This is a genomic window from Thiothrix caldifontis, assembly GCF_900107695.1.
Taxonomy (GTDB): Bacteria; Pseudomonadota; Gammaproteobacteria; order Thiotrichales; family Thiotrichaceae; genus Thiothrix; species Thiothrix caldifontis.
In genome coordinates, this window is sequence record NZ_FNQP01000023.1 from 1 (window position 1) to 48,424 (window position 48,424).

Sequence of the window (48,424 nt, forward strand, 5' to 3'; positions counted from 1 at the left end):
GCTGTTTGGGTAAAACGTTTGTCCAGTCCCTGTGGACTAATGGGGAGCTGTTGGAAGGCGGCTGTCCGACTTAATCCATCCAATGTGCTGGCAGGATTGCCCATCCAGCCAAACACCAAGCTGCGGATGAAGTTCGAGCCGCTGAGTTTGCGCTGGCGTTGAATGAAGCCGCTTTTTTTGCTAACGCGTCCGCTTTTTCATACAAGATGGCTTGCAATGCGGTGGCTACTTTTGTCAGTATCAATGCGCGGTCTCCTTGTCGAAGTCGATCTATTCGGTGTGCAAAACTAATAGCCTACCAGAGAGGGAGACCGCTTTCGCGGGTTAAAGTTGATGCGTATAGGGAAACGTATTCGACATCCATGTATTTTCAGCTTGATCATCAAGCACGATCAAGTGCGCTCCCGCTGCTTGCGCCGCCGTTTCGCACTGTTCCCAGTTGCCGCAGTTGTCGAGGGTTTTGTAGTAATGTCCGGTGGTGGGGTTGAGTGTCCAGCCGGTGTTGTCTACGCTGCCTCCGCCTTGTTGGTAGAGGGTTTGGATTTCGGTTTCGCTGAGGGTGCGGTTGTAGATGCGAACGTCGTCAATCAGACCATTAAAGTTATCTGCTTGTATTGCTCCACTTCCTTGTGACGCTCCAATTCTCACTGGAAAAGTGTTAATTGGGGTGTCAGTTGTAACAGTGGTTGTCGATATAACTAATTTTCCATCAAGATAAATGGATGCTTTCCCTTGAGAAAAAATACCAGCAACGTGATGGAATGTATTTTCAGATACAGGCGTGTACGCAATAGCCCCATCACCTCCTGATACAAAACGAATTCCACCCGCCCAAGCATCCAGCAGATACCCGTCGCCATATCCTGCGGTGACTTTATCAATTAAGCGGAATGGTCGTTGTTCAGAAGATTGACTACCCAAGCTCCGACCATTAAACCAAACGGATAGAGTAAAGGCGTTAGAAACATCAAGACTGTCGCTATCTGGTATTTCTGCGTAGTTAGTCGTATTGAGGTCTATTGCCTTGCCCAATACTCCAGTTACACAACCCGGCGACGCTACCAATACACCAGAGTTCTTCGCCGAACTGCTATCTGTTGCATTGCAGTCGTCGAAAGACCAGTGAGCAACGAGTCCGTCAGTAGGTGGCGTAACACTATCCTCTAATTGGCGGACTTCAACGGCATCTGTGTCAAAGGTTGACCAGTCATCGCCGCCCATTACGGGATTACCCAGCAAGATTTTAGTGGGACGCGCCCAGTTTGCAGGCAAAGTACCTTTAGCAACCTCTTGACCGTCACGGTAGCCAGTAACTTGAGAACCAACCACACACACTTCGTATTCGTGAGAATCCAGCGTCTCGCCAGTGCTGTATGAGAAAATGTTAGTACCTGAGGACGAAACAGTCAGCGGAACGCCGCCCAAACCTGCCCATACCCCCATGCCATTACCAGAATCATAAGTCCACCAAACACTACCAAGGTTCTCCAGCATTCTTTCTACAGCTACACATGCGCCCGTTCCACTTGAACCAAGGTGCGTATATTGGGCTTTGCAGTAGAACGAGAAGTTGCCCGATGCCGGGAATGGGTTGGTCTTCGTCTGGATGACTGGGAAGCGGTTTGGGTTTGAGCCGTTACCCAGTACGGATAATTTGCCATCAAGCAAAATAGCGCTGCCGCCTGTTTGGTCTACATCCCATTTGGTCGTGTCAATGGATGCACCATCAAACGAGTCTTTGAACAAGATGGATTTGATAGGCTTTCCACAGGAGGTGGTGGAGGTGATTGGATTGGGGGTGGCAGAACGTTCCTCACTCACCGCACTTGCTTTTCCGTTCGCATCTTTCGCCACGACCCGGAAGTGATACAAGCTGTCGTTATCCAAGCCGGTGATCGTCACAGTTGTCCCGCTCTCGTCTATCCAACTCGTGTTGTAAGTTGCACAGTCAGCACTCACTTTGGAGTAGCAATAAGCGTAACCGCCCGTTGCGCCTTGAATAGCTTCCCAACTGAGGGTTACTTGTTTGTCGCTGGGGGTGGCGGTGACTGTCGGGGCAGTCAGTTTACCTCCCGGAATACTATTCTTATCGGTTGGGTCTGAATTTCCCTTGAACTCATCCAAGTTGCTTACGCTATCGCCGTCTTTGTCTTGGGCAGCATCGGCAGGATTGTTGGGGTCAAGACCGTATTGGAGTTCCCAAGCATCAGGCATACCGTCGCCATCAGTATCCTTAGCTAAAGCAATCGTAAGTTCACAATTCCGCGTTCCATTTGCCAGAACCCAACATTGTGTACTACTCGGTGCATACCCCACTTTAGTGACTGTCATCCTGTATGAGTTCATCGGTAATTTTAGCGACGAATCATCTGCACTATTTACAGGTTTGTTATCAACAATAATATTGTTTACGTTATTCATTGCTGTCAGGTTGTAACCTAACAAGGTAGCACCAGTATTTTTATCCTTCACTTGAATATTCAACATGCCTTGCTGGAAGGCTTTTGATGAAATCAGAATATCAGGCAAGACATAATTGGCTTTTTCAATTTCTGCTCCAGTCAGCACTGCAACAGCAACTCTTGATAAGGTTGCCGCATCTGTTGATTTAGGTGGAAATGCTTCAACGACATAATTGCGTTTAGCATCGAACTCTATATCAAGAGAAAAATCGCCATTAGCATCTGTAATGGTAGAACCCAACAACTCAGAGTCAGTGTAAATATTAACAGTAAATCCTGCTGACTCGGAAGTGGTAGTAGCGGCTTCTGCTGTTCTCGCTGCCACTCGTGCTTTTGGCGTTTCACCTGAAAAGCATTTTGCAGGGCTAGAACTCCACCAGCATGGAACGGTAGTACCTTTAATCGTGGTTTTTAGAGGAACATCAACGCTCTGAGACTTATGCTTTTCAAGCATGTTTTTAACATAATACCATGTAGCATGATTACATTTATCAGGAGATTCGCAATTTTGCAATCCAACTTCTGTAAACATCGGCGTTATACGTTCAATATTTTTTGTTAAAGAAGACATTCCCCCAGAACTAATTCTCTTATTGTCAAATGTTGAACCTCTATGGTTATAAGTTACTGTTTCAAAGCTGCTATCAAAACTCTCAGCAGACGAAATGGCATCTTTAGAGAAAGAATAGTTTACTTGAAACTCACCTCTACTCCAACTACCACTGTCATTTATATAATCCATATACGAATCTTGCCACTTAACTAATGCAGACGCATCAAAACCTAAAAGGTGTTCTTCGACATTTTCCATCATCAATGGCTTTTTATGATTCCCCGGATAAAATCTCTGGCCTGCCAATGAAATCAAACCATCACCGATCGAATCAGGATGTGCTGAATATCTCATTTCGCAAAGATCATCTCCATCCAAGTCATTACATACTTGCTCATCTGGAATAATACCCATTAAAACTTGTGTTGGCACATTTGGATATGATGTTTTTGCCAGAGAAAAAGGAATTTTACCTGTTTCATCTTCAACACCAAAATACGTTTTTTTATCATAAGTTTTCATATAGGTATAGAGTGGCAATTTCGTAATTGGATCTATTCCAATCAGTATTGGACGTTTACCAAGACGATTCCACTCCTCACCTGCCTCATGACAAGTCAGTGAAGCACACACCTCAATTGCAGCTCCCACCAGAGTATGGCGACCATTATAAAATGTTAGGCTCTTGTCAAACGGACTCTGTGTTTTACTGCCAAAAACACCAGAGTGTGGTGTGCCTACCGTCGTTACTGATGCAATATGTTTTTCCATAAAAGCATGATTCAACCCAACACTGACTTTATTACCGATGTCTCTAGCAAAACCTTGTAGTAAAGTTCTTGTGAGTAATCCACCATATGAATGAGCAACAATATGTACTTGGCGCATCTCTCTTTCAGTAATATTGTAAACTGCCAAACCCAAATCATGAGCAGCATCTTCAAATCGCTGGTTTGTATTCCAGACAAATGTATAAACTGGATAACCTGCATCGGCAAGCAACTTTGGAAATTTAACAAAATAACTATCAATATCTCCCATCTGCCCCATAGCATAACCATGAACTAATAAAATTGGCTGCTTATTTGTGATAGGGTCAACTTTTCCTGCTTTATGACTTAGCAACATTGAAGTACACTGAGATTTTTTTCTCGAAGTAAAATGCTCAAGTGCGCTTGGTAGAATTCTAGGGTAAGAACTCCAGTTTCTAGCTGAAAAACCTGGCGCACCATCTAATCCTGGCTCATCCGTTGAAAACCATCCTGTCGATGCTTGCAATATACCAGTTGGATTAAATTCAAAAGAATCAGCCGGTGCAGTTTCTCCACCTGAACCATCTCTACCAGTTTTCAACCATTCGTTCGCGCATTCAACTGGAACAGAAGTAGGAAAAGCAGTATTACCGACCTGATAACTTGAACTATCAGCCACTCCTGTGTTAGCAACTCTCGCAGCAGTGCGTCTCTGACTTAAAGAGTTAATAGACCCACTCAAATAATTTTCACGAATAATAGTCGCACTTGGCTCTACAATATGAAATTTTCCAATATCATCGGGAATAATCTCCGGGGTGAATTCAAATTTACCAATAACAGCACTATTAGAATCGATCCCAAAGGAATAAGTTATTTCATATTCTTGAGACAAAACACCAGCAGGCGCGGAAATTGCAATATCTTTCCATTCATTTTCAATCTTTCCACCAGTTGCACCAAGGAAACCATGCAGCAGAACTATTTGTTTGAGAACTGAAACTTCAACCTGCGCTTTGCGCCCCGCCAAAACCCCATCAGGGGAAACTTCAATATTTACAGTATGGATTGCGGGTGCTTCACTTATGGGTGGTGCGGCAGTAATAGTATTACCTGTTACTGACACCCAAGGTGGGGCATTCAATAACTTGACGACTGCTGTACCTAATTTATCCACTGGTTGGACAGTAACGACGGCTGTAGATTTCTCGCCCGGAAAAACAGAAACTCCCTGTACAGCAGTTGCAGATTCCAAGCCACCGTATGCTTTGGGGAACATCGAACGAGATTCTGCCAGTGATAGTTCTCCATCAGCGAGGTCTGTCTTGATCAGAGCAAGCCATGCTTGTACCCCGCCTGCATCCTGAATCCGCCAAGCCAATGCTTGTAACTCGAAATAATCACTGGTTAGCTGATTCCAGTTATCTGCCTTGAGCATCCCTATATTGGCAAGTTTCTTGATAGCAGCATTACGTTTCTCCAGTTGGGTAACACCCGCCATATCTGCGGCAACAGCATCAATTAGGGTAGTCACCACCGTCAGATTCGCGGCATCTTTTGCATCCGTTACTGAATAGGTGGCTGTCAATACTCCAGTGAATGCAACCCCATCCATCGTCCCGCCCGTTACACTGAGTACATAACCGTTTTTCACACTGTCTGCGGCAACTTGAATCGTAAACTTGCCGTTGGCATCGGTGGTAGTAGTCCCCAACACCTTGCCATTCATATCTTTGAGCGTAACCGTACCACCCACAATAGCAGCATCAAAGGCAGTACCCGAAATGCTCACTTTGCTGCCACCTGTGCCACCACCATTTGTTCCGCCGGAAGTCCCACTATCCGCCGTATAAACCTTCACCCCCACCTTCGCCGCCGCCGAATCCACCTTCCCATCATTCGCCACAAACGTAAAACTATCATCGCCCTCATAGCTGCTATTCGGCGTATAGATATAGACATTGCCCTGCCCCAACCGCAACGTACCATGCGCTGGCTCAGTCACAATGCGGAACGTCAGCGTATCGCCATCCGCATCTGTCGCTAAAAGGGTAATTTGAGCAGTGCTGCCCGTAGCAACATCAACACTAGCAGTTTGTGCCACAGGTACATGATTGGCAGTGCTTGCATCCCATCCATTAGCATCACCATCAACGTTACAAGCTGACAACCACAAGGAAATAAACAGTAAAAACGGAATTAGTAATAAATGTTTATAATAGTGTGCTGTGCTGTGCTGTGCTGTGCTGACCACAGCTTACCGCCTGACGGTATGGACTTCATGGCGCAATCCCCTGTTAAGCAATCAATAAATGCAATATCAAATAAACCCTACGCATGATACTAACAGATAAAATGTAACCGCCCATTTACTTATGAAGAATTTTTTATGCTTATTTTTGAATTAATTTCATAAATACAATCTATTTAATTGATAGATTGATTAACGATCCTGCTACCACCCCCCGCTGGATTCGATTTAATGTGGAATCCAGCGGAATAAAAATTGCCGCGTCACCATCACCCACACCAACGCCAATAATCCGGCATGGATGCCCGTATTAATCCAGAAATTCTCATAACCCGGCAACGGCGTATTGGCGATCAATAGCAATAAAAACACATGAATAAAAAACACATACAAAGACGCTTGCCCCAAAGGAATAAAAAACCACCCCAAGGCACGATTAAGCGGCTGCCAACAAACCGTCATCAGCGCATAAATGGCAATAAACAGCACGACCACATTCACCAAACGCCCAATACCCAAGGTATTTTTAGGAAAATACGTATTATACCAATACAAAAACGTATCCGCTGGCACAAAATGCAAACGCGCCCACTCAGGAAACTGGTCTAAGGGGTGATTCCACGTAAACACGATAAAACCCAATGACAACGCAATACACAGCGCCACTAAACGTTTCCCCCATGCCGTTGCCGAGAAAAATTGCACCACTTCCTGTTTATAATAACCGGCTACCATCCCGTGTATATAAAGCAACTGCCAAGAAAGAATAGGAAAAGCGTATTCAAACTGCGCATTCGTTGGTCGTAACGATGGCGTACTCCCCAGATTAATCAGGTATAACACCCAGCTTAGCCCTAATAACAAGCCTACCTGCCGCTTAGCCAACATAAAAAACACCAGTGGCGTAAACAGGATAAACATCACCACATACATGCCGACAATTTGGAACTGGTGCGGCCCGATCTGAAGCAATAAGGCTTTACTGATAACCTGAAAAATACTCGCGTCGATTGGCGGGTATAATTGGAAGGTTTTACCGCCATAAGGGTCGTGAAACGTGGTAATAATGGTGGTATCCAACCAAGGAATAAAACGCAGTGCCGCTATCGCTAATATCATCAAGACACTAATCCGGTATAGCGCCACCGAACGGCTAATTAGCCCCGGCATGGCGGCAGCAACACCGGCTTGTTTGACTTTTTTGCCATACACCATTCCGACCACAATTCCCGATAAAATCACGAAAATCTCGGCGGTGGAAATCACCCCAATGCGTTCCCAGCCGATGAACATTAATGCTGAAAAGTATTCAAAATGCGACGCAAATAACAGCGGAATAACAAAGCCCCGCATAAAATCAAGGCGCAAATCACGGGTTGCCCCCGTTTCGGGATACGCCCAACTCGCCGGAATCCAATCGGAAAAAGTGCGCGAAGCACGGAGGGTATCTGTCGTCATGTTCTACCGCCATTTATCGGTTTTTATATCGCGTTCGTCCATGCTATGCCGTAAGGTAAACCCAAGCAAGCGCAAGCCGCTATACGGTCATGTTACTGCACACTAACCACTCGTCGGAGCCTGAGATGCCAACCATTGCCACTTACGCTGCTCAACCGGAACACACCCAAGGGCGGCGTTACCCCGAACCGCCCCCACAATACCGTACCGAATTCCAGCGCGACCGCGACCGCATTATTCACTCCAAAGCCTTCCGGCGGCTGGAATACAAAACCCAGGTTTTCGTCAATCACGAAGGCGATTTATACCGCACCCGCCTGACCCATTCGCTGGAAGTGGCGCAAATTGCGCGTTCGGTTGCCCGCAGCATGGGCTTGAATGAAGACCTCACCGAAGCGATTGCGCTCTCCCACGATTTAGGTCACACCCCGTTCGGTCACGCAGGGCAAGACGAACTCAATGCCTGCATGAAAGATTTCGGCGGGTTTGAACACAACCTGCAATCGCTACGGGTGGTGGATGTGCTGGAAGATAGCTACGCCGATTTCCCCGGCATCAACCTCACCTTTGAAACTCGCGAAGGCATCCTCAAACACTGCGCCCTCAAACACGCCCAAACTTTGGGCGATGTCGGGCAACGCTTTCTCAATAAAACCCAGCCCACGCTGGAAGCCCAACTCACCAATCTGGCAGATGAAATTGCCTACAACAATCACGACATTGAAGACGGCTTACGCTCCGGCCTGATCAGCTTGGAACAATTGCAGCAAGTGCCAGTATTTGCGCAAGAATACCAAGCTGTGTTGCAACAATACCCCACGCTGCAAGGCCGACGCCTGATTCGCGAAACCTTGCGGCGCATGATCGGGCGCATGGTGGTGGACTTAATCGAAAGCAGCCAAGCCGCCATCCAAGCCTCCGGGGTGCAAACCTTGGTAGAAGTTCGTGCCCAACCAGTGGCGTTGATGCGCTATGGCGATGAAATGCGGCAGCAAAAAAATGTGCTGAAAAAATTCCTGCGCGACAACTTGTACTTTCACCCCACGGTTTATCGCATGACTTGGCGAGCACGCAAAGTAGTACGGGCGTTGTTTGAAGCGTACCTGCAAGACACCCGCTTGCTGACGCCCAAATACCAAGCGTTTGCGAAACGTTACGAAACCGAGATGGGGGACGCGGGACGTGCACGCGCCATTGCTGATTTTATCGCGGGGATGACCGACCGCTACGCCATGCGCGAATACGGGCAGTTGTTTGACTTGTCAGGGTTGCGTTGAGACTGGTGCTGCTAACAATTGTTGCAGTGTCAGATGCGGATGACTGTCCAGTGCGATTAATTGCGCCTCACTAAACCCTGTCTGCTGCTGGATTTGAGTAGCTTGCCGTTGTTGCTGCTTGCTCCCTTGCCAAAAACAGCGGCGAATATCCGCCACCGTGAGCGTTTCCGGGCTGATGCGTAACAAATAATGCGTAGGGTCATCGTCGTCGCGGCTGAGAATTCCGTAACTGACCAAATCGTCCAACGACTCTTCCAACAGCAAACGGGATACCGGAATCGCCTGACTCAGCGCATCCAATGACGGCGGTGCTTGCTTGCTGATGAAGCGTTGCCCGACTTCGCGCAATACCGCTGCGGCCAATAATTCGCGGGTTTGCACACTGGTTTCAGTCGGTTGCTGGGGCAAATACACCGCATCCGGGTGCTGAAAATAATACGCCAGCCGCGCCCCGGTCAGCACAATAATCCAGCCCACATACAGCCATAACATGAATAAAAACAAGCTGGCAAAAATCGAATAAATCGCAGTTTGCTGCCCCGAACTCACCACAAATGCCGCAAACAACCACCCCGCAACTTGCCACACAATGCCCGCCATCAATGCGCCGCCGAATGCCGCCAACGGCTTGACCCGCGTATTTGGCATGAACAGGTAAATAAAGGTAAACGCCAAGATAATCAGCAAGCTAGGGCTAAGTTGCACCAACACCGCCAAACCCGATTCCAGCACCGCCGAAGAATGCAGCCACGCGGAATTCGCTAACGCTGTCCACACCCCCAACGCCGAAAAGATCAACACCGGCCCCACCAGCACCACACTAAGATAATCACGAAATTGCAGCAACATCGAGCGTTGGCGTTTGACCCGCCACACATGATTAAACGCTTCTTCCACCTTTTGCATCAGCGACACCACGGTGTAGAACAAAATAGCCAAGCCCGCGACACCCAACACCCCCACCTGCACATTATCGACGAAACCCAATACCTGACGGGTCAATTCCTCCGCTTTATCCCCCATTGGCTCTAACAGTGCCAACAACAACGGCTCCATCTGGTTATGCACCCCGAAACCTTTGAGCACCGAAAAACTCAGCGCCAGCAACGGCACTAACGACAGCAAAGTGGTGTAGACCAAGCCCATTGCTCGCAGCGTAATGCTTCCCTGATGCATATCATGAAACAGCGCAATGGCGAGTGCGCGGGTAAAAATCAGCAATTTCTTGATCATTCCGGTAGTATATCAGTAGAAACTTATGGAAAATTCGGCTTTGCCGCACACTGCTGCTACAGTTACGCAACTCCCCCATTTTAGAAGGCACTCGCACATGAACGCACCTGTTTTCCTGCAAGAACTCAAAGACCGGGTCAATAACCACCCGTTCCTGCGCCATCCGTTCCTGCAACAGTTTTCGACACAAACGCTGACGTTTCAACAAGCACGCACCTTCGCGCTGTTGTATTACCCGCATATTTTACGCACCCGCTTGTATCAGGCGAATGCGCTAGGCGTGACCCCGGATGAACGTATTCAAGCGGTGCTGGCAGATATTTTGTACGATGAATACGGCAATGGCGACCCGTCAAAATCACACATGGAAGTCTACCGCAAGCTGCTACGCGCGGTGGATTGCAGCCCGGAAGAAATTGCCAACCCGCCGATCACCCCCGAACAGCAAGGTTACATTGACACCATGATGCGCCTTACCCAAGGCACTGACTGGCTGGCAGCCGTCGGGGTAGCAGGCATTGCGGGCGAATGGCCAATTCCACCGTATTACCGCATGTTGCTGACAGGGTTACGCACTGTGCCGGGCTTGGATGATGATGCGCTGGAATTGTTTATCGGGCATATCGAGCTGGATATTGAACATTCGCGCATGATTGAAGAAGCCATTATGCCGCATTTGGAGACCCGCGAAGGGCAAGAATCCCTGTGGCGCGGTATCAACCTCAACCTCAATGCGCGGCTCGTGCAATTGAATGGGTTGCAGCGCGAAGTCTTCAGCAAGCAGTAATCCCTAACCGACCGCAAGCTGTGCCAAACCGTCTGCAATCACCACATACGCCTGTTTAAGCTCAGCTTCGGTCACACAATACGGTGGTAACACATACACCACATTTCCCAGTGGGCGCAATAATAAGCCGCGCTCATGGAAAAAGGCTTTGAGTTGCGCCCCAATCGCGGAAGTGTAGCCTGCATCCGCTGCCACGACATCGAATGCCGCAATCGTCCCCATGACCCTCATCCGCTGCACCAGTGGATGCCCTGCCAATGTTGCCAAGCCTTGCCGTTGCCAAGTCTCGATTTGCGGTAATTTTGCTAAAGTCTTTTCATCGTCAAACACTTGCAACGATGCCAACGATGCTGCACACCCCAGTGGATTAGCCGTAAACGAATGCCCGTGTACCAGCGCCCGATCGAAGGTTTCGCCCAGAAATGCAGCGTAAATAGCTTCGCTGGTAACTGTCACCGACATCGGTAGGAAACCCGCTGTCAGCCCTTTCGACAAACAGATAATATCCGGTGTCACTTGTGCTTTAATAGAGGCAAACAGCGCCCCCGTGCGTCCAAAGCCCGTCATCACCTCATCGAAAATCAATAAGATACCTGCTTCACGCAAACGTGCTGCCAACGCTTGCAAAAATTCGGGGCGGCACATACGCATCCCTGCTGAACCTTGAACCAACGGTTCCATGATAACGGCTGCGAGGGTATCGCCCTGCTCGGCAAGGTAAGTTTCTAGCTGTGCTAATGCGGCTTGTTCTTTGGCGGCTACCGCCGTGTCGCCATCCCATGTTTCGGGGAAAGGTAACAAACCGACTTCAAACAACAGACTACCGTAAGTGTCAAAAAATCCGCAACCTTTACCCGCCGACATCGCGCCTACTGTATCGCCATGGTAGCCGCCTTCAAAGGCGAGAAAACGGGTACGCTGGGCTTCACCGTGATTGCGCCAGTATTGCAGCGCCATTTTCAACGCCACCTCCACCGCCGTGGAACCGTCATCGCTGAAGAATACTCGGGTAAGGCCAACCGGCAAACGTTGCACCAGTTCGTGTGCCAGTTGCGCAGCGGGTTGGTGCGTGAATCCGGCGAAAATGACCTGCTCCAGCGTGTGCGCTTGGCGGGCAATGGCGGCAGCAATCGTGGGGTGGGCGTGTCCGTGGATATTTACCCACCAAGATGAAATCAGATCAAGAAACTCACGACCGTCTTCAGCATAGAGGCGAATGCCTTTAGCCGACGTAATGGCAATCGGCTCTGGAGCAGTCTGAGCTTGCGTAAAGGGATGCCAAACATGGCGACGATCCAGCGAAAGAGTCGTTAACATAAATAACTCACTATACCAATTCAGAAATAACGCAACGCCCAACTATCTGCCCGAAACTGCCATTTATCCCACCCAATAGCGTTAGCTTCGCGAATACAGTTTTAAAATAAATGCTGATAAAAAAGTTCTTTAGTGGATTACTTTTCAGGAATCAATCCTATGAAAAAATTCTTGGTTGTGAATGCTGGCCTCGCTGCCCTAGTGGGTTCAAGCATGGCAGAAGCAGGCTTTTCCCCCTACTATGCTGGAGCAGCCATCGGTGCGTCTCAAAACAACGGCAGTGAAGCGCAGTTTTGTGATGAATGTACCGGCTCTAAATTCACCATGCACAAAAAAAACACAGGAGCTAAGGTTCACAAAGTCTACGCTGGCGCTAATTTAAACCCCGTATGGGGGGTGGAAGCCGAATACGCCAACCTTGGCGATACGTATTCCCTTGACATGTACCGCCCTGAATTCGGCATCCCCGGTGGACGTGCAGAAACGGCACGTGCCCGTCAAAAAACCCGTGGTATTGGCCTCAGTGCCAAAGCCAATCACCGCATTACACGCAAGACTTCCATCTATGGCAAGGCAGGTGCATTTGTTTGGGAAAACAAAAACAGTATGGATTATACCAACCTTGACGGCATCAATGAAAAATACAAAAGTACTGACCGGGGTGTTAGCCCAACTGTCGGACTTGGCATTGAACACGAAGTCACCGACCGCATTAGTATCCGCGCAGGTTGGGATCGTACCTTTAATACCGGCAAGGGTGACCGCTTTTTGGAACTGGACGCCAATAAAAATGTTACCGATTTGCACAGTGTGAAAACTGATACCGACATGATTTACGTCGGTGCAACGTTTAACTTCTAAGCGGATAACGTGTCAAACAAACATTTGCCCCCTGCTTTGGTGATGGCAGCAACGCGTTCAGTGTGAGCTGCCATCTCTTCAGCATTGGCTTGAATCACTCGCAAACGCCTCACATCCGCAACAATCCGACGGATTCCTGCATTTCCCTCCTGACCATTATTACCAGCATCGTCAGCACCTAACAACAAACTGACTTGCCCGCCTGTCATGGCGAGGTAGACATCTGCCAAAATCTCCGCATCCAGCAAAGCGCCGTGCAAAGTACGGTGAGTATTGTTGATTTCGTAACGCTTACATAACGCATCCAAACTGGCACGTTGTCCGGGGAACAGTTGTCGCGCCATGACCAATGTATCAGTTACGCTGCAATCATCCGTGATCGGGCGATGTGCTGGGTTCACTAATCGCAATTCATGGTTAAGGAAACCAATATCAAACGGCGCATTATGGATGATTAATTCCGCCCCATGCAGATAAGCCAGCAGGTCGTTCATAACATCTTCAAAGCGCGGTTTATCAGCAAGAAACTCATTGGTAATGCCATGAACCTCAATGGCTCCCGCATCAATCTCACGATCAGGTTGCAGGTAATAGTGGAAATTATTTCCTGTCAGACGCCGGTTGAGCATTTCCACACAACCAATTTCAATGATGCGATGGCCTTCTTTAGGCTCAAGACCCGTAGTTTCTGTATCAAGGATAATTTGACGGCTCATAGTTTTTTCTCGTCGATGGCTTTATTGGCAAGTTGGTCTACCCGTTCATTTTCAGCGTGTCCGCTGTGGCCTTTAACCCAACGCCAGTCAATACGATGCTGGGTAGTCGCCGTATCCAAACGTTGCCACAGCTCTTGGTTTTTAACCGGTTTACCCGCAGCAGTTTTCCAACCTTTGCGTTTCCACCCTACCAGCCATTCAGTAATGCCTTGGCGGACATATTGGGAGTCAGTCGTCAACACCACCTCACACGGGCGTGTCAGGGTTTCCAGTGCCTGAATCGCTGCCATCAGTTCCATTTGATTATTAGTGGTGACAGGCTGATACCCATAGATTTCACGCTCTGTGCCATTGTAGCGTAGCAATGCGCCCCACCCACCCGGCCCCGGATTACCACGGCAGGCACCATCGGTAAAAATCTCAACTATTTTACTTGGCATTATTTGGCTCTTTACGGGATACACGCCCGGCTCCCGGATTCACAATCATTCCCGGACGTAGCACCGGCTTAACTTTGCGGGAAGGCAATAATAACGTCATGTTGGATACTTTTTTCTGCGCATGAATAATGTACACATTACCCGTCATCAAACGGAACTGGCTCCCCAAACGATCCAACCAACGCGCACGTTTAAACAGATAATCACCACCAAATACCGGGCAAAATCCCGCTGAAACCGTTTCACACACATCAAATCCCAACACACTCAGCCATTCACGCACCCGAAAAGTGGAATAAAAGTGGCAGCGTTGTGCTCGAGGATTATGCAAATAACGCAATTGTGCCAAGCCCTTGAAACTGATCGGATTAAAGCCAATCAAAATACAATGGCCTTCAGGCACTAATACCCGTTCGATTTCACGCAATACTTGATGGGGGCTACGGCTACAATCCAGCGCATGACTAGCCACAACCAAATCCATATTGTTTAACACAAAGGGTAGCTGTTCTGGTGTACCCATGATACTGACGGGTTCACCCAATACCTCTCCTAAAGAGAACTGGCTGGCAACCCGTGATTCTTGCAAAAAAGAATATTGCCCTGCTAACACACCCGTTTCCAAGGCGTAGTAACCAAAAATATCTGCGCTCATGCGACTGACAATCGCCTGCACCCTTGCCAAGGTAGCCTGCCCTGCCGATGAAGCATACCAATCCCGACAGGCATTGATCCCTGCTGGCGATAATGAAGTTGTAGCAGTAACGTTCAGCGATTTTTCCTTGTTCACAGGTAACATACGTATTATATTCGCAGCAGATTAGGCTAATCAGAAAAACTTATGAAGAGTATCCCGTTACTCAACTGCCATCTTATACATCATTATAGCGACGAATCAGGGGCAACATAAGAACAACAAGGTCAATGGGGTTTTAAACATGATAACAATAAGCAAACCGGCGTTCATCGCTGCGTCTATCATCACATTATTTACTAGCTCTGGCTGTTCCAGCCACATGGGTAAACCAGAACAGGCCAGTAAACAACCGACGTTACGCAAAGCTTCTTTGCATAGCACGAGTCTTGCCAATGACGCTCAAACGAGTACCCAACAGCAAGCGCAGCAAAAACCTGTATTAGATAACGATTTTGATACGTGGGAGCGGGTATTTCGAGGCTTCAAGCTCAATAACCAATACAGCCAACACCCACAAGTACAACGGTTTGTCCAGTATTACGGACGCAATCCTGCCCAATTAAGCTTGCTATCGGAACGTGCTAGTGTATTCCTCCACATGATTGTGCACGAAGTTGAACGCCGGGACATGCCCAACGAACTTGCCTTGTTACCTTTCGTAGAAAGTGCATTTGATGCGGATGTTTTCTCCCACGCAGGCGCTGCGGGTCTGTGGCAATTTATTCCTGATACCGGGCGACGCTATGGCTTGCAACAAGCCAGATCTTACGATGCCCGTATGGATCCGTTTGCTGCCACAGGCGCAGCATTGACTTACTTGCAAAAACTCAACAACGATTTCAATGGTGACTGGCTACTCGCACTCGCTGCGTATAACTGTGGTGAAAATCGGGTGCAACGTGAAATAGACCGTAACCGTGCTAAAGGGCTGCCCACAACATTTTGGCATCTCTCCTTGCCTAAAGAAACCCGCGAATATGTACCACGCTTACTGGCGTTCAAAGAACTGATTGGTAATGCACCACGCTATGGCATTACGCTGCCGGAAACCCCCAACAGCGCACGTTTGGCACAACTGCGCATCGACAAACCCGTCGACTTACGGCAGGCTGCACTACAGGCAGGCTTAGCAGCGGATACCTTGCTAAACTTGAACCCCTGTTTCCGCACGGGCATCACCACACCACAATACTCCAATCGCATTGTGCTGCCACGTCAATACGCCAAGCAACTCGTACAAGCCATTGAAGCCTTGCCTCCGGCAGCCAATAACCGGATTTATGCCAGTAAATCATCCTCTGGTTACAATAAGCTGGCAACGACTCGTATGGGTAAGAAGAAATCTAGCCAGCTCGCGAAAGCTAAAACCAAAAGTAGCGTCAAAGTACATACGGTACGTAGAGGCGATACCTTGCAATCCATCGCCCTACGTCATGGAACTACAGTAAAGACCTTGATGAAACACAACAGCAAACGCACATCCAAGTTAAAAGTCGGTGAGCGTTTAGACGTGATTGCCAGTGTATCAGGAGTTAATGTCCAGTCATGAGCGAACTGATTGTCATGCTTGACAAACAAATCCTCAAACGCATTGCTGTAAAAAAAACCAGCATTGTGTTTGGACGCCATAGCAAGTGCGACATCGCTCTTCCCGATCGCACCATTAGCAATAATCACGCCCGCATCACCGTGGTTAGAGACGACTGCTTTTTGGAAGACTTGCAAAGCACCAATGGTACTTACGTCAATCAGCAGCAGATTGACCGCCACTTACTCATGGATGGAGACATCATAGCACTCGGAAAATACCAAGTGGTTTTTCGCTCTGTTCAAGGTATTGCAATACAAATCAAACGCTTAAGTATTCACCCTAAATTGATGGATGCAAGCTACAATGCTTGGCTACAAGTGATGGATGGCAGCAAATCAGGGTACATTATTCCCTTAAAAGCCGAACGCTTAGTGCTAGGGAATCAAACAACTGGACAAGTTTTGATTGAGTGTTCCACTCAAGGGCAATATATTATGAGCGCGACGGGTACAATGAATAACCATCGTACCCGTACCTTGGTCGCTGGAGACACCCTCAAGGTGGAAGAAACCACCTTTCAATTCTGTCTGAAGGAGCAAGATGCCGACATTAATACCGTCTCTACCTAAACCTCCACTACGCCGTACTATCCAACGCCAACGTTCGGCGCTTAGCCAACCCGAACAAATTCAACTATCACAGCAAGCGGTCGCTCGCTTGACCGCTCAACGGTTATTTCGTAATGCACGGCACATTGCACTGTACCTACCGGTGAGGGGCGAAGCTGACCCGCGCAGCGTGCGTCATCGCGCACTACCGCGCCAACATTTTTATCTGCCGGTTCTATCGCCATTTAGAGACGGACGCCTATGGTTTGTGCGTTGGGATAAAAGCACTCGCTTTCGCTTGAACCGCTTCCGTATCCCTGAACCTTATCCCCATTATCGTCAGCATCGCCCAGCTCGCTGGCTTGATCTGGTGATCGCCCCGTTGGTCGCATTCGATCATACTGGCACGCGCATGGGGATGGGAGGAGGCTTTTATGATCGCACCTTTGCATTCAAACGATGCACCATGGCAAGCTTGCGCCCTTATCTGTGCGGGCTGGCTTACCACTTTCAACAAGCCGAATCTTTAACCCGCCAACCATGGGATGTTCCCTTGGATCTCGTCACTTCCGATAGCAGTTTTTTTCGATTCAACACTGGCATATATTAGAATATACTGATATAGTCTTAACATAGTCAGGGTTAGCCTGATACGACATAACCGCATAGGAGATATTGAAATGAAAAAATTATTGATTGGCTTGAGCCTATTGGCTCTGTCTGCTACCGCAAGTGCAAACGACTTTTTCGGTGGCAACGATGGTGAATGGAAAATGGGGCCTTACGGTCCTTACTATGAAGAAAGCGACTGGCCAGAATGGACTCCTATGTACTGGATGGACGAAATGATGAACAGTTTTGATGACGAAGACAGCTACGGTGACAATGGCTTTATGGGTGGAATGCCGTTCATGGGCAATAACAACATGCCATTCATGGGTGGCAATAACTACCCAATGATGCCTTACGGCGCTGCACCTATGGGCGCTCCAATGATGGCTCCCCCTATGGGCGCTCCAATGATGGCTCCCCCTATGGGTGCTCCAATGATGGCTCCTCCGATGGGCGCTCCAATGATGGCTCCTCCTGCGATGCCAGCTCCGGGTGCAGCACCTGGTCCTGCTGCTAACTAATTTTAGCTAAAGCAGTTATACTTAACAGGTCGGTTTATCCGGCCTGTTTTCGTATTAGCATGACCAAAATACACAGGGAGCAAACCCATGAAAAAAATGATTGCAAGCATCCTCTTGGCAGGTTTCACAAGCATGGCCAATGCAGGCGGCTGGGGCTTCGACAACTTCGATATGAATCCCAATATGAACTGGGGCAACAACCAATCTTGGGGGAATGGGCCAGGCAATGGCTTTAACATGGGCAATGGTGGCCCAGCTTGGGGCGGCGGTCCAAACATGGGCTGGGGCAATGGTGGCCCAGCTTGGGGTGGTTCTCCAAACATGGGCTGGGGCAATGGCGGCCCAACTTGGGGTGGCAACAACATGCCATGGAACAATGGTTGGAACAACGGCCCCAACATGCCGTTCTGGAATAATGGCCCTAGTATGCCGTTTAACTGGAACAATGGTCCCTCCTTTAACAGCTCAAACTTCCCCGGCACGGGTTGGGGCAATAACACTATGCGCCGTTACCCACGCCCTGTAGTGCCTATGGGGATGCAACCCAATGCAAATGGTATGGGCATGAATAATGGCTTGCCACCTTTCATGATTCCACCACCACCGCCAGTCGCACCTACTCCGACAACAGCCATGCCATCAGCAACTACGCCCTCTCCGGTGAATGAAAATACGACTCCAGTCACACCTGCATCTGTACCTGAGGCAACAACGGCGGCTCCTGAAGCAACAGCAACCAATCAAGAAGCTCCAGCAACAACGCCAAGCACAACACCTGCTCCAGCATCACCTATAACACAGTAAAGTACAGTGAGAGACTACAGGGCGCGAAGTATCAACTCGCGCCCTGCATTTTCCAAGGAAGGAATTTGACTTGTTAAGTTACCGACACGCTTTTCATGCTGGTAATCATGCTGATGTCCTCAAACATATAGTGCTAGTGTTAACACTGGAATACTACCAGCGCAAAGATAAGCCATTTTGGTACATTGATACCCATGCCGGTGTCGGTCTATACCACCTGAACAGTTCAGAAGCGCTGAAAACCCGTGAATTTACTCATGGTATCCAAAACTTGTGGAGTGCCAGCAATACACCCGATGCACTACACCTCTATCTCAACCTGATTAGACAACTCAACGCCCAACCGACCTTAGAACATTACCCCGGCTCCCCTTGGATTGCGGCAAACGTATTACGCAAAACCGATCAATTACGCTTGTTTGAATTACATCCCACTGATTTCACTGCACTGGAAAATAATTTGGGATACGACAAACGTATTCAGATCAGCAAACAAGATGGTTTGAAAGGCTTGTTGGGATTATTACCCCCTATTACCCGCCGAGCCGTTACCTTAATCGACCCATCTTACGAATTAAAAACAGACTACGCTGATGTCATCAGCACACTCATCAAAGCTCACCAGCGTTTTGCCACAGGTACGTATATGCTGTGGTATCCTGTCATTGAACGTCAGCGGATCAAGCAAATGATTCACGCCTTGCTGCAAAGTAAGATTGCAGGCATTTTGCAAATCGAATATTGCCCATTAGCCGACAATGCGGGAATTGGCATGACGGGCAGTGGTTTGTTCGTTATCAACCCGCCGTGGTTACTAGCTGGGCAAATGCAGTCAGCCTTACCATGGATCAATCAGCAAATGGCTAACTCCACTGGTCACTTTACAGTCACATACATTACCCCAGAAAAAACCACCTGACCCCCTTAAGGATACGCTCATGCAATATTGGCTGATGAAATCAGAACCTGATGTGTTCGGCATTGATGACTTACAAAAAGTAGCCGTGGAACCATGGGATGGAGTACGTAATTACCAAGCCCGCAATATGATGCGCGACCAAATGCAGGTAGGTGATCAGGTATTTTTCTACCATTCAAACTGCGACATTCCCGGTATTGTCGGTATCGCCAGCATTGCAACCCAAGGCTACCCCGACGATACCGCATTTAACCCAGAAGCAAAGTATTTCGACCCCAAAAGTGACCCACAGAATCCAAGTTGGTATCGGGTTGACGTGCAATTCGTGCGTAAATTAAAGCGCACCATCAGTTTGCGTGAACTGCGCGAACAAACGGCGTTGCAAAATATGCCACTAGTACAAAAAGGCTGCCGCCTCTCTGTGATGCCCGTGAGTGCCGAAGAATGGCAGACCATCCTTGTTCTGGAATAATCTTCGCCAAACCGTTACGGTGTTTTATCGTCTGCTCCTGGTCGGCAAGCCTTAGCCCCTGGACCAAATAGTGGGCAGAAATCATCAGGTAACGCTGGCTTGGGTGCTGCTTCCACAGCACTCAGTGTCTCACCATCCTTTTTTACCTCCGTTTTCGACGGTATGGTCTCTTCAGGTATATTTGGCACTGTCACCGTTGACGCCAATGCAGACGTATCAACGGGCTTCGCAAAATGGGATAAACGTAAATGATGAAAGACACGCTTGGCTTCCCAATAGTCCTTTTGATATTGATGGCGACTCAAAAGAGCTTGCTTGGTTTCAGTGGAAACATCTAAACTTGCTACCTTGCTATCTAGCTCAGCAATCTTTGTCAACAATTCATTAGCTTTTACAACCAACGTAGAGTGTTTATTGTAACTTTCTAATTCCGTTTTTTCCTGAGCCTCAAACTCACGTCCAAGCTTATTCATCTGCTCTTCTTGTTCAGTGTACATCGCAGGCAAATCAATTTGCTGCCCGGAATTTCCTATAGCGGCTCCCGGTGTCGCAGAATCGCGGGTTATATAAAGTGATAATGATGCCGCAACAGCAATCACAGCTAACAACACGGGCAGAGCTACCCGTAACAAACTTTCCAATTTTTCTTGTATGGAAACTTCAGGCAAATCTTGCTTGATAACTAATTTTGGCATGGGGAATTCCACTTCGTTGATCTGACCATTCACAACAGCGTGATGCCAACATAACAGCTCTTTATTTTTATACCAGTCACTGACTGACAAAACGGGGGTTTTTACCTGTATACGGACATCGCCCTATATAAACCTGAATACGACGTGAATGCAATAGAAATAAGCAAAGCCGACAAAGAAGTCGGCTTTTTGATTAAAATATAATCTTCTGAAAGGATTTATATCGCTTGAGCGCCGGAAGGTGGCGGAGAAGAAGTAGGCGCTGCTGGCGGGGTATCTAATTCTTTCTTTAATTGATCCACACCTTGTTTTAGGTTTTGGTTTAATTCCTGCACACTATCAGTTAATGCCTTATCCAAATCTTTTAATCCATTTTCCATAAAAATATTCAACTGATCAACCACTGCCCCCATCGCACCACTGACCATCGAACCCATGGTTTTTTGGACATCCACTTGCCACACATCTTTATTACGAATCAACACTGTACGCAAAGGAATCGCCATGTCGCCTTTTTCACCACTGTATAGTAGCGTAGCCACTTCGGCTGTCACACCATCTACTTTGATTTCGCCGGTTTCAAAACGCTTAGCAGCAACACTCTTGCTACTCAAAAATTGCAGGTATTGCGCACTCTCCCACGTTGTCAGATTTTTGGCAGTATCCATGTCCTCATTTAACACGGCCTGCCAAAACTTATCAGCAACCTCACGAGCTTGCTGCGATTCCGAGGAAAAAATACACCCGTGCAGCAACACACTCAGCACGAGTAAATAAAAACCAAATAAGTAGCGCTTAGCGTTCATGGTTCACTTTCCCTTCAAGAACAGCCTCGTCATTCACACCTGTTAGTATGGTGTGCTTAACTGTATTTTCAAGCGGCTCATTATCCGCTACAGAAACCATGACTTTACAGTAGTTCGGGGTGTAGCCGGTGTAAATGTGCTGCCCAGCGTCGCCAGCACGTCCGTACTCCCATAAGACCGGCACAGTGCTACCAACTTGCCGTGCTAACCACTCGCGTTTCAGGCGCTCACCCACTGCATGTAAGGTTTGACTGCGTGATTTTTTAACGGATTCTGCAACCTGATTAGGCAACGTAGCGGCTTTCGTTCCGGTACGAATCGAATAAGTGAATATATGCATGTGACCGAAACCAACCGACTCTACATAAGCCAAGGTTTGTTCCCACTCCTCATCGGTTTCCCCCGGAAACCCGACAATAATATCCGTTGTCACATTGAAACCCGGCACACTACGCCGTGCCTCAGTCACTAGCCGCACAAATTCAGTCGTCTTACACCGCCGCGCCATACGTCGCAACACCGAATCGGCTCCACTTTGTAAAGGCAAGTGCATGTGTGGCATTAAACGCGGGTCAGCAAACAGAGCAAAGAAATCATCCGGCAAATCCCACGGTTCTACCGAAGCAAACCGGATACGCGGCATATCGGTTTCCCGCAAAATGGCTTGCACCAAGGCATACAAAGAGCTTCCCGTGTCACTGCCATAACCGCCGACATGCACCCCAGCTAATACAATCTCCTGAATGCCTTGCCGATACAGCTCATTGATTTCAGCAATAATCTCAGCTTCAGTGCGACTGCGTTCCTCACCCCGTGCCACCGTGACAATGCAAAACGTACAGCGGTAACGGCAACCGTCCTGAATCTTGATGAACGCCCGATGCCGACCACGCAAGAATAATGGCGATTCACCCGGTTCACTAGCCATCGCGGGCATCACCGGCAAGGTAAAATGTTGCATCACGGTTTGGGGAAGTTGATCTTTCTCGGTATTTGGCACAACCAAATCCACACCGAGCGTTTGCGCAACTTCATCCGTTTGCAGGCTGGCATAACAACCACTCACCACCAGCTTGGCAGCAGGGTTTTCACGGTAAAGGCGATGCATGAGGCGTCGAGACTTACCTGACGCTTCATTAGTAACCGCACAGGTATTCAGTACCAATACATCGGCATCCGGTGCATTGGGCACAATTTCATGCCCGCCTGCACGAAATTGCTGAGACCACTGTTCCAACTCCGCCTCATTTAGGCGGCATCCTAACGCTTTCAGATGGACTTTCATGTACCTGCTTACAAATTCTCAGCATGTGTTTCGACTGTGGCGGAATCACGTAGCGCTTTCAAAAAAGCGTCTAACTCACGCGAGCCAATGCTTTGACTATAAATCGCTTCAGCATCAGTACCCAACGTAGCGTCCCCCGCTTTGATCGACTTCAACGCAACGATCGCATAATCCCCATTAGCCAAGGCAACGCTACCCCACGTCGATTTACCTTCTAGCGGATGACTCAGTGCAAATGCCTGCTCCAACACCTCTGGTGACAGTTTAGTATCAGTGCGCCCAAGCAAACCGAGCTTTTCAACAGCAGTCTCCGAGCCTAAACCAGACTCTGCCAATACAGTCCAAGACTGTGCTGCCATCAGCTTTTTCAGGAGATCTTCACCTTTTTGAGCCGTCAATTTGCGAGCCTCTTGCGCAAGCAAAGCAGTGCGAATATCTTCACGAACCGTTTCTAACGGTTTCTGCGCGGCTGGTTCATGATTCACGACACGAATAACCACCGCATTACCATCTTCCAGTTCTAACAAGTCAGAGTTTTTACCAGACTTCAAAACCTCTTCGCTAAATGCGGCAGCACGTACTTTGTCATTAGCAGCAATGCCCTGGCCTTGTACTGGCGTAAGCCAGTCTGTTTGCTGCACACTCAAACCCACTTCTTTAGCAGCCGGTGCAAGATCACCATCCTGCTCATACGCAACCCGACCTAGCACTTCGCCTTTATCGAGGAAGGCTTGTTCTGCTTGATCTTTACGGTAATCGGTTTCCACATCTGCACGTGCCTCTTCAAATGTTTTCGGCTTAGCTGGCTTGATTTCCGTAACACGAATAATTTCGTAACCCGCTTCCGTTTTCACTGGTGCCGATGTTTCAGCTACTTTTAGCGCAAAGACTGCTTTCTCAAATTCAGCACCCCAGTCGCCTGCCACAACCGAACCCATCTGCCCATCTTTTTCGGCAGCAATCTTATCATCGGAATCCGCGCGAGCAATCGCCTCAAAAGTACGAGTGCCTGCCTGTATTTCTGCATATAACGCATCAATACGCTGCTTAGCCTGTGCATCTTTTGCAGGGTCATCCACACTGATTAAGATATGACTCACCATACGTTGCTCTGGCTGCGCATAAGTATCCGCATTATTATCAAACCACGTTTTCAACGCCGCCTCATCCACGGTGATATTAGCCATCAAATCAGCACGCTTAAGTTCCACATACGCCAGTTGTACACGCTCATCAGTCATATAGGATGCTTTGTTTTGCTCGTAATACTGGGCAATTTGCTCATCTGTTACTTGCACTTGCGCCTGGAAATCAGCAAGTTTTAGCGTAAAGACTTCCAGCTCGCGTTGCTGATTACGTAGTGCCTGATACTGCTCTGCCTCTGCTTTGGGCAAAAACGCAGTACTTGCCACAGCATTCCGCAACTGTTGTTGCGAAAGATCAGCGCGTACTTGTGCTTCAAACTCAGCAGGGTCACGACGCTGCATTTTCAAAAAGCTTTCATACGTTTGTTTATCAAATTTACCCTCTTTTTGAAAAACGTCGAGCGCAGCAATAGCATCTGCCACTTCTTGATTGCTTGCAAGATAGCCATCATCACGAATTTTTTGCTGCATCAAGGTTTGATTAATCACGGATTCTAGGGCATTACCTTTTAGCGCCTCATCCATACCTTCTGGCAGTTGACCACCTAACTGCTGCTTAAGTTGTAACAGCGTATTTTGTACAGCTTGCACCGAAATATCTTCGCCATTAACGACAGCAGCGACACGTTTATCGCCACCTTGAAAATAGTCATAAATCCCAGTTAGAGCGAAGGGTACAATGATAATCCCTACGATCGCGTAGGCAACCCAGCCTTTGGCTTTGTCATGAATTGATTGCAGCATGGTCTTTTACGTTTTTGTGTGTAATGTTGATTGATGAACAATTAATGCGCACGCCCCACGCACGCAAGAATGCCATCATACAGGAAGAAAAGTGGGGATGAAATGGAAAAAGTTGGCGGAGCGGACGGGACTCGAACCCGCGACCCCCGGCGTGACAGGCCGGTATTCTAACCAACTGAACTACCGCTCCGCGATGTTGTATTAAACAACTTAAAATAAACAAAAAGGATGCCACAAGAGCATCCTTTTTTGAATAGTTGGCGGAGCGGACGGGACTCGAACCCGCGACCCCCGGCGTGACAGGCCGGTATTCTAACCAACTGAACTACCGCTCCGCGATAAAAACTGAATGAAGATGGTGGGTAGTGAGGGGCTCGAACCCCCGACATTCGCCTTGTAAGGGCGACGCTCTACCAACTGAGCTAACTACCCGTCGTTCATCAGAGGTCGCTACTGTACAGCATCTTTTAGCGCTTTACCAGCCTTAAATGAAGGAATTTTTGCAGCAGCGATAGAAATTGTGTCTCCCGTGCGCGGATTACGTCCAGAACGTGCCTGACGCTCACGCACAAGGAAAGTGCCAAAGCCAACCAGAGCCACTTGGTCGCCTTTTGCCATCGACTCACTGATGACTTCGACAAACGCCTTGAACGCTTTATCGGTATCGGTTTTAGTCAAACCGGACTTCTCTGCTACTGCATCAATCAATTCTGATTTATTCATAGAAATTTTCCTTATGAATTCATTATAGGGGAAACCGAAACACTCCTGCCACAACAGTCAGCAGAGCCACCCATGCGGATACGCCCGCTAGTTATACCAGCGACATCTAAAATATGTCAACAAAATGACGGACTTCAAACGCACAGAAGCATTTCAGCATCCCGTTTAGGACATTAATGTGGTCTGGCTGGGCTGATTTCCTCTTCGTCAGCCACCACCACTGGGGCGGAAGATGGTGCTTCCGCATCATCATCCAAGTCCTCATCATCAGCCAAAGGCACTGGCGCATGTTCTAACGCCAAGGCTAATACCTCATCAATCCACTTCACTGGGCGTATTTCCAAACCTTTTTTGACGTTATCCGGTACTTCTGCTAAATCTTTTTCATTTTCCTTGGGGATCAATACCAGCTTGATACCACCACGGTGCGCTGCCAGTAGTTTCTCCTTCAAGCCACCGATGGGCAATACCTCTCCGCGCAAAGTAATTTCCCCCGTCATCGCCACATCAGCACGCACAGGGATACGCGTCATCGCGGATACCATCGCGGTGACCATACCGACACCTGCACTGGGGCCATCTTTAGGCGTTGCACCTTCAGGCACATGGATGTGTACATTATTCTTGCGCAGTGATTTACGGGTAATCCCCAAGCTCCGTGCGCGGCTTTTAACCACTGTCTCGGCAGCATGGATAGACTCTTTCATCACTTCGCCCAAACGTCCGGTACTTTTGATCATGCCATTGCCCGGCAATAAAGCGCTTTCAATGGTGAGCAAGTCACCACCAACCGACGTCCATGCCAAACCCGTGACCTGACCAATCTGGTTACTTTTATCCGCACGCCCGTAATCGAAACGTTTCACACCAAGGTATTTCTCAATGTTACGCGGGGTAACGGAACTCTTCTTCTTGTCGCTCAACAAATGCTCTTTAACGGCTTTGCGGCATAACTTAGAGATTTCACGATCCAAATTACGCACCCCGGCTTCACGGGTGTAATGGCGAATAATATCCATCACCGCGCTATCGCTAATGGTTAATTCCCCTTTCTTCAACCCATTGGCTTTGATTTGCTTAGGAACCAAGTAATTCTTCGCAATGCTGAGCTTTTCGTCTTCGGTGTAACCCGGAATGCGGATAACCTCCATGCGATCCAGCAATGGTCCCGGAATTCGCATACTGTTAGAAGTCGCCACGAACATCACATCCGACAAGTCGAAATCCACTTCCATGTAATGGTCAGCGAAGGTGTGGTTTTGTTCCGGGTCTAATACTTCTAGCAATGCCGACGACGGATCACCGCGAAAATCGGTGGCCATTTTGTCGATTTCATCCAGCAAGAACAGTGGATTGCGTGTGCCTACTTTGGTCAAATTCTGAAGAATTTTACCCGGTAATGAACCGATATACGTCCGCCGATGCCCACGAATTTCAGCCTCATCGCGTACCCCGCCCAATGCCATCCGCGTAAATTTACGCCCAGTGGCACGCGCAATGGATTGCCCTAAGGAGGTTTTACCCACCCCCGGCGGCCCTACCAAGCACAGAATCGGGCCTTTGATCTTTTTGACGCGCTGCTGTACGGCAAGGAATTCGAGGATACGTTCTTTGACTTCTTCCAAGCCGTAATGGTCTTCGTTAAGCACCTTTTCGGCATCCGGCAAGTTATTATTAACTTTGGATTTTTTCTTCCAAGGCAAATTCACCAGCGCGTCGATATAATTGCGTACCACCGTTGCTTCCGCTGACATCGGCGACATCATTTTAAGTTTTTTCAACTCTGCGTCAGCTTTGTCTTTGGCTTCCTTGGGCATACCGGCTGCTTCAACTTTACGCAGCAACTCTTCCATTTCATTCGGCGCAGCATCGTCCATCTCACCCAGTTCTTTCTGGATGGCTTTGATTTGCTCGTTGAGGTAATACTCACGCTGGCTGCGTTCCATCTGTTGCTTAACGCGCCCCCGAATCTTTTTTTCGACTTGCAGCAAGTCGATTTCACCTTCCACTAATTCCATCAGGTACTGAATGCGCTCTTCAACATCGAGCATTTCCAGTACTTTCTGTTTTTCCGCAATCTTCAAACCCAGATGTGCCGCAATGGTATCGGCTAAGCGTACCGGATCATCAATACTGGATAAGGAGGAGAGAATTTCCGGTGGAACTTTTTTATTCAGTTTGACGTATTGTTCAAACAAGCTCACCAAAGAGCGGCTCAGCACATCAATCTTGCGGCTGTCAGTAGAAACCGAAGCGGCTACTTTGACCCGTGCTGCGGAAAAATCACCGTCATTATCAATTGCGATAATTTCTGCACGCTCCAGCCCCTCCACCAGTACTTTCAGCGTACCATCCGGCAGCTTCAGCAGTTGCAGAATGGTGGCAAGCGTACCCATCGTATGCACATCATCTAATTCAGGAGCGTCCACTTCGGCACTTTTTTGGGCAACCAGCAGGATTTGCTTGTTGCTATCCATCGCCATATCCAATGCTTGGATGGACTTGTTACGCCCGACAAACAAGGGGATCACCATGTGTGGGTACACCACAACATCACGCAACGGTAAAACGGGAACGATGATTGATTCAGCCATAATAAGTACTCACTGTGGCGGATAGGAGGGTGGCGTGCTGAAAAACATCAGCACGCCAACAAATGTTATTCGCCTGCGGCTAATTGCTGCTGCGGCTCGACATTTTCATAGATCAGATACGGTTGGGATTCGCCTTTGACGACGGAATCATCCACCACCACCTTGCTGACGTTCTGCTCAGATGGCAGGTCGTACATGGTATCCAGCAAGATTTTTTCCATAATGGAACGCAAACCACGCGCCCCGGTTTTGCGCTCCATCGCTTTGCGGGCAATCGAATGCAGCGCGTCCTCACGGAAGACCAATTCGGCACCTTCCATCTCAAACAGCTTGGCGTATTGCTTAGTCAGCGCATTGCGCGGTTCGGTGAGAATTTGTACCAATGCCGTCTCATCCAGCTCTTCCAAGGTGGCGATGACAGGCAAACGCCCCACAAATTCTGGAATCAAACCGTAATGCACCAAGTCTTCGGCTTCGATGTCTTTGATAACTTCACCGAAACTGCGGCTTTCTTCCGGTGATTTCACTTTGGCGGAAAAGCCAATGCTGCCTTTCTCGGTACGGCGGCGGATGACTTTATCCATACCGGAAAATGCACCACCCACAATGAATAAGATATTGCGGGTATCGACTTGCAAGAATTCTTGTTGCGGGTGTTTACGCCCACCTTGCGGCGGTACGGAGGCTACAGTGCCTTCGATCAGTTTCAGCAGGGCTTGCTGCACACCTTCGCCAGACACATCACGGGTAATAGAGGGATTATCGGCTTTGCGGGAAATCTTGTCGATTTCGTCGATGTAGACAATACCTGTCTGAGCTTTTTCGACATCGTAATCGCATTTTTGCAACAGCTTTTGGATAATGTTTTCCACATCCTCGCCTACATAACCAGCTTCGGTCAGGGTCGTGGCATCAGCAATGGTAAACGGTACATTCAGCAAGCGTGCCAAGGTTTCCGCCAGCAAAGTTTTACCACTACCCGTCGGGCCAATCAGCAAGATATTGCTTTTTGCCAACTCGACCTCATCTTTGCCGCTACCTTTTTTGTACAAGCGCTTGTAGTGATTGTAAACCGCTACTGAAAGCACGCGCTTTGCTAATTCCTGACCAATCACGTATTCATCAAGGTTGCCTTTGATCTCACGCGGCGTCGGCAGGGAAGATTGTTCATCAGACCCTTGCGCGGTATGCATTTCCTCTTGAATGATGTCATTACACAAATCCACACATTCATCACAAATGAACACCGAAGGGCCAGCGATCAGCTTGCGTACTTCGTGCTGGCTTTTTCCGCAGAAAGAGCAATACAGCAGCTTGCCGCTATCGTGATCGCCTCTTCTATCTTTACTCATCAGAACCTCTATCCTGTGCCGCTTCACGACACATCAACGATGTAAACCAACGGACTATGTTGTGTCCGTATGACTGCTTTCAAGCTATATTATTCTAATAAACTTGTCTTGTTACAAGAATACTCGCCTTTTACAAGTATTTTATGCTTCTTTTGCTGAAAAATACCTGTCCAGACACGAAAACAGCCTGTAAAGACAGGCTGTTTTCTGACAAATGGCTATGTAGGTTGGACTTTAGTCCGACAATCCATTACGTGCGAACTGTCAAGACCTCATCAATCAAGCCGTATTCACGCGCCTGCACCGCATCCATAAAGTTATCCCGATCCGTGTCTTGCTCAATACGCTCGACCGTTTGCCCGGTATGACCCGCCAATACTTTATTTAAAATCTCACGCATTTTGAGAATTTCACGCGCTTGGATTTCAATATCAGAAGCTTGTCCACGCGAGCCACCCGACGGCTGGTGAATCATGACGCGCGAATGTGGCAGTGCGAAACGCTTGCCCTTTTCACCCGCTGCCAATAACACCGCGCCCATGCTGGCTGCCTGACCAATACACAAGGTACTGACTTGTGGCTTGATAAACTTCATGGTGTCGTAAATCGCCATGCCTGCGGTAATCACACCACCTGGTGAGTTGATATACAAGTGAATATCTTTCTCAGGGTTTTCGGATTCGAGGAACAGCAACTGCGCCACAATCAGGTTAGCCATGTAATCTTCGACTTCACCCACACAGAAAATGACCCGTTCCCGCAGCAAGCGCGAGTAGATGTCAAAGGCGCGTTCGCCACGAGCAGATTGCTCGATAACCATTGGAACGCCAACAGCGCGTGGTTCAATCGGGTTTATTCCAAACATTACAACCTACCTTTATCTGTTTACAGGACTCAGGCTTGTGCCTGTTCCGGCTTCTTAGGGTTCATGACGCTATCGAAGTCGCGGGTTTCGTCGTTGACGGTGGCCTTTTCCATAACCCATTCAACGATCATTTCTTCCATTACCGCTGCTTCGATGGTCTGCATGGCTTGACGGTTGCTCCGGTAGTAGTCTTTCAGCGCTTGCGGATCTTCGTAGCTGGCAGCCACGGTTTCCAACATTGCCTCAACCCGTGCCGGGTCGCGTTGCAGGCTGTGTTGGCGAATCACTTCACCCACAATCAAACCCAACTTCACGCGGCGCTCTGCTTGCGGCGCAAACAACTCGTCGGGGATATTATCCGCCGGAGAGCCAGTGTTTTGCGAGAACTCATCACGAACGTAGCGGATTTCTTCCGTCACCAGCGACTTAGGAATATCAATGCTGTGCAGTTCCGCCAAACCGTCCATGACCTGCTGCTTGAGCTGAGTTTTAATGGCAGTATCGAGTTCGCGCTGCATATTCTTTTTGATTTCAGCACGGAAATCATCGACAGAACCGCTTTCTACGCCGAATTTAGTGATGAAATCGGTGCCGACTTCTGGCAAGACGGAAGCACGCACTTGCTTCATGGTCAGCTTGAATTGTGCCGTTTTACCTTTCAGGTTTTCAGCGTGGTAAGTATCAGGGAACGCCACATCAATGGTTTTCACTTCACCAGCTTTCATGCCAATCAGACCGTCTTCAAAGTCTTTTAACATGCGACCCGCGCCGAGTTCGACCGAATAATCTTCCGCCGCACCGCCTTCAAAGGCTTCGCCATCGACAGAACCGTCGAAATCGACTTTTACCGTGTCGCCTACCGCAGCAGCGCGGTCAACTTCATTCCATTCTTGATTTTGCTTGCGGATGACATCAATCATCTTGTCGAGATCAGCGTCAGCAATGTCTGCAACCGGGCGAGTAATCGTCAGGGTTTCAACGCCTGCAATCACCACCTCTGGGTAAACTTGGAAACTCGCCACGAATTCGAGGTCTTTACCGGCTTCCATCGTTTTCAGGTCGATTTCTGGCAAACCTGCGACACGCAATTTTTCTTGATTAGCTGCGTCTTGGAAAGCAGAACCCAGCAACTTTTCCACTACCTCGTAACGCACACCCTCTTCATAGCGTTTTTTGACCACGCTAAACGGCACTTTGCCGGGGCGGAAACCGTCGATTTTGACGCGACCCACCATGCCTTTCAGGCGTTTTTCTACTTCTTGGTCGATTTTTTGGGCAGGAACTGCCACTGTCATTTTGCGGTCGATGTTACCGGTTGTTTCGACAGAAAATTGCATGTAAAAACCTCGTTACGAGCCTGACATCCACCGATGCAGGGCAGATCATCATTAAAATCAAGGAGTTAAAGTGGTGCGAAAAGAGAGACTCGAACTCTCACGCCTTGCGGCGCTGGTACCTAAAACCAGTGCGTCTACCAATTCCGCCATTTTCGCATATATCAATTGCGGATTCCGGTCAGCAAACCCTACCGAGAATCACGAAGGAGGCGATTATACACAGCCTGTTAGCTTTTGCATAATATTTGAAGCGGGAAAAAAGTGGGGTGGCTGATGGGGCTCGAACCCACGACCACCGGAATCACAATCCAGTGCTCTACCAACTGAGCTACAGTCACCACTGAAAACATTATCTGCTGGGGGCATTAATGGCGCGCCCGGCAGGGCTCGAACCTGCAACCTACGGCTTAGAAGGCCGTTGCTCTATCCATTGAGCTACGGGCGCAAGTAAGAGTTGAAAAGTTGGTCGGAGTAGAGGGATTTGAACCCCCGACCACCTGTACCCAAAACAGGTGCGCTACCAGGCTGCGCTATACTCCGACGTTGAGAGGTAAAGAATACGTTGATTCCGTTCCTCAATCAAGAGCGCGAACTATACGTAGCACACACTCTTACGTCAAGCCCCTTACCGGACTTTTTTAGGCAGCTTTAGCAGTACTGGGTTTCAATGTCACAATATTATCCCTTGCGGGCTGCACTTCCTCATCTTCCACTGACACAGATACTGTTTTACGCCCGTGCCGCTCGTACAAAAAGCTCAACACTGCCTTGCGGCAACGCATGTATTCCACTGATTCCGCCATCGCCACCCGATTACGCGGGCGCGGCAAATTCACCTGCACAATATCCCCCACACTTGCCGCCGGGCCATTCGACATCATCACAATCCGGTCTGACAGCAACACCGCCTCGTCAACATCGTGGGTAATCATGATCACGGTATTGCCCAGTGTCGCCTGAATTTCCATCATGGAATCCTGCAAATGCGCCCGGGTCAAGGCATCCAGTGCGCCAAAAGGCTCATCCAGCAACAGCACCTGCGGCTGCATCGCCAAGGCACGCGCAATCCCGACCCGCTGCTTCATCCCGCCGGAAATTTCATCGGGGCGTTTGTGCATGGCATGATCCATGTGTACCAGCGTCAGATTGTGCTCAATCCATTCGCGCATTTCGGCTTTGGACTTTTTGCCCTTGAAGACCTGTTTCACTGCCAATTCGACGTTTTCATACGCCGTCAGCCAAGGCAATAAGGAATGGTTCTGAAATACCACCGCCCGTTCCGGCCCCGGCTCATTGACTTCGCGCCCATCCAGAATCACCCCGCCTTCGGTGGCTTGATACAAGCCTGCGACGATGTTCAGCACGGTGGATTTGCCGCAGCCGGAATGCCCAATAATCGACACAAATTCCCCCTTTTCAATGCGTAAATCCACTTTGTCGAGCGCACGAAACGGCCCTTGCGGGGTGGGAAAGTCGATGGATACCTGTGAAATCAGCAGGTGATCCGTGTGTTTTGTTGTCATCACTCTTCTCCTTATGCGCTTAACGCAATGCCGCGCTCTTATCCCACGACACCTGACGTTGCAGCAGCAACATGCCGCGATCCAGCGCGAAACCGATTAAACCAATCACAATCACCGCCACCATAATCCGCCCCAGCGAATTGGAACTGCCGTTTTGGAACTCATCCCACACGAATTTGCCCAAACCGGGGTTTTGCGCCAGCATTTCCGCCGCAATCAGCACCATCCACGCAATCCCCAAGGATAAACGCAAGCCGGTAAAAATCATCGGAATCGCAGAAGGCAGCACGATTTTACGCACATGCGTCCACCAGCTCAGGCGCAGTACCTTGCTGACGTTCTGCAAATCCTTGCTGATATTGGCGACACCGACCGTGGTATTGATAATGGTCGGCCACAAACAGCACAGCAGCACCGTCAACGCCGAGTTGATGAACGATTTATCAAACGTCGGGTCATCCGACACATACACCGCACTCACGATCATGGTCACAATCGGCAACCACGCCAGCGGTGATACCGGCTTGAAAAGCTGAATCAACGGGTTAAGCGCGGCGTACACCGTCTGGCTCAACCCCGCCACAATCCCCAGCGGAATCGCAATAAATCCCGCCAACACAAAGCCCGTCATCACGGTGACAATGCTTGTCACAATTTGATCAAAAAATGTCGCTTTACCGGTGTAAGGGCGGATACTGACCTCAGCATTCGGGTCTTCCGCCAACGCGGTAGCATTGCGTTCCTCTTGCCGCTGGTAAAACTCCACCTCTTTCTGGCGTGCTGCCTGATGCTCATCAATCAGGCCAGTAAATTGCTCGAAAACCTGCACCGGCCCCGGCACTGCCCCCAACGACGTTACAATCTTGGGCGCACCAATCTGCCAAATCGCCAGAAACAGCAGGATACCGAGAAACGGCGCGACGAGGGTCTGGAATAGTTGCTTGGTGTTCATAGGAATACCCTCCCCTTAAACCTTATCATCCTTCTTCAACCCGATCTTGAACTGCTCGATGTACTCGTTCGGCTTTTTGCCGTCGTAACTCGTACCGTCGATGAAGTCGCTGGTCGCAGGCTTATAACCGCTTTCTGCTCCAAAATCCGGGAAATCTTCCTTCTTCATTTTGCCGTCTGCAATCAGGGCTTCTGCGGCGATTTTGAAGATGTCAGGGCGGTAAACCTTCTTGGCAGTTTCGTCAAACCACTTGTCATCCTTAGGTTCGCCGATTTGACCCCAGCGGCGCATTTGCGTCAGATACCACACCGCATCAGAGTAGTACGGGTAAGTGGCGTTGTAGCGGAAAAACACGTTGAAATCCGGTACCTCGCGCTTGTCACCTTTTTCATACTCAAACGTGCCGATCATGGAGTTTTCCAATACTGCTTTGTCAGCGCCGACGTATTCCGGCTTGGAAAGGATTTCCACGGCTTCTTTGCGATTGGCATTATTGTTTTCATCCAACCAGTAAGCAGCGCGGATCAGGGCTTTCACCAAACGTGCAGTGGTATTCGGGTTCTTTTCAGCAAATGCCTTGGTGATGCCGAAGACTTTTTCCGGGTTGTTTTTCCAGATTTCGTAGTCGGTAATGACCGGCACACCAATACCTTTGGCGACCGCTTGCTGGTTCCACGGTTCGCCGACGCAATAGCCATCAATCGTGCCTGCTTCCATCGTGGCGGGCATTTGCGGTGGCGGAGTAACGGAAAGCATTACATCCGCACCAATCTGCCCCTTGATGTCATCCTTACCCGGCGCGTAAGTGCCAGGGTTGAGGCCACCCGCTGCCAACCAGTAACGCAACTCGTAGTTGTGGGTGGAAACCGGAAACACCATGCCCATGTTGAACGGCTTGCCTTCCTTCTTGTATTCCTCAACCACCGCTTTGAGTGCGTCCGCTTTAATGGGGTGAACGGGCTTGCCGTCTTTCATTTCCAGATGCGGCTTCATTTTTTCCCAAACGGCGTTGGAAACCGTGATGCCGTTGCCGTTCAAGTCCATCGAAAACGGGGTAATAATGTCCACCTTGGTGCCGAAACCGATGGTAGCGGCGAGTGGTTGCCCTGCCAGCATGTGTGCGCCATCGAGTTGCCCATCGACTACACCATCCAGTAACACTTTCCAGTTGGCTTGCGCTTCGAGCTTGACGAATAGCCCTTCGTCTTCAAAGAAGCCTTTTTCATAGGCAATCGCCAGCGGAGCCATGTCGGTCAGTTTAATGAAACCCAATTTCAGGTCAGCCTTTTCCGGCTTACCAATCTCGGCGTGTGCGTTGGTGCTAAGCAGCCCTGTACCCATGCTCAAAGTTAAGGCCAACGCCAGTGTCGCTTTTTTGAGGAAGGCACGGCGTTCGGTTGCGTGTGTGTTGCTCATCGTAAAAACCTTTTTCGTAGCCAAAAAAAAAGCCCTGACAATCTGTTGGCGGAGGAGGAACCAACAGTCGTCAGGGCAGCTTTACCCAAATACCCGCGCTACATCGCACGGTTAGGAGGAGGAGTCACTTCATGATTACGCAGTCGCCGTTGACTGCATGAGGGTTATAATGCAAGGGGTGTGCCAAATGTAAAAATAACGGATTGGTGGCGAATTTGGTGGGTTTCGCGGGTACTCTACCCACCCTACGATTCATTAGGCTGCACTTATGTTGTGCTTTTTTGGCTTAGTTTGGGCAAGATTGGTGCAGTCGCGGCAGCATCCTTCTACAATCGCTTCAGATAATAACGAGAGCATAAACATACGATGAAACTGTTCTACTCCCCCACTTCCCCCTACGCCCGCAAAGTGCGCATGGTTGCGATTGAAACCGGCTTAGCGGCACAAATTGACGTTATATCGGTTAACGTCGCGCAGGAACAACCCGAACTCTTCGCCGCCAACCCACTCGGCAAAGTCCCCGCGTTAGTGCTGGCAAATGGCGAAGCCTTGTTCGATAGCCCGGTGATTTGCCGTTATCTCGACAGCCTCAGTGGAAACACCCTACTTCCATTATCCGGCTGGCAACACTGGGAAATCTTGCGTTGGGAAGCCCTCGCCGACGGCTTAATGGATGCCGCCTACAACCGGGTGATGGAAGAACGCAGCCGCCCGGAACACGAGCGTTCCCCCGCTGCCATGGCTCGCTGGGAAACTGAAATTACCCGCACCCTACAGCATGTCGAAGCCCGCCTCGACACTTTGGGCGAACGCCTCACCTTGGCACATTTGGCGTTGGGTGCTGCCCTCGGGTATCTGGAATTCCGTTTGCCGCACCTGTTGCAAGCCGCTGCTTACCCGCAAATGTTGGCATGGTATGCGCCATTCCGCGAACGTCCTGCGATGCAAGCCACCCAACCCTCGTAAAAACCACCGGAGGCAGCCAATGAATACTTGTGTTGAAACATGGGAATCGCCCATCGGCACGTTGCATATCGCCGCAACCGACTATGCATTGTGTGCCGTGGCTTTCGATAGTCTGTGGCAACGCATCCGCACCACCTTGGGTAACGTGCAAACACAAAGCAATACCCTAACCCAAACAACCATTCGTCAATTGCAAGCCTATTTTGCCGGAACACGCCACTGCTTCGCGTTACCGCTGGAACTGCATGGCACCAATTTTCAACTGCGCACTTGGCAAGCCTTGCGTGAGATTCCCTATGGCGAAACCCGCAGTTATTCCGAACAAGCGCAAATGATTGGACAACCACAAGCGGTGCGGGCGATTGGGCATACCAACGGGTTGAATCCGATCAGCATTATCGTGCCTTGCCATCGAGTGATTGCCAAATCCGGCAAGCTTGCTGGCTACGCGGGTGGATTGGCGGCAAAGGCATATTTGCTGGCGTTGGAGGCTAATGCTTAGCTAAATGTTTTGCCATTAAATCTGCCACCTCGCGCTCGTTTTCCCCGCTACTGGCCTCAAGGGCTTGCATGACATTGTGCTGATCTGCTGCACTGCGGTTCTGGCTGAGTTTGTATTTGGCTTGCAGCGATTCGATGGTGATTTCAAAACCAACGATAGCTTCCAGCAGTTTGGCGGGGTAGCTGGGAATCCAAGCGTTTGGGGTATCGCCTTCGTAGTGATGGCTGAGGCGTTCCACTTGTGTTTGCAGCCATGCGGTATCGTGGATGACGCGGACAGTGCCATAAACATGCACAGCAGTGTAATTCCAAGTGGGTACGCCTGCGCCTTCGTACCATGTGGGTGAAATGTAGGCGTGTGCGCCTTGGAAGATTGCCAACACCTGCGGGTTTGCTGCCAAGTGCTGCCATTGTGGGTTGGCTTTGGCAAGATGACCGGACAGCGTGAGTGTGCCGCCCTGCTCCAGCAGAAACGGGATGTGGCTGGCGAAGGGAACGCCTGCCTCCACTGTGACCAGCGTACCAAATGCATTGGCTTGGATGAAGCGCAAGATTTCGGCTCGGTCGTGTTCGGCAAAGTGTTGGGGGATGTACATGAGAACTCCGATACGGCTAAAGCAACGTTTTCAGCTTGCGCCCGCCAGTGATGGCGAAGCCTTCGCGCTCATAAAATGCGAGGGTACGTTCAAACGTTTGCAAGATATGTTGAGGTCGTCGCTCTCATACCGGAAGGGGGAAATGGAAAACAAAAAATTGTTCATCACGCTTCCAACCAGCGGATTGATAAAGGGCTTGGGCTGTTTCGTTGGTTATTGCCGTTGATAGCGAAACGCGGACAGCACCTAGCGTGTTTGCAAATGCAATGGCAGCAGACAGCAGTTTTGAGGCAACCCCTTTACGGCGCGACTGTTCCTGTACAAAAAGATCATTCAGTATGAACGTGCGAGCAAGCGATACCGAAGAAAAACTTGGGTAAAGCTGGGTGAACCCAATAGGTGTTTGCCCCTCAACAGCAAGGAACAGGGCTGAATCGCCATGATTAAAACGATCCAACAGAAACGCCCACACCGCTTGGGCATCACTTGCCCGACCGTAAAACTGACGGTAGCCATCAAACAACGGTACGAGCGCATCAAGATCAGATAAAGTGGCCTGACGAACAGTTACGGTATTCATTTTCTCTTTAATTTCCTTGTTTCAAATCGATTCAGCATCTGGCAGATTTTCATAAACCTGTTCGATAGTTTCGCTGTTTGCCAGCACCCGCACAACCGTTGGTAGCGGCTCGGCAAAAATCCCCGGCAAATCCTGCTCATGCGGATTCAACAGCGGAAATGCCAGTTGTTCGATAGGCGGGAAAAATTCAGCAGCCACGCCCGGTTTATTGCCCCGCGCATCGACCCGATACCAGCCGTATTCTGGCAAGTAGAGCGCATTCAGCCCGTGCAGGCAAAACGGTGGTTGGTCGGTAATGGTCAAACGCTGGTAACACAAGCCCGCTGGAATGCTATTCGCCCGCAATAACGCTGCCAGCAAGTGGCTTTTGGCGTAGCAATAGCCCGTGCCATGTTGCAATACCTCCGACGCTTTGCACGTCACCGGATTCAGGCGGTAATCCCAACTGTGCTTAATGTGGTCGCGAACAAACTCGAAACACGCTTTGGCAATGGCTTCGGGTGTGGTGCAACCTGCCGCTAACGCTTGGGCTTGTGCCAACACTTGCGGGTGTTGCCAGTCGATGTAGTGGCTGCTGGTTAAGAATGCTTGCATAAAACCCCCGTCGGCTTACCATCCAACGTCACCTGATTTTTCTCCGCCCAATACGCCCGGATACCCTCCTCACCTTTCTTCGCCGCCCAATCACGCAACAAATCACGCTCGCCCTGATAGTCAAACAAGGGAACAGCCATGCCGCAGGAGGTTTGCACGATCTCGACATTCAACACGAATACCTGCCGCGCCCCCGGAATCGGCTCAAATTTACCGTACCATTGCGCCCATTCTGCATCATGCTGATGGTAAACCGTGGCAGTGCCGTACAAGCGCAGGATCAGCGGATTGCCTTCAAACGCGCAAAACATCAGCGTCATGCGCCCATTTTCCTGTACATGCGCCGCCGTTTCATTGCCGCTGCCCGTCACGTTCAGCCATGCAACGGTGGAGTCGTCCAACACCCGCAACGAATCCATGCCTTTGGGCGAAAGGTTAACATGCCCCGCTTCGGGTGCAGTGCTAACAAAGAAGATTTTCTGTTCGCAGATGAAACGGGTCTGCCGTTCGTTCAGGGTGTCGAAGCGTTGTGCCATGATGATGAATCCGTCAGTCGAGGAAGCATGACTTTACCAAATACCATGACCACTCAACCATTCATCACAGAAAATTCTACCCCAAGCGTAACCGTTCCAACGCCACGTAACTATTCCCCATCGCTATCGGCTGGCTGGCATCGCGCAACACCCACGGCGCGAGGCAATGCACTGACGACAAATAATCCACCGTCGGATACGGTAAGCTCAGAGTTTCAGCCGCCAAACGGTACAACGGTGTGCAATACACCTTCGCCAACAGTGCCACAGGATCGGCGGGCAAGGTTGCCAACTGACCCGTGGCGTGCATTTGCGCCAAAAAGTACGCGCCGTGCGAATGCCAGGGGAAATTGGCGGCATAACGCGCAAACACGTTGAAATCGGGCAGCAAACGTTCCGGCTCATCCGGCGCGTAACGGTAACGCCCCAGCAACGGCGGCTGAATCAAGGCAAGCGGCACATCCAAATATTCCGGTCGGGTTAGTAATTCAGCAATCCGCACGCGATTATGCGGCTCTTCCAACCAGTGCGCGGCTTCGAGCAAGGCACACAGCAAGGCTTGATGCGTTTCGGGGTTGGCTTCTGCCCATGCTTGGGTGACACCCAGCACTTTTTCGGGGCCATTGTTCCACAAATCGTAACTGGTAACGGCAACCTGTCCAATACCCCGGCTGACGGCTTGCTGATTCCACGGTTCGCCCGCGCAGTAGCCGTCAATCTGACCTTGCGCCAAGGATTCGACCATTTGCTGCGGGGGAATCACGCGAATTTCCACATCCTGCCCCAACACCAGACCGCCATCCTGCAACCATGCCTGCAACAGGTAATGGTGCTGCGAAAAAGGATAAACGCAGCCGAACACCAGTTTACGCGGCGTTTGCGCACTTAAAAGATGCTTGAGACCGTGTGAACGCACCGGAGAGGTGCATAATGCTTGCGGGTAATGTTGCCGAATGGCTTCCATCAACGGGCTGGCGACGGTAATCGCGCTGCCATTCAAACCAAGGCTGAAGGCTGCTTGCATGGGAATGCCCAAGCCGTCGATGCCCAACGTTGCCGCCAAAGGCATGGGGGCAAGCATGTGTGCCGCATCCAGCTCGCCGAACGCCACCCTGTCACGAATATTTGCCCAAGACACTTCCCGCTGCAAGGTGACGTGCAGGCCGTATTTTTCAAAGAAACCGCGCTCCAATGCCGCTACCAGCACGGCGCAGTCGGTGAGGGGCAAAAAGCCGATGCGTAACTCTTGTTTCATCAGAATTTCCCCCCCAGCAAGGCCATGGCTGCGACGAAATTGCGGGCAGCTTCGCCGATTTTCATATTGCGATCCATCGCCATTTTGCGCAGGAGTTGGTATGCCTCTTCTTCCGTCAGGTTGCGGTGCTGCATGAGGATGCCCTTGGCTTTATCCACATCTTTGCGGTCTTGCAGACGCGATTTGTAGTCTTCCAGCTCATCTTTGAGCTTTTGGTGTTCTTGAAAGCGGGCAATCGCCACTTCCAACACCGATTTCAGGCGTTTTCCGGGCAAATCATCAACGATGTAGGCACTAACTCCGGCACTAATGGCGGCGCGAGTGGTGTCAAGGTCGCTTTGTTCGGCAAAAAATACGATGGGTTTAGGCATTTCGCGGCTGACATTGCGCAGCGATTCCAGCGTATCGCGGTCGGGGCTTTGCATGTCGATGAGGATAATATCGGGCTGGTGGGTACGCACGGCGGCGAGCAAGTTTTCACCCTGTCCGACGCGGATTATGTGGGCGTAACCAGCGGCAAGGAGCGCGACTTCGAGACTCGCGGAACGGTCGGGGTCTTGATCGACCAACATCAGTTTGTGCATGTGAACCTTGTTATAAGCAACGGCTAATATAAGACCAATGCAAAAATTACGCCATTTTGCGACAACATAATTCTCATAAGCGCCCGATGACACCACGCAACATTAAGCAACTGAGTTGATGCCTTTTGTCACCCCGCTGTCATGCGTACTGGCTTACACTGGCAATATCCACACAGGAGGGATGTGCTATGCCCCGAAAAATCCTCATCATCAACGGCTCCTACCGCCCCAACGGTGTAACTGACCAGACGCTCGCGCTGATGGCAGACACCCTGCACGCCCACGACGCCTGCTGCGAAACCATCAGCTTGCGTGATTACCCGATTGAGTTCTGCCTGAACTGCCGCGAATGCACCCAACAGCCGGGAACAGCGCCGGGCAAGTGCGTCCAGCACGACGGGATGCAGGCGCTGGTGGACAAGATTGAAGCTGCCGATGCCTACATCCTCGCCTCCCCCACCAATTTCGGTGGCGTGACGGCGCTGTTCAAGCGTTTCATGGAACGGCTGGTGATGTACGCCTACTGGCCTTGGGGTGCGCACGCCCCCAAAAACCGCAAAGCCGGGTTGCCCAAGAAAAAAGCTGTGCTGGTGGCTTCTTCTGCCGCACCCGGCCTGCTGGGGCGCTGGGTATTTGGCACGTTGCCGCAACTGAAACAAACCGCACAAGTTATCGGCGCTGCCCCCGTCGGCAAGCTGTTTACCGGGCTGGTCAGTCAGGAACCGCACGTCAACCTGCCGGAATCCGTGCAACGCAAGGCCAGTGCACTGGCGCTGAAATTGCTGTGACGTTGCCCCGACATAGGCAAGGTAGATTTGCTGCCACCGCTTGATCGGGGCAGAATGGGCAGATCGTATTTTCAGGAGTTTCACCATGCGAATCCTTCACACCATGCTGCGCGTCGGCGATCTGGAACGCTCGATTGCGTTTTACACCAACGTCCTCGGTATGCAACTGCTGCGCCGCAAGGACTACCCGGCGGGCGAATTCACTCTTGCCTTCATCGGTTATGGCGACGAAACCGACCAGACCGTGCTGGAACTGACCTACAACTGGGGCGTGGATCAGTACGAACTGGGTACGGCGTTTGGGCATATCGCGCTGGAAGTGCCGGATGTGTACGCCGCCTGCGAGAAAATGCGGGCAGCGGGCGGCAAGATCATCCGCGAAGCCGGGCCGATGAATGCGGGTACGACCATCATCGCCTTCCTCGAAGACCCGGATGGTTATCAGATTGAGCTGATTGGTGAGAAGCATCAGCGTGGTTGAGGCGGGCATGATCCGCTACAAGGTCAACGCGCCTGTTGCGGTAGAGCAGTTCATCGACGTGTTGCGGCGTTCCACCTTGGGCGAACGCCGCCCCATCGACGACCGCGAGTGCATGGAAGGCATGGTGAACAACAGCAACCTGCTGGTGACAGCGTGGGATGGCGATAAACTGGTGGGCGTGGCGCGTTCTATGACCGACTTCCATTACGCCTGTTACCTGTCTGATCTGGCGGTTGACCAAGACTACCAGCGGCAGGGCATCGGCAAACAATTGCAAATCCTCACCCAGCAGCAATTGGGCAGGCATTGCAAGCTGATACTGATTGCGGCTCCGGCGGCGAATGCGTATTACGGGCGGATTGGGTATACGCAGATGCCGCGTTGTTGGGTGCTGGATGGGGATCAAAGTTTGAAGTCTTGATTGGTACTCGAAAGAGGCATTGCTGATCTTCCCGCACCATTCACTACTTTTTCGATAAGAAAAATGTAGTCCGCATGATGCTGGCTAATTTTCTGGCTTGATGGTAAATTGGCGTCCACAGTGTCAAACGATGTAAGTGGGCTTTCCATGCAAAATCAAATAGTTGCCAAGCATAAAGCGATGAAAATCGATTTTATAGAAATTAAAAATTTTCGAAAGTTGCAAAGCTGCCGTATTGACTTTGATAGAGAGAAAACACTACTAGTTGGAGCCAATAACAGCGGAAAAACATCTGCAATGATTGCTTTGAGGAAGTTTTTTCTTTCTCCGAAAAGTATTGATATTAGAGATATTTCTATTCAAAACTGGTCTGGAATTGATCGGATTGGAGCTGATTGGGAAAAAAGGGATAACCCTCAACATAACTTAAATGACTTTCTTCCTCTATTAGATGTTTGGCTCGATGTTCCACTTGTCAAAATTCATCATGTCGTTCATATTATACCCAGCATTGATTGGTCAGGTGGTGCAATTGGAGTACGGTTGCAGTTTGAAGTTAGCGATATTGATCTGCTAAAAGCAGACTATCTTAAAAAACGATTAGCAGCAAAGAAAATTGAGGATGAAGCGCCAGATGAACAAAAACCATCTATTGAACCTAAGAATTTAGTCGAATTCCTAGAGAACTCTTTATCAAAATATTTGACACTAAAAGCATATTCATTAGACCCTACACAGTTGGTAACTCCTGATAATAAAGGGAGAGCTTGCGTACAGTCTTTGTCGGAAGATGCATTGGAGATTGAAGGAAGTCCTTTTAAGAGTTTGATAAATATTCGTGAAATACCTGCCATGCGTGATTTTTCATCAGGAAGTTCCGCATCATTAGATAGTGACGATGTAAAGCCTGACCGATTAATTAGAACGCTTTCAGATCATGTTCGCAGTTATTATGACAAACATGTCGAGCCAACAGATGAGATAAATGGTGATGATATCCGTGCTTTTAGTGCATTACAGCTTGCTGAAAAAGCATTTGATCGACGCCTAAAAACAGGATTTTCTTCTGTATTTGAAGAATTAACTGATCTTGGAATACCCGGAATAAACAATCCCAACATAGTAATAAATACAAAGTTTAAATCTTTGGACGGTCTGAATCATGGTTCCGCTGTTCAATACAGGGTTTATGAACCGGAAGACGGCCAAGAAGAGCGATATTTGCCTGAATCTTGTGCTGGTCTAGGGTATCAAAATTTAATCGCAATGGCTTTTCTTCTGATGCGTTTCAGGCAAGATTGGATTGAACCCAAAGGAGGCAGTGAAGTAGATATTAAGATTGCCCCATTGCAACTTGTTATGATTGAAGAACCTGAAGCTCATTTACATGCACAAGTACAACAGGTTTTTATCAAAAAAGCCTATGACATTCTTCGCAAACATCCTGATCTCGGCGAGTCAAGCACATACTCAACTCAATTATTAGTTAGTACCCATTCAAGCCATGTTGCGCATGAGGTTGATTTCGCAAATCTCCGTTATTTTCGACGTATTCCATCAGAAGCTCAATGCCACTCACCTACGTCAACAATCATTAACTTATCTAATGTATTTGGCAAGGATTTAGAAACCATGCGTTTTGTGAAAAGATATATAAAGGCTACAGATTGTGATCTTTTCTTTGCTGATGGTGCTATATTTGTAGAGGGGCAGGCGGAACGAATTTTAGTTCCACATTTCATTCGCCATCATTTTCCAAACCTCTGGCGACGTTATATCAGCTTGATTGATCTTGGGGGGAATAATGCCCCACGCTTCAAGCCTTTAATAAAAGCATTAGGATTAACTTCACTCGTAATTACTGATTTAGATGCTGGCATGAAAACACAAAAGAAAGATGGAGAAACCAGAGTGGTTACTAGAAAGGCAAAACCTAAGGTCGGTTGCGGACAAGTAACAACCAATCCCACATTAACAAAGTGGCATCCAGCATTAACAGATATTGATGCTTTACTTTCCCTGAAAGAATCTGAGCATCAGATGCACACGGAAAATGAATATGATCTATACATAGCTTACCAAAAGCCTGTCACTGACCCAACAAATAAAGATAGTAATATAAAATTAATACCAAGAACATTTGAAGATGCTTTGATTTATGCAAACTTTGATGCTCTCAAAGATATTTCTGGCTCATCGACTACAAACAAAATTTCTGCTTTAGTTAGAGATAAATTGTTAGGTGATGAGCTTGAGGCTGAATTGTTTGAAATCATTGATAAGGCTGAAAAAGCAGCCTTTGCAATTGATTGCCTAGTCGAGATTAAAGATGGCTCCACTCTATCTCCGCCACCATATATTGAAGCCGGATTAAAATGGCTTGAAGAAAAATTAGAAGAAACTACTTTATTGGCAATGAATAGTGGAGCAGAAGGAAATGGTTAGTATCGTTGAGACGGGAAACCCAGATACTGATGATGCAGTAGATAATATAATTGAAGAATGCCTCAATCCAGAACTTCCAAAATCCTTCTTTTTATATGCAGGTGCAGGTTCTGGAAAAACGTATTCACTAGTGAAAGGACTCGAAACCTTTGAGAAGACTTACGGAACAAAATTTCGCAGAACTGGTAGAAAAGTTGCGGTAATCACCTACACTAATGCCGCTTGTGATGAAATTATTGAGCGTGTGAAAGGTGATCCGCTTTTTCATATCAGCACTATTCATAGTTTTTGTTGGCTTCAAATCAAAACTTTTCATGATGATATTAGATACTGGTTACGAGAAATGTTACCTCTCGAAATAGCTGAGCTTGAACAAAAAGAAGCAAAAGGACGTTCTGGCATGGCATCCATCACTCGGAAAAAAAGCATTGCCAATAAACTTGATCTTCTAAACTGGCTTTCCACTCGGCAAGAGTTTACATATAACCCTAATGGTAACAATATTGGCAAATCATCTTTGTCACATTCTGAAGTTGTTAAAATTTGTGCTGATTTTTTAATTTCAAAACCATCTTTTCAGCAGATTATTATTAATCGCTATCCATTCATTCTAATTGACGAAAGCCAAGACACAAATAAATATCTTATTGATGCTTTATTTGCACTTGAAAAGCAGCATCAAGGTCATTTTGGATTAGGTCTCATCGGCGATATGATGCAACGGATTTATGGCGATGGCAAAAGTGATCTAGGACAAAATATCCCAAAACATTGGGCTACACCAGTCAAAAAGATGAATCGTAGAAGTCCAAGTCGCATCGTGGCATTAGCAAATGACATTCGGTACGACCATCAAGAACAAAAAGTTATTGATGGAAAGCCAGATGGACATGTTCGCTTTTTTATTGCATCCGCAAATAAACCAAACAAACCTGAATTTGAATGTGCTGTAAGAGAAAATATGGCCAAGTTAACCGGTGACACTCTTTGGAGCAATCCCGAAGAAGTAAAACACCTTATGCTTGAACATATGATGGCAGCGGTGAGAATGGGCTTTGCACCAATGTTTGGTGCTCTATCTGCTTCTTCTCGTCTGAGTACTGCACTACGTGGTGGAGACTTACCAGCAGTACGATTATTCTCAGAATATGTACTTCCACTCTACCAACTTGAAAAAGCAGGTGCAGGTCATGCTGTCATGACACATCTCCGTCGCATGAAATCTCCTCTACTTCTCCCTGACTTTTTGAAGGCTGTAGCAACACAAGAAAATCCTCTTGCTATATTAAAAAATTCGATTAGAGAAATGATCGATGTAATTGACGTAAGACCAGATGTTAGTTTTTTCGATGTTCTACAATGCGTTGTTAAATATAATTTGTTTCCTATTCCTCAGAGCCTCGTGCCATTCGCAGAAAAAGTAGAAAGCCTTCAAAAGGAAGATGAGCCTGAAACCAATCTTAACGAAGAGGAAGAGCAAATATCAAATCTGGAAGCAATTCAAAACTTCTTGCAGACTCCTTTTAAACAAATTGAAGCTTATAAGACTTACGTATCTGGAACAGGAGCATTTGATACTCACCAAGGAGTAAAAGGACGTGAGTTTGAGCGTGTTTTGGTAGTGATGGATGATGACGAAGCAGGGGGATTCCTTTTCTCCTATGAAAAAATGTTTGAGGTTAAACCCCTAACGAAAGCTGATATTGAAAAATTAACTAAAGGGGAGGAGACAGGAATAGATAAAACGAAAAGACTTTTCTATATAACTTGTACACGTGCAGAAAAAAGCCTCGCTTTAGTGGCATATTCTCAAAATCCTCAATTGTTGAGAACAAGGATAATAGCTAAGGGCTGGTTTGAAGAAAATGAAGTGATTGTAGTCTAAGCTGCGATACAGCCCTATAATTTGCTATTTAAAGTAGGCATTGGTTCACCCAATTTTCCAGCTTCAACCCCTTAACCCTCTCAAACTCTTTGGTGTTATTCGTCACCAGCGGCACATCCAGACTCAGCGCATGGGCGGCAATCATCATATCCAGTGACCCAATCGGCTGACCGCGTTTTTCCAGATCAGCACACAGTTCGCCATACAGGAAGGAGGCGGACTCATCGTAATCCACAATACGGAACGGCAACAGGAAATTGTTCAGGGCTTCGAGATTGGTTTACCAAATTCACACAGACCTTATGTGAATTGCTGTTTCAGCATACGCTACAGCCACCCGGCGGCAAAGTATAAAACACAAGGTAGTTTTGGGCTGTATTTGGATAAAACACAAGGGTGCTTTTTGCTCTCAGGCTGCCCGCCGGTTATGCAGCCACAACAGCAGCCCCGCGCCCACGATCAGCCCGCTTCCCACAAAGAAATTCCACCCCAGCACATCCTGAAACAGAAACACGCTATATAACGTCGCTGCCACCACCTGTGCATTCAGCCAAGGCGACAGCTCCGACGCGGTGATCAGCGTATACGCTTTGATCAGCAGGAAATGCCCAATCGCCCCGAACGCGCCCATGCTGATCAGCAGCAGCCATTGCAACGCATCGGGCGTTTTCCACCACAACGGAATAAGGCAGCTCAGCACCACTGCGCCGACAATCGAGGTATAGAACAGCGAGGTGCGCGGATCATCCACCCCTATACGCATCAACTTTAACCCGCGAAAGCGGTCTCCCTCTCTGGTAGGCTATTAGTTTTGCACACCGAATAGATCGACTTCGACAAGGAGACCGCGCATTGATACTGACAAAAGTAGCCACCGCATTGCAAGCCATCTTGTATGAAAAAGCGGACGCGTTAGCAAAAAAAGCGGCTTCATTCAACGCCAGCGCAAACTCAGCGGCTCGAACTTCATCCGCAGCTTGGTGTTTGGCTGGATGGGCAATCCTGCCAGCACATTGGATGGATTAAGTCGGACAGCCGCCTTCCAACAGCTCCCCATTAGTCCACAGGGACTGGACAAACGTTT

General features: G+C 48.9%; 46 protein-coding genes and 7 tRNA genes. 18 read left to right on the forward strand and 35 right to left on the reverse strand.

From position 1 onward, the window contains the following. Nucleotides 1–70: 70 nt before the first annotated feature. From BLV87_RS19475 to opgC, 3 genes are all read right to left on the reverse strand, one after another. Complete coding sequence (locus BLV87_RS19475; protein ID WP_175517799.1) at nt 71–244, reverse strand: hypothetical protein; 174 nt, start codon at nt 242–244, stop codon at nt 71–73. Nucleotides 245–324: 80 nt separating this feature from the next. Then, entirely contained in the window at nt 325–6,021 is a 5,697-nt protein-coding gene (locus BLV87_RS15105; RefSeq protein ID WP_093070010.1) for a LamG-like jellyroll fold domain-containing protein, read from the reverse strand. A gap of 225 nt (nt 6,022–6,246) precedes the next feature. Continuing rightward, nucleotides 6,247–7,476 carry an OpgC domain-containing protein gene (opgC, locus tag BLV87_RS15110; protein WP_093070011.1) on the reverse strand — a complete coding sequence of 410 codons (1,230 nt, stop codon included), beginning with the start codon at nt 7,474–7,476 and terminating at the stop codon, nt 6,247–6,249. Between the two features lie 125 nt (nt 7,477–7,601). Here opgC and BLV87_RS15115 point away from each other — a divergent pair, with 125 nt between their 5' ends. Further along, complete coding sequence (locus BLV87_RS15115; protein ID WP_093070012.1) at nt 7,602–8,753, forward strand: deoxyguanosinetriphosphate triphosphohydrolase; 1,152 nt, start codon at nt 7,602–7,604, stop codon at nt 8,751–8,753. Here the strand turns inward: BLV87_RS15115 and BLV87_RS15120 are convergent. After that, on the reverse strand, nt 8,739–9,986 hold the full coding sequence (locus tag BLV87_RS15120; RefSeq protein ID WP_093070014.1) for a YihY/virulence factor BrkB family protein: 1,248 nt from the start codon (nt 9,984–9,986) through the stop codon (nt 8,739–8,741). The two genes, BLV87_RS15115 and BLV87_RS15120, sit on opposite strands and share 15 nt — an antisense overlap. Before the next feature lie 97 nt (nt 9,987–10,083). Between BLV87_RS15120 and BLV87_RS15125 the strand changes: the two genes are divergently transcribed. Then, nucleotides 10,084–10,773 (forward strand): iron-containing redox enzyme family protein, encoded by a 690-nt coding sequence (locus BLV87_RS15125; protein ID WP_175517963.1) that lies wholly within the window; start codon nt 10,084–10,086, stop codon nt 10,771–10,773. Between the two features lie 3 nt (nt 10,774–10,776). Here BLV87_RS15125 and bioA read toward each other — a convergent pair whose 3' ends face one another. Further along, nucleotides 10,777–12,090, reverse strand: a complete 1,314-nt coding sequence (gene bioA / locus BLV87_RS15130; RefSeq protein ID WP_093070017.1) for an adenosylmethionine--8-amino-7-oxononanoate transaminase — start codon at nt 12,088–12,090, stop codon at nt 10,777–10,779. Nucleotides 12,091–12,249: 159 nt separating this feature from the next. Between bioA and BLV87_RS15135 the strand changes: the two genes are divergently transcribed. Further along, a complete protein-coding gene (locus tag BLV87_RS15135; RefSeq protein WP_093070018.1) occupies nt 12,250–12,951 on the forward strand; it encodes an outer membrane beta-barrel protein in 702 nt (233 codons plus the stop codon). On the opposite strand, the gene dnaQ is transcribed toward BLV87_RS15135, so the two are convergent. Genes dnaQ through BLV87_RS15150 form a run of 3 tightly spaced genes read right to left on the reverse strand, consistent with a single transcriptional unit; the run spans nt 12,948 to nt 14,897 of the window. After that, complete coding sequence (gene dnaQ / locus BLV87_RS15140; protein ID WP_093070020.1) at nt 12,948–13,667, reverse strand: DNA polymerase III subunit epsilon; 720 nt, start codon at nt 13,665–13,667, stop codon at nt 12,948–12,950. The two genes, BLV87_RS15135 and dnaQ, sit on opposite strands and share 4 nt — an antisense overlap. Continuing rightward, on the reverse strand, nt 13,664–14,107 hold the full coding sequence (rnhA, locus tag BLV87_RS15145; RefSeq protein WP_093070022.1) for a ribonuclease HI: 444 nt from the start codon (nt 14,105–14,107) through the stop codon (nt 13,664–13,666). Before rnhA ends, dnaQ begins: the two co-directional genes overlap by 4 nt. Next, nucleotides 14,097–14,897 (reverse strand): class I SAM-dependent methyltransferase, encoded by an 801-nt coding sequence (locus tag BLV87_RS15150; protein WP_175517964.1) that lies wholly within the window; start codon nt 14,895–14,897, stop codon nt 14,097–14,099. Before BLV87_RS15150 ends, rnhA begins: the two co-directional genes overlap by 11 nt. 148 nt (nt 14,898–15,045) lie before the next feature. Here BLV87_RS15150 and BLV87_RS15155 point away from each other — a divergent pair, with 148 nt between their 5' ends. The 7 genes from BLV87_RS15155 to BLV87_RS15185 all read left to right on the forward strand — a co-directional run bounded on the left by BLV87_RS15155 (nt 15,046) and on the right by BLV87_RS15185 (nt 20,271). Then, nucleotides 15,046–16,353 (forward strand): transglycosylase SLT domain-containing protein, encoded by a 1,308-nt coding sequence (locus tag BLV87_RS15155; RefSeq protein ID WP_093070025.1) that lies wholly within the window; start codon nt 15,046–15,048, stop codon nt 16,351–16,353. Further along, nucleotides 16,350–16,964 carry an FHA domain-containing protein gene (locus BLV87_RS15160; RefSeq protein ID WP_093070027.1) on the forward strand — a complete coding sequence of 205 codons (615 nt, stop codon included), beginning with the start codon at nt 16,350–16,352 and terminating at the stop codon, nt 16,962–16,964. The genes BLV87_RS15155 and BLV87_RS15160 overlap by 4 nt, the downstream gene beginning before the upstream one ends. Further along, nucleotides 16,936–17,553 (forward strand): 5-formyltetrahydrofolate cyclo-ligase, encoded by a 618-nt coding sequence (locus tag BLV87_RS15165; protein WP_093070028.1) that lies wholly within the window; start codon nt 16,936–16,938, stop codon nt 17,551–17,553. Before BLV87_RS15160 ends, BLV87_RS15165 begins: the two co-directional genes overlap by 29 nt. Before the next feature lie 70 nt (nt 17,554–17,623). After that, nucleotides 17,624–18,076, forward strand: a complete 453-nt coding sequence (locus tag BLV87_RS15170) for a hypothetical protein (protein ID WP_093070030.1) — start codon at nt 17,624–17,626, stop codon at nt 18,074–18,076. Nucleotides 18,077–18,163: 87 nt separating this feature from the next. Continuing rightward, nucleotides 18,164–18,880 (forward strand): hypothetical protein, encoded by a 717-nt coding sequence (locus BLV87_RS15175; RefSeq protein WP_093070032.1) that lies wholly within the window; start codon nt 18,164–18,166, stop codon nt 18,878–18,880. 70 nt (nt 18,881–18,950) lie between these two features. Next, entirely contained in the window at nt 18,951–19,799 is an 849-nt protein-coding gene (locus tag BLV87_RS15180; protein ID WP_093070034.1) for a 23S rRNA (adenine(2030)-N(6))-methyltransferase RlmJ, read from the forward strand. Between the two features lie 19 nt (nt 19,800–19,818). Further along, nucleotides 19,819–20,271, forward strand: coding sequence for an EVE domain-containing protein (locus BLV87_RS15185; protein ID WP_093070035.1), 453 nt, complete (start codon nt 19,819–19,821; stop codon nt 20,269–20,271). A 14-nt stretch (nt 20,272–20,285) separates the two neighbouring features. On the opposite strand, the gene BLV87_RS15190 is transcribed toward BLV87_RS15185, so the two are convergent. The 19 genes from BLV87_RS15190 to BLV87_RS15280 form a co-directional block, all read right to left on the reverse strand. Beyond that, nucleotides 20,286–20,966, reverse strand: coding sequence for a TMF family protein (locus BLV87_RS15190; RefSeq protein WP_093070037.1), 681 nt, complete (start codon nt 20,964–20,966; stop codon nt 20,286–20,288). A 218-nt stretch (nt 20,967–21,184) separates the two neighbouring features. Further along, complete coding sequence (locus BLV87_RS15195; protein WP_093070039.1) at nt 21,185–21,772, reverse strand: hypothetical protein; 588 nt, start codon at nt 21,770–21,772, stop codon at nt 21,185–21,187. Next, complete coding sequence (gene mtaB, locus BLV87_RS15200) at nt 21,762–23,057, reverse strand: tRNA (N(6)-L-threonylcarbamoyladenosine(37)-C(2))-methylthiotransferase MtaB (RefSeq protein WP_093070040.1); 1,296 nt, start codon at nt 23,055–23,057, stop codon at nt 21,762–21,764. The genes BLV87_RS15195 and mtaB overlap by 11 nt, the downstream gene beginning before the upstream one ends. Before the next feature lie 8 nt (nt 23,058–23,065). After that, complete coding sequence (locus BLV87_RS15205; protein WP_093070041.1) at nt 23,066–24,946, reverse strand: SurA N-terminal domain-containing protein; 1,881 nt, start codon at nt 24,944–24,946, stop codon at nt 23,066–23,068. A gap of 113 nt (nt 24,947–25,059) precedes the next feature. After that, a tRNA-Asp gene (locus BLV87_RS15210) sits at nt 25,060–25,136 on the reverse strand. 68 nt (nt 25,137–25,204) lie between these two features. Further along, nucleotides 25,205–25,281 (reverse strand) — tRNA-Asp (locus tag BLV87_RS15215). Nucleotides 25,282–25,302: 21 nt separating this feature from the next. Next, nucleotides 25,303–25,378 (reverse strand) — tRNA-Val (locus BLV87_RS15220). Nucleotides 25,379–25,396: 18 nt separating this feature from the next. Beyond that, the gene (locus tag BLV87_RS15225) at nt 25,397–25,684 is read right to left on the reverse strand and encodes an HU family DNA-binding protein (RefSeq protein WP_217630010.1); all 288 of its coding nucleotides are present in this window, start codon (nt 25,682–25,684) and stop codon (nt 25,397–25,399) included. A 158-nt stretch (nt 25,685–25,842) separates the two neighbouring features. Further along, nucleotides 25,843–28,263 (reverse strand): endopeptidase La, encoded by a 2,421-nt coding sequence (gene lon / locus BLV87_RS15230; RefSeq protein ID WP_093070044.1) that lies wholly within the window; start codon nt 28,261–28,263, stop codon nt 25,843–25,845. 65 nt (nt 28,264–28,328) lie between these two features. Beyond that, nucleotides 28,329–29,615: an ATP-dependent Clp protease ATP-binding subunit ClpX gene (clpX, locus tag BLV87_RS15235; RefSeq protein WP_093070046.1), complete on the reverse strand. Its 1,287-nt coding sequence runs from the start codon at nt 29,613–29,615 to the stop codon at nt 28,329–28,331. Between the two features lie 250 nt (nt 29,616–29,865). After that, a complete protein-coding gene (gene clpP / locus BLV87_RS15240; RefSeq protein ID WP_093070048.1) occupies nt 29,866–30,480 on the reverse strand; it encodes an ATP-dependent Clp endopeptidase proteolytic subunit ClpP in 615 nt (204 codons plus the stop codon). A 29-nt stretch (nt 30,481–30,509) separates the two neighbouring features. Beyond that, nucleotides 30,510–31,817: a trigger factor gene (gene tig / locus BLV87_RS15245; protein ID WP_093070049.1), complete on the reverse strand. Its 1,308-nt coding sequence runs from the start codon at nt 31,815–31,817 to the stop codon at nt 30,510–30,512. Between the two features lie 71 nt (nt 31,818–31,888). Then, nucleotides 31,889–31,973, reverse strand: a tRNA-Leu gene (locus tag BLV87_RS15250). Between the two features lie 106 nt (nt 31,974–32,079). Beyond that, nucleotides 32,080–32,155 (reverse strand) — tRNA-His (locus tag BLV87_RS15255). A 31-nt stretch (nt 32,156–32,186) separates the two neighbouring features. After that, nucleotides 32,187–32,262 (reverse strand) — tRNA-Arg (locus BLV87_RS15260). Nucleotides 32,263–32,280: 18 nt separating this feature from the next. Then, nucleotides 32,281–32,357, reverse strand: a tRNA-Pro gene (locus BLV87_RS15265). Between the two features lie 98 nt (nt 32,358–32,455). Next, nucleotides 32,456–33,340 carry an ABC transporter ATP-binding protein gene (locus tag BLV87_RS15270; protein ID WP_093070051.1) on the reverse strand — a complete coding sequence of 295 codons (885 nt, stop codon included), beginning with the start codon at nt 33,338–33,340 and terminating at the stop codon, nt 32,456–32,458. A 19-nt stretch (nt 33,341–33,359) separates the two neighbouring features. Next, nucleotides 33,360–34,292, reverse strand: coding sequence for an ABC transporter permease (locus BLV87_RS15275; RefSeq protein ID WP_093070052.1), 933 nt, complete (start codon nt 34,290–34,292; stop codon nt 33,360–33,362). 15 nt (nt 34,293–34,307) lie between these two features. Continuing rightward, complete coding sequence (locus BLV87_RS15280; protein ID WP_093070054.1) at nt 34,308–35,708, reverse strand: CmpA/NrtA family ABC transporter substrate-binding protein; 1,401 nt, start codon at nt 35,706–35,708, stop codon at nt 34,308–34,310. Between the two features lie 366 nt (nt 35,709–36,074). Between BLV87_RS15280 and BLV87_RS15285 the strand changes: the two genes are divergently transcribed. Both BLV87_RS15285 and BLV87_RS15290 read left to right on the forward strand, forming a co-directional pair. After that, nucleotides 36,075–36,674, forward strand: coding sequence for a glutathione S-transferase (locus tag BLV87_RS15285; RefSeq protein WP_093070055.1), 600 nt, complete (start codon nt 36,075–36,077; stop codon nt 36,672–36,674). Between the two features lie 19 nt (nt 36,675–36,693). Further along, nucleotides 36,694–37,176, forward strand: a complete 483-nt coding sequence (locus BLV87_RS15290) for a methylated-DNA--[protein]-cysteine S-methyltransferase (protein ID WP_093070057.1) — start codon at nt 36,694–36,696, stop codon at nt 37,174–37,176. Here the strand turns inward: BLV87_RS15290 and BLV87_RS15295 are convergent. The 6 genes from BLV87_RS15295 to BLV87_RS15320 all read right to left on the reverse strand — a co-directional run bounded on the left by BLV87_RS15295 (nt 37,166) and on the right by BLV87_RS15320 (nt 41,320). After that, complete coding sequence (locus BLV87_RS15295; protein ID WP_093070058.1) at nt 37,166–37,771, reverse strand: FMN-binding negative transcriptional regulator; 606 nt, start codon at nt 37,769–37,771, stop codon at nt 37,166–37,168. The genes BLV87_RS15290 and BLV87_RS15295 overlap by 11 nt on opposite strands. A 124-nt stretch (nt 37,772–37,895) precedes the next feature. Beyond that, a complete protein-coding gene (locus BLV87_RS15300) occupies nt 37,896–38,351 on the reverse strand; it encodes a GNAT family N-acetyltransferase (RefSeq protein WP_093070060.1) in 456 nt (151 codons plus the stop codon). Between the two features lie 21 nt (nt 38,352–38,372). Then, nucleotides 38,373–38,945, reverse strand: coding sequence for a transglutaminase-like domain-containing protein (locus tag BLV87_RS15305; RefSeq protein ID WP_093070062.1), 573 nt, complete (start codon nt 38,943–38,945; stop codon nt 38,373–38,375). After that, nucleotides 38,930–39,481 carry a pyridoxamine 5'-phosphate oxidase family protein gene (locus tag BLV87_RS15310; RefSeq protein ID WP_093070064.1) on the reverse strand — a complete coding sequence of 184 codons (552 nt, stop codon included), beginning with the start codon at nt 39,479–39,481 and terminating at the stop codon, nt 38,930–38,932. Before BLV87_RS15310 ends, BLV87_RS15305 begins: the two co-directional genes overlap by 16 nt. A gap of 76 nt (nt 39,482–39,557) precedes the next feature. Further along, entirely contained in the window at nt 39,558–40,736 is a 1,179-nt protein-coding gene (locus tag BLV87_RS15315) for a CmpA/NrtA family ABC transporter substrate-binding protein (RefSeq protein WP_093070066.1), read from the reverse strand. Continuing rightward, nucleotides 40,736–41,320, reverse strand: a complete 585-nt coding sequence (locus tag BLV87_RS15320) for an ANTAR domain-containing response regulator (RefSeq protein ID WP_093070067.1) — start codon at nt 41,318–41,320, stop codon at nt 40,736–40,738. Before BLV87_RS15320 ends, BLV87_RS15315 begins: the two co-directional genes overlap by 1 nt. Before the next feature lie 188 nt (nt 41,321–41,508). On the opposite strand from BLV87_RS15320, the gene BLV87_RS15325 reads away from it, so the two are divergent. The 5 genes from BLV87_RS15325 (at nt 41,509) to BLV87_RS15345 (ending at nt 47,340) form a co-directional block, all read left to right on the forward strand. After that, nucleotides 41,509–42,108 (forward strand): flavodoxin family protein, encoded by a 600-nt coding sequence (locus BLV87_RS15325; RefSeq protein WP_093070069.1) that lies wholly within the window; start codon nt 41,509–41,511, stop codon nt 42,106–42,108. An 85-nt stretch (nt 42,109–42,193) separates the two neighbouring features. Further along, nucleotides 42,194–42,589, forward strand: coding sequence for a lactoylglutathione lyase (gloA, locus tag BLV87_RS15330; protein ID WP_093070070.1), 396 nt, complete (start codon nt 42,194–42,196; stop codon nt 42,587–42,589). Next, the gene (locus tag BLV87_RS15335; protein ID WP_245707053.1) at nt 42,567–43,010 is read left to right on the forward strand and encodes a GNAT family N-acetyltransferase; all 444 of its coding nucleotides are present in this window, start codon (nt 42,567–42,569) and stop codon (nt 43,008–43,010) included. Before gloA ends, BLV87_RS15335 begins: the two co-directional genes overlap by 23 nt. 147 nt (nt 43,011–43,157) lie before the next feature. After that, nucleotides 43,158–45,455, forward strand: coding sequence for an AAA family ATPase (locus BLV87_RS15340; RefSeq protein WP_217630009.1), 2,298 nt, complete (start codon nt 43,158–43,160; stop codon nt 45,453–45,455). After that, nucleotides 45,448–47,340: a UvrD-helicase domain-containing protein gene (locus tag BLV87_RS15345; protein WP_093070074.1), complete on the forward strand. Its 1,893-nt coding sequence runs from the start codon at nt 45,448–45,450 to the stop codon at nt 47,338–47,340. Before BLV87_RS15340 ends, BLV87_RS15345 begins: the two co-directional genes overlap by 8 nt. Nucleotides 47,341–47,368: 28 nt before the next feature. Here BLV87_RS15345 and BLV87_RS15350 read toward each other — a convergent pair whose 3' ends face one another. Together BLV87_RS15350 and BLV87_RS15355 are read right to left on the reverse strand one after the other, a co-directional pair. Further along, the gene (locus BLV87_RS15350) at nt 47,369–47,605 is read right to left on the reverse strand and encodes a type II toxin-antitoxin system VapC family toxin (protein ID WP_093070075.1); all 237 of its coding nucleotides are present in this window, start codon (nt 47,603–47,605) and stop codon (nt 47,369–47,371) included. 144 nt (nt 47,606–47,749) lie between these two features. Further along, complete coding sequence (locus BLV87_RS15355; protein WP_093070077.1) at nt 47,750–48,103, reverse strand: EamA family transporter; 354 nt, start codon at nt 48,101–48,103, stop codon at nt 47,750–47,752. Nucleotides 48,104–48,192: 89 nt separating this feature from the next. Between BLV87_RS15355 and BLV87_RS19480 the strand changes: the two genes are divergently transcribed. Further along, nucleotides 48,193–48,366, forward strand: a complete 174-nt coding sequence (locus tag BLV87_RS19480) for a hypothetical protein (protein WP_175517799.1) — start codon at nt 48,193–48,195, stop codon at nt 48,364–48,366. Nucleotides 48,367–48,424 lie beyond the last annotated feature (58 nt).

What these genes read in the sequence shown, in the direction of transcription:
- gloA (WP_093070070.1), top strand. Translation starts at nt 42,194, where the DNA reads ATGCGAATCCTTCACACCATGCTGCGCGTCGGCGATCTGGAACGCTCG.
- BLV87_RS15175 (WP_093070032.1), top strand. Translation starts at nt 18,164, where the DNA reads ATGAAAAAAATGATTGCAAGCATCCTCTTGGCAGGTTTCACAAGCATG.
- BLV87_RS15125 (WP_175517963.1), top strand. Translation starts at nt 10,084, where the DNA reads ATGAACGCACCTGTTTTCCTGCAAGAACTCAAAGACCGGGTCAATAAC.
- BLV87_RS15320 (WP_093070067.1), bottom strand. Translation starts at nt 41,320, where the DNA reads ATGCACAAACTGATGTTGGTCGATCAAGACCCCGACCGTTCCGCGAGT.
- BLV87_RS15280 (WP_093070054.1), bottom strand. Translation starts at nt 35,708, where the DNA reads ATGAGCAACACACACGCAACCGAACGCCGTGCCTTCCTCAAAAAAGCG.
- clpX (WP_093070046.1), bottom strand. Translation starts at nt 29,615, where the DNA reads ATGAGTAAAGATAGAAGAGGCGATCACGATAGCGGCAAGCTGCTGTAT.
- clpP (WP_093070048.1), bottom strand. Translation starts at nt 30,480, where the DNA reads ATGTTTGGAATAAACCCGATTGAACCACGCGCTGTTGGCGTTCCAATG.
- BLV87_RS15185 (WP_093070035.1), top strand. Translation starts at nt 19,819, where the DNA reads ATGCAATATTGGCTGATGAAATCAGAACCTGATGTGTTCGGCATTGAT.
- BLV87_RS15340 (WP_217630009.1), top strand. Translation starts at nt 43,158, where the DNA reads ATGCAAAATCAAATAGTTGCCAAGCATAAAGCGATGAAAATCGATTTT.
- BLV87_RS15295 (WP_093070058.1), bottom strand. Translation starts at nt 37,771, where the DNA reads ATGTACATCCCCCAACACTTTGCCGAACACGACCGAGCCGAAATCTTG.
- BLV87_RS15155 (WP_093070025.1), top strand. Translation starts at nt 15,046, where the DNA reads ATGATAACAATAAGCAAACCGGCGTTCATCGCTGCGTCTATCATCACA.
- mtaB (WP_093070040.1), bottom strand. Translation starts at nt 23,057, where the DNA reads ATGAAAGTCCATCTGAAAGCGTTAGGATGCCGCCTAAATGAGGCGGAG.
- dnaQ (WP_093070020.1), bottom strand. Translation starts at nt 13,667, where the DNA reads ATGAGCCGTCAAATTATCCTTGATACAGAAACTACGGGTCTTGAGCCT.
- BLV87_RS15345 (WP_093070074.1), top strand. Translation starts at nt 45,448, where the DNA reads ATGGTTAGTATCGTTGAGACGGGAAACCCAGATACTGATGATGCAGTA.
- tig (WP_093070049.1), bottom strand. Translation starts at nt 31,817, where the DNA reads ATGCAATTTTCTGTCGAAACAACCGGTAACATCGACCGCAAAATGACA.
- BLV87_RS15290 (WP_093070057.1), top strand. Translation starts at nt 36,694, where the DNA reads ATGAATACTTGTGTTGAAACATGGGAATCGCCCATCGGCACGTTGCAT.
- BLV87_RS15190 (WP_093070037.1), bottom strand. Translation starts at nt 20,966, where the DNA reads ATGCCAAAATTAGTTATCAAGCAAGATTTGCCTGAAGTTTCCATACAA.
- BLV87_RS15115 (WP_093070012.1), top strand. Translation starts at nt 7,602, where the DNA reads ATGCCAACCATTGCCACTTACGCTGCTCAACCGGAACACACCCAAGGG.
- BLV87_RS15165 (WP_093070028.1), top strand. Translation starts at nt 16,936, where the DNA reads ATGCCGACATTAATACCGTCTCTACCTAAACCTCCACTACGCCGTACT.
- BLV87_RS15300 (WP_093070060.1), bottom strand. Translation starts at nt 38,351, where the DNA reads ATGAATACCGTAACTGTTCGTCAGGCCACTTTATCTGATCTTGATGCG.
- BLV87_RS15305 (WP_093070062.1), bottom strand. Translation starts at nt 38,945, where the DNA reads ATGCAAGCATTCTTAACCAGCAGCCACTACATCGACTGGCAACACCCG.
- BLV87_RS15135 (WP_093070018.1), top strand. Translation starts at nt 12,250, where the DNA reads ATGAAAAAATTCTTGGTTGTGAATGCTGGCCTCGCTGCCCTAGTGGGT.
- BLV87_RS15160 (WP_093070027.1), top strand. Translation starts at nt 16,350, where the DNA reads ATGAGCGAACTGATTGTCATGCTTGACAAACAAATCCTCAAACGCATT.
- opgC (WP_093070011.1), bottom strand. Translation starts at nt 7,476, where the DNA reads ATGACGACAGATACCCTCCGTGCTTCGCGCACTTTTTCCGATTGGATT.
- BLV87_RS15325 (WP_093070069.1), top strand. Translation starts at nt 41,509, where the DNA reads ATGCCCCGAAAAATCCTCATCATCAACGGCTCCTACCGCCCCAACGGT.
- BLV87_RS15205 (WP_093070041.1), bottom strand. Translation starts at nt 24,946, where the DNA reads ATGCTGCAATCAATTCATGACAAAGCCAAAGGCTGGGTTGCCTACGCG.
- BLV87_RS15170 (WP_093070030.1), top strand. Translation starts at nt 17,624, where the DNA reads ATGAAAAAATTATTGATTGGCTTGAGCCTATTGGCTCTGTCTGCTACC.
- rnhA (WP_093070022.1), bottom strand. Translation starts at nt 14,107, where the DNA reads ATGCCAAGTAAAATAGTTGAGATTTTTACCGATGGTGCCTGCCGTGGT.
- bioA (WP_093070017.1), bottom strand. Translation starts at nt 12,090, where the DNA reads ATGTTAACGACTCTTTCGCTGGATCGTCGCCATGTTTGGCATCCCTTT.
- BLV87_RS15315 (WP_093070066.1), bottom strand. Translation starts at nt 40,736, where the DNA reads ATGAAACAAGAGTTACGCATCGGCTTTTTGCCCCTCACCGACTGCGCC.
- BLV87_RS15120 (WP_093070014.1), bottom strand. Translation starts at nt 9,986, where the DNA reads ATGATCAAGAAATTGCTGATTTTTACCCGCGCACTCGCCATTGCGCTG.
- lon (WP_093070044.1), bottom strand. Translation starts at nt 28,263, where the DNA reads ATGGCTGAATCAATCATCGTTCCCGTTTTACCGTTGCGTGATGTTGTG.
- BLV87_RS15310 (WP_093070064.1), bottom strand. Translation starts at nt 39,481, where the DNA reads ATGGCACAACGCTTCGACACCCTGAACGAACGGCAGACCCGTTTCATC.
- BLV87_RS15195 (WP_093070039.1), bottom strand. Translation starts at nt 21,772, where the DNA reads ATGAACGCTAAGCGCTACTTATTTGGTTTTTATTTACTCGTGCTGAGT.
- BLV87_RS15275 (WP_093070052.1), bottom strand. Translation starts at nt 34,292, where the DNA reads ATGAACACCAAGCAACTATTCCAGACCCTCGTCGCGCCGTTTCTCGGT.
- BLV87_RS15355 (WP_093070077.1), bottom strand. Translation starts at nt 48,103, where the DNA reads ATGCGTATAGGGGTGGATGATCCGCGCACCTCGCTGTTCTATACCTCG.
- BLV87_RS15270 (WP_093070051.1), bottom strand. Translation starts at nt 33,340, where the DNA reads ATGACAACAAAACACACGGATCACCTGCTGATTTCACAGGTATCCATC.
- BLV87_RS15285 (WP_093070055.1), top strand. Translation starts at nt 36,075, where the DNA reads ATGAAACTGTTCTACTCCCCCACTTCCCCCTACGCCCGCAAAGTGCGC.